The sequence below is a fragment of the Burkholderia alba genome, from assembly GCF_034721475.1.
GTDB classification, from domain to species: Bacteria; Pseudomonadota; Gammaproteobacteria; order Burkholderiales; family Burkholderiaceae; genus Burkholderia; species Burkholderia alba.
On sequence record NZ_JAWJWL010000017.1, the window covers coordinates 112,063 to 168,306 of the forward strand.

The following is a 56,244-nucleotide window of genomic DNA, read 5'->3' on the forward strand; positions in this document are numbered from 1 at the left end:
GGGTACAGCGGATCGAGACCGATCTGCTGGCAACGGCGGTTGCAGATGAAGCGCAGGTAGCTCTTGAACATCGACGCATTCAGGCCCAGCACGCCGCGCGGCATCGTGTCTTCCGCGTAGCGGTACTCGAGATCGACCGCTTCCTTGAACAGTTCGCGGATCTCGGCCCGGAACTCGGCCGTCCACAGGTGCGGGTTTTCCAGCTTGATCTGGTTGATCAGGTCGATGCCGAAGTTGCAGTGCATCGACTCGTCGCGCAGGATGTACTGGTACTGCTCCGCGGCGCCCGTCATCTTGTTCTGGCGGCCGAGCGCGAGAATCTGCGTGAAGCCGACATAGAAGAACAGGCCTTCCATGATGCAGGCGAATACGATCAGCGACTTCAGCAGCTTCTGGTCGGCGTCGAGCGTGCCCGTCACGAATGCCGGGTCGGTCAGCGTATGGATGAACGGAATCAGGAACTCGTCCTTCGCGCGGATCGAATGCACTTCGTGATACGCGTTGAAGATCTCGCCTTCGTCGAGGCCGAGCGATTCGACAATATATTGGTACGCGTGCGTGTGGATCGCCTCTTCGAACGCCTGGCGCAGCAGGAACTGCCGGCACTCGGGCGCCGTGATGTGGCGGTAGGTGCCCAGCACGATGTTGTTCGCGGCGAGCGAATCGGCCGTCACGAAGAAGCCGAGGTTACGCTTGACGATCCGGCGTTCGTCCTCGGTGAGGCCGTTCGGATCCTTCCACAGCGCGATGTCGCGGGACATGTTGATTTCCTGCGGCATCCAGTGGTTCGCACAGCCCGCCAGGTACTTTTCCCACGCCCACTTGTATTTGAACGGCACCAGCTGATTGACGTCAGTCTGGCCGTTGATGATGCGCTTGTCGGCGACATTGACCCGCGCTTCCGTACCGGCGGCGGGGGCGGCTGCCGAAGCAGCGGCGGACGCATAAGGTGCTACCGCGAGATCGCCTTCGAAGATATCGCGCACCGACGGAGCCTGATGAGCCGCAGGCATCGCGGCCTGCGTTCCGACAGCCATTCCTGCGGAGGTGCGCATCGCATTCTGCTGTGCGCCGGTCGCGGGAGTTACGGCAGTCTTCTCGTCATCCCAATTGAGCATAAATTCTCACCATCAATTTAGAACGGTTTGTACCATCTTTTTCTGAGCGATAAAAGGGTTCGCTCACGAAAAATCCTTTTTTCGATTCGCGTTGCGACCTCGATACAACACTTTCGGCAACGCATCGACATTCGTGAAGCGCGCAATGTGTGCCGCGCGTGTATCGCGAGGTGCGCTCGACGCATCGAACGCGGATCGAAACGCGACATCGTCGGGGCCGTTTCGATCGCTCTGCCTGTGGTCTGCGACGCGCTGTCCGCGTTACAGAATCCTTATTATTTTTTTAGTAGAGAGCGGCGCACACTTCAACCTCTATCGGTTGCCGTCGCGCGCCGCTCGCCGGTTCGAGCGCGTCAGACGCGCCGCGTTACTGGCACGCTTCGCACTCGTCGAAGCCCGGATCGCCCGGACGCATCGTGCACACCGGACCGTCCGCCTCGAGCGGTGCCGCGTTCAGCGCGCCCGACGACACATCGCCGCCCGCCGCACCGAAGCCGCCCGCCGCGCCTTGCGCGCCGCCTGCCGCACCGCCGCCGCCCACACCGCCGCCCGTCGGCACCGCGTTCAGCGCGCCGTGCGCCACCGTCGATTTCTCGACGTGGGTCGCCGCCATCGTGCGGAGGTAGTAGGTGGTCTTCAGGCCGCGCAGCCACGCGAGCTTGTAGACCTCGTCGAGCTTCTTGCCCGATGCGCCGCCCATATAGATATTGAGCGACTGGGCCTGGTCGATCCACTTCTGGCGACGCGATGCCGCCTCGACCAGCCAGGTCGGATCGACTTCGAACGCGGTCGCGTAGATCGCGCGCAGGTCGGCCGGGATGCGGTCGATGCGCGACAGCATGCCGTCGAAGTACTTCAGGTCGGCAACCATCACCTCGTCCCACAGGCCGCGATCCTTCAGGTCGCGAACCAGATACTCGTTTACCACTGTGAACTCGCCCGACAGGTTCGACTTCACATAGAGGTTCTGGAAGGTCGGCTCGATGCACGCGGACACGCCGATGATGTTCGAGATCGTCGCCGTCGGCGCGATCGCGACGCAGTTCGAATTGCGCATTCCGTGCGTATCGATCCGGGCGCGCAGCGCCGGCCAGTCGAGCGTCGCGCTCGTATTCACTTCGACATAGCCGCCGCGCGCCTCTTCGAGGAGCTTCAGCGTGTCCTGCGGAAGGATGCCGCGGTCCCACAGCGAGCCGCGGTAGCTCGAGTAGCGGCCGCGCTCCTCCGCGAGTTCAGTCGACGCGTAATAAGCGTGGTAGCACACCGCTTCCATCGAGCGGTCGGCGAACTCGACCGCCGCTTCCGACGCGTAAGGCGTGCGCAGCAGGTGCAGACAGTCCTGGAAGCCCATGATGCCGAGGCCCACCGGACGGTGCTTCAGGTTCGAATTGCGCGCCTTCGCGACCGCGTAGTAATTGATGTCGATCACGTTGTCGAGCATCCGCATCGCCACGCTGACGGTGCGCTTCAGCTTCTCCTGGTCGAGCGCGAAGCTGCCGTCCGCCTGCTTGGTCAGGTGGGCGACCAGGTTCACCGAACCGAGGTTGCACACCGCGATTTCGCTGTCGCTCGTATTCAGCGTGATTTCCGTGCACAGGTTCGACGAATGGACGACACCGACGTGCTGTTGCGGCGAGCGCACATTGCACGGATCCTTGAACGTGATCCACGGGTGGCCGGTTTCGAACAGCATGCCGAGCATCTTGCGCCACAGCTGCGGCGCCGGAATCTTCTTGAACAGCTTCAGTTCGCCGCGCGCGACCTTGTCCTCGTACGCGGTGTAGGCCGCCTCGAAGTCGGCGCCGAACTTGTCGTGCAGGTCGGGGCAGGTGGACGGCGAGAACAGCGTCCAGTCGGCGCCTTCCATCACGCGCTTCATGAACAGGTCGGGAATCCAGTTCGCCGTGTTCATGTCGTGGGTACGGCGGCGGTCGTCGCCGGTGTTCTTGCGCAGCTCCAGGAATTCTTCGATATCCAGGTGCCAGCTTTCCAGGTACGCGCACACCGCGCCCTTGCGCTTGCCGCCTTGGTTCACCGCCACTGCGGTGTCGTTGACGACCTTCAGGAACGGCACCACGCCCTGCGACTTGCCGTTCGTACCCTTGATATGCGAGCCGAGCGCGCGCACACGGGTCCAGTCGTTACCGAGGCCGCCCGCGAACTTCGACAGCAGCGCGTTTTCCTTGAGCGCTTCATAGATGCCGTCGAGGTCGTCCGCGACCGTCGTCAGGTAGCACGACGACAGCTGCGAGCGGCGCGTGCCCGAGTTGAACAGGGTCGGCGTGGAGCTCATGAAGTCGAAGCTCGACAGCACGTTGTAGAACTCGATCGCCCGGGTTTCGCGGTCGATCTCGTTCAGCGCCAGGCCCATCGCGACGCGCATGAAGAACGCCTGCGGCATTTCGATGCGGGCATTCTCGATGTGCAGGAAGTAGCGGTCGTACAGGGTTTGCAGGCCGAGGTAGCCGAACTGGAAGTCGCGGCCGGCGTCGAGCGCGGCGCCCAGGCGCTTCAGGTCGAACTGCAGCAGCTTCTCGTCCAGCAGCTCGGCTTCGACGCCGCGCTTCAGGAATTGCGGGAAGTATTCGACGTAGCGCTCCTGCATCTCCGCCTGCGTGACTTCCTCGCCGAGGATCTCGCGGCGGATCGTGTGCATCAGGATGCGAGCCGTGACCTGGCTGTACGCCGGGTCCTTCTCGATCATCGTGCGGGCAGCCAGGATCGCCGAATCGTAAACCTGGGTGATGGGCACGCCGTCGTACAGGTTCTTCACCGTTTCGGCGACGATCGGATCCGCGCTTACCGCCGAGCCGAGACCTTCGCAGGCCGACACGATCAACCCGCGCAGCGCATTCAGGTCGAGCGGGCGGATGACGCCGTTGTCCGTCACGTTGATGCCGCTCGCGGCTTCCGCGGGCGCGTCGGCCTCGTGGCTGCGCTCGAGGTGGCGCTTCTCGCGGTACAGCACGTACGCGCGGGCGACATTGTGTTCGCCGCCGCGCATCAGCGCGAGTTCGACCTGATCCTGAATGTCTTCAATATGGAACGTGCCGCCGTTCGGGCGGCTGCGCACCAGCGCGCGCACGACGCTCTGCGTGAGCTGCTCGACCAGTTCGCGCACCCGCGCCGATGCCGCGCCTTGCCCGCCGTTGACGGCCAGGAATGCCTTGGTCACCGCAATCGCGATCTTCGACGGTTCGAACGACACCACGCTGCCGTTCCGGCGGATCACCTTGTAGTCGGCGAACGTTGCCTGCGGCGCAAGGCCTTGCGCGCCTTGTGCGGTCCCGCCGAGAGGGCGGCCGGATGCGCTCTCGAATTGGGACGTCGCGTTGTCGGTGGTTTGCATGTGCAAAGCTCCTGGTGTTGGATGATGCGGAGAGAACCGCGGATTAAGACGATTGCTGCGCGACAAGGCGCGCGAGCGGCAAGACGCGAGAAATACGGCGAGGGGACCGGCTGGGCCGATGTGCTACAGATTCGACAATGACCTTCATCGCGCCCCCTGCTGCTCTTTCTGCGCTGATTGCAGCACCCCGGACCGCCCGGCCGAATGCGCCGCATTGAGGAATTTTCCGTTCCGGCGAAGCCTGCCGGACGCTGTGCGGAAGCGGAAAATGCTTCCCGCGCTGCACACTATATCTAGTGCAAAACTGCTCAACTGGCACCAAGTATAGTGGAGCTTCGGATCATTTCAAAAGGAAATATTTGAGCGCGGACTATTGACATCGCACGCACGCAGACGCGACAAGGCGAGCATCGGAGAAAAATTTTTCGCGCATCGGCGCGGCGCGCGCTCAGTGCTTCCGGTACGGAAAGTATCGCGCCGAAAAGCCCGCATCGTCTGCGAAGCGTTGCCAATCGAAGTGGGGGCCCGGATCGGTCTTGCGACCCGGCGCGATGTCGGCGTGGCCGGCGAACGCGTCGATCGGATAGTGCGCCGCCAGCGCTCGCGCGAGCGCGGCGAGCGTCTCGTATTGCGGCGCTTCGAACGCGATATCGTCGGCGCCTTCGAGTTCGACGCCGATCGAGAAATCGTTGCAGCGTGCGCGGCCGAAGAAATCCGACGTGCCCGCGTGCCATGCACGCTCGTCGCACGAGACGAACTGCAGCAGCGTGCCGTCGCGGCGGATCAGGAAGTGCGAGGAAACCCTCACCCCGCGTAGATGCGCCCGGTAATAAGGATGCGCGTCGCAATCGAGCCGATTCTGGAACAGCTCGATGATTGCATCGCCGTTGAACTCGCCCGGCGGCAGGCTGATGTTGTGCACGACCACGAGCGTCGGCACCGCGCCCGCGGGCCGCGCCTCGAAGTTCGGCGACGGCAGGCGATGCGCGCCGCGCACCCAGCCGTCCGCATCGACGCTGAAGTGCGTCGCCGCGTTCATTGCGCGTCGCGGCCGCCGGCGCGCGCCGCATGACGCGCGGCGTGTTCCGCACTGCAATAGAACTGGCCGCCGGCCGCCACCGCTTCGCCCTTCGGCGCATGCACGCCGCATTCGGCGCAGCGGACCATCGGCTCGGCGAGCGCACCGCCGTGGCCGGCCGCACCGGCCGGCGGCTGGCCGGCGCCGGGGAACGGGCCGCCGCCGCGCTCGGCACGCGCCTGAGCGCGACGGATCTTGCGCGCCAGCCAGGTGCTCGCGAAGAACAGGAAAATCAGAAGGAGAATTTGTCGCATTGCAATCAGACGTTCAGACCACGGAACGGTGCAGCAGCACCTCGAACACAAACCGGCTGCCGACATACGCGAGCAGCAGCGCGGCGAACGACGCCAGCACCCAGCGCGCCGCGCCGCGGCCGCGCCAGCCGGACAGCCGGCGCGCCACCAGCAACCCGCCGAACATCAGCCACGACAGGATCGCGAACACGGTCTTGTGATCGAGCTTGAGCGCGCGCGCGTCGAGCTGCTCGCTGAACAGGATGCCGGACGCGAGCGTCAGCGTCAGCAGCACGAAACCCGCGACGATCAGCCGGAACAGCAGCTTCTCGAGCGTCAGCAGCGGCGGCAGCGTCTCGAGCCAGCGGGCGATCCAGCCGGACCCGTCGCGCAGGACATCGTGCCGCGGCGCATGCAGCCGGCGCTCGACCATCAGCATCAGCACCGCGTGCAGCGCGGCGATCGCGAACAAGCCGTACGCGATGTTCGCGATCAGAAAGTGCGCCTTGAAGAGCGGCGCGGCGGCATAGGGCAGCACGCGCACCCCGCCGAACAGGAGCGGCAGCAGCGACGCGACGCCCGCGAGCGGCATCACCAGCAGCCGCAGCCCGTCGAGCGGGAAGAAGAAGCTCTCGATCCAGTAGATACCCGCGCCGAGCCAGAACATCGCCGACAACGCGAACGCAAAACCGAACACCATCGCGTCGTGCGGGAAGATCGTCATGTGCAGCAGCAGGCCGTGCGCGAACAGCGCGGCGAACAGCAGCGCGCGGCCGGCGCCGCTCATGCCCGACGCGGCCGACACCCGGGCCGCCGGCTGCGGGCCGGCCGGCACGCTCGCGACGAGCGGCTGCGCGCCGCCGCCGAGGCGGTGCGCCCGCCAGCCGGCCACGGCGAGGCCGGCATACAGGAACGCAGTGAGGGCATACAGTACAATATCCATGTTCGAAGTTTACACTAGGCCCCCTACCCGCGACGGCTCGCATATTGCCCCGCTCGCGCCGTCGGGCCTCACTGTCCATCGCTCCCCATGCTCGACAATCTCACTCAACGGATGGCGCGCGTCGTCAAGACGCTGCGCGGCGAAGCCCGCCTCACCGAGGCGAACACCCAGGAGATGCTCCGCGAAGTGCGGCTCGCGCTCCTCGAAGCCGACGTCGCGCTGCCCGTCGTCCGCGAATTCATCGCGAAGGTCAAGGAAAAGGCGCTCGGCGAGGACGTGGTCGGCAGCCTGTCGCCAGGCCAGGCGCTTGTCGGCGTGGTCCAGAAGGAACTGACCGCCGTGATCGGCGGCGACTACGAAGGCAAGGCCGCCGAACTGAACCTCGCCGTCACGCCGCCCGCGATCATCCTGATGGCGGGCTTGCAGGGCGCGGGCAAGACCACCACGGTCGGCAAGCTCGCGAAGCTGCTGCGCGAGAAGTCCAAGAAGAAGGTGCTGACCGTCTCGTGCGACGTCTACCGCCCCGCCGCGATCGCGCAGCTGAAAACGGTGAGCGAACAGGTCGGCGCCGACTTCTTCCCGTCCGAGCCCGACCAGAAGCCCGTCGACATCGCCCGCGCGGCGCTCGACTGGGCGAAGCGCCACTATCATGACGTGCTGATCGTCGACACGGCGGGCCGCCTCGGCATCGACGAAGTGATGATGCAGGAAATCGCCGCGCTCCACAGCACGCTGAAGCCTGCCGAAACCCTGTTCGTCGTCGACGCGATGCTCGGCCAGGACGCCGTCAACACCGCGAAGGCGTTCAACGACGCGCTGCCGCTTACCGGCGTCGTGCTCACCAAGCTCGACGGCGATTCGCGCGGCGGCGCCGCGCTGTCCGTGCGGCACATCACCGGCAAGCCGATCAAGTTCGTCGGCGTCGCCGAAAAGCTCGACGGCCTCGAGATCTTCCATCCGGATCGGATGGCGAACCGGATCCTCGGGATGGGCGACATCCTCGCGCTGGTCGAGGAAGCGCAGCGCGGCGTCGACGTGCAAGCGGCGCAGAAGCTCGCCGACAAGGTCAAGAAAGGCGGCGATTTCGATCTGAACGACTTCCGCGCGCAGATTTCGCAAATGAAGAACATGGGCGGGCTGTCGTCGCTGATGGACAAGCTCCCGGCCCAGTTCCAGCAGGCGGCGTCCGGCGCCGACATGGGTCAGGCGGAAAAACAGATGCGCCGGATGGAGGGCATCATCAATTCGATGACCCCGACCGAGCGCGCGAAGCCCGAACTGATCAAGGCCACCCGCAAGCGCCGGATCGCCGCCGGCGCGGGCGTGCAGGTGCAGGAAGTGAACCGGATGCTGAACCAGTACGACCAGATGCGCACGATGATGAAGAAGCTGAAGGGCGGCAACCTGCAGAAAATGATGCGCGGCCTGAAGGGCATGATGCCCGGCATGCGCTAGGCGCGATCCGCGGCCGGGTGCGCGGGTTTATGCTATAGCGCGCGCCACCGCTTTTGTTTCATCCTTATTTGTACTCTGACTGCTCGCCAGAACTCATGAATCGAGAAGAAGCCCTCCACATTTTCAAACACTCGGAAGAGATCGTCTCCTCCGGCGAAGTCAACGCGTCGATCGGCAAGATGGCCACGGAGATTCGCGCGCAGATCGGAGAGGAATTCCCGCTCGTGCTGTCGGTCATGGGCGGCGCGGCAGTGTTCACCGGCATGCTGCTGCCGCACCTCGATTTCCCGCTCGAATTCGACTACATCCACCTGACCCGCTACCGCAACACCACGCAGGGCAGCCCGGAGATGCAGTGGCGTGTTGCGCCGCGCGAATCGGTCAAGGATCGCATCGTGCTCGTGCTCGACGACATCCTCGACGAAGGCGAAACGATGGCCGCGATTCGCGACCGGATCCTCGACATGGGCGCGAAGCGCTTCCTGTCGGCGGTGCTGTGCGAAAAGACGCTCGCCAAGACCAAGCCGCTGCACCCGGATTTCTGCGGGTTCGCGGTGCCGGACCGCTACGTGTTCGGCTGCGGGATGGACGCGAAGGGGTACTGGCGCAATCTGCCGACCATCCGTGCGCTGACGGCCGACGCGTAAGGCGCGGTCCCGCCCGGCCGATTCCGGCCGGCGCCCGATAAAAAAGCGGCTGCGCCATCCGGCGAGCCGCTTTTTTCATGCGCCGGCCGAATGCCGGAGTTCAGAGCTGGTGAGCGAACACCCGGATGCCCGCCAGCATCATCTCGACCGAAATCGCGACCAGCACGAGCCCCATCAGCCGCTCGAACGCCATCACGGTGCGCTCGCCGAGCCATTGCTGGATGCGCTCCGCGAGCACGAGCACGATCGCGCAGACAACCATCGTCACCGTCAGCGCACCGGCCCACTCGAGCGTCTTGCCGGGCGCCTGGGACGTCAGCAGCATCACCGTCGCGAGCGCGGACGGCCCCGCCAGCGCCGGGATCGCAAGGGGCACGATGAACGGCTCGCCGCCCGCGCGCGGATCGTTGCCGAGCGCGCCGTCCGGATGCGGAAAGATCATCCGGAGCGCGATCAGGAACAGCACGATCCCCCCGCCGATCCGCAGCGACAGGTCGGTGAGACTCATCATCCGCAGAAAACGGTCGCCGATCACCATGAAGAACAACAGGATCACGAACGCGATCGCCACCTCGCGGAGAATCAGCCGCACCCGCCGGCCGGCCGGCACGTCCCGCAACGCAGCGATGAACAGCGGAATATTGCCCAGCGGATCGGTAATCAGGATCAGCAACACCGTCGCCGACAGGAAGTTGTATTCCACCGTGCCTCCTGCCGCAACGGGTTGAGAGTCAGCGCGCGAGCGCCGCGCGCACCTTGTCGATCACCGTCGACGCGGCGGTATCCGCCGGCAGCAGCGCAGCCTCGGTGTCGCGCCGGCCCTGGTACTCGATCTTGCCGTCCTTCAGGCCGCGTTCGCCGATCACGAGGCGATGCGGCACGCCGATCAGTTCCCAGTCGGCGAACATCACGCCCGGGCGCTCGCCGCGATCGTCGAGGATCACGTCGATGCCGGCCGCCGACAGTTCCGCATAAACCTTGTCCGCCGTTTCGCGCACGCCGTCGCTGCGGTCGTAGCCCATCGGGCAGAGCACCACTTCGAACGGCGCGATCGCTTCCGGCCAGATGATGCCCTTGTCGTCGAAGTTCTGTTCGATCGCCGCGCCGAGAATCCGCGTGATGCCGATGCCGTAGCAGCCCATTTCCATCGGCTGCGGCTTGCCCGACTCGTCGAGGAAGGTCGAGCCCATCGCTTCCGAATACTTGGTGCCGAGCTGGAATACGTGGCCGACTTCGATGCCGCGGCAGATGTCGAGCACGCCCTTGCCGTCCGGCGACGGATCGCCCTTCTTCACGTTGCGGATATCGGCGACGACGGGTTCCGGCAGGTCGCGGCCCCAGTTGACGCCGGCGATGTGGTAGTCCACCTCGTTCGCGCCGACCACGAAATCGCTCATGTTCGCGACCGTGCGATCAGCGATCACCTTCACCGGCTTTTTCGTACCTACCGGTCCGAGGTAACCCGGCGGCGTGCCGAACCAGTCGACGATCTCCTGCTCCGTGGCGAAGCGATGGCCCGCCAGGCCCGGCTGCTTGCTCGCCTTGATCTCGTTCAAGTCGTGGTCGCCGCGCAGCATCAGCAGCCAGATGGTCGGCTCGGCGCCGTCGTTGTCCGTCGCGAGCACGATCGACTTGATCGTGCGCTCGAGCGGGATGCCGAGCAGTTCGGCCACCGCCTCGCACTTCGCCTTGCCGGGCGTCGCAACCTTTTCCATCGCCTCGACCGGAGCCGCGCGGCTCGCGACGAGCGGCAGCGCTTCGGCCGCTTCGACGTTCGCCGCGAAATCCGACGTCGGGCAGTAGGCGATCGCGTCTTCGCCGGTGTCGGCAATCACGTGGAATTCGTGCGAACCGCTGCCGCCGATCGAGCCGTTATCGGCCGCCACCGGACGGAATTCGAGGCCGATGCGGGTGAAGATCCGCACATAGGCGTCGTACATCTTCCGATACGACTCCTTCAGGCCCGCCGGATCCTTGTCGAACGAATACGCGTCTTTCATGATGAATTCGCGGCCGCGCATCACGCCGAAACGCGGGCGGATCTCGTCGCGGAATTTCGTCTGGATCTGGTAGAAATTCACCGGCATCTGCCGGTAGCTCTTGATCTGGTTGCGCGCGATGTCGGTGACCACTTCCTCGTGCGTCGGCCCGATCACGAAATCGTTCTGCTTGCGATCCTTGAAGCGCAGCAACTCGGGGCCGTACTGCTCCCAGCGGCCCGACTCCTGCCACAGCTCGGCCGGCTGCACGGCCGGCATCAGCAGTTCGATCGCGCCGGACCGGTTCATTTCTTCACGCACGATCGCCTCGACCTTGCGAATCGAACGCAGGCCGATCGGCAGGTAGTTGTAGATGCCGCCGGCGATGCGGCGGATCATGCCGGCGCGCACCATCAGCTTGTGACTGACGATCTCGGCGTCGGCGGGTGCTTCTTTCAGGGTGCCGATAAAGAAACGGGAAGCTTTCATGCGGACGGTTCCAAAAACGGCGGCTCAAAGCGAGCCGCCCGAAAAAGGCTAAAGGTGATTGAAGGCTGCGCGCGGCGAACGGCTGTGGCGCAGATGACATACCAGACAAATCGGGGACAGTTTAGTTGACGCACCCCGCCCGGATTCGCTCCGTTCCGGTGCGCGGCGCCCGTTATCTGTTTATAATCAAAGCAATTTTAAAGGATTCGAAGGTGGTTGTATGCTGGATCGTGAAGGCTTTCGCCCGAACGTCGGCATCATCCTCTTGAACGCGCGCAACGAGGTGTTTTGGGGCAAGCGGCTTCGCGAGCATTCCTGGCAGTTTCCTCAAGGGGGCATCAAGTATGGCGAAACCCCCGTGCAGGCGATGTACCGGGAGTTGCATGAGGAAACCGGGCTGCATCCGGAACACGTCAAGGTGATCGGTCGCACGCGCGACTGGTTGCGTTATGAGGTGCCTGACAAGTTCATCAAGCGCGAAGTGCGCGGCCATTATCGCGGCCAGAAACAGATCTGGTTCCTGCTGCGAATGGTCGGGCGCGATTGCGATATTTGCCTGCGCGCGACGGATCATCCGGAGTTCGATGCGTGGCGCTGGAACGAGTATTGGGTACCCCTCGACGCGGTGATCGAGTTCAAGCGGGATGTGTATCAGTTGGCGTTGACGGAATTGTCGCGTTTTCTGCGCCGCCCGGCGCAAAAAGCGGACAAGCCGCGCATGTCGCGCTATCCGCGCGTGGTGAGCATGCAGGTCACGGAAACGCTGACGATAGTCGACACATCGGTGGTCTGCTCCGACATCGAGGTGGAGTCGAGCACGCTCGACGAAGCCCCGCCTCGCGTGATCCTGCGCGACTGACGCGCAGGCGTCGATCGGATTGAACTGCATGACCGGGCGCGGCGCCAATGCCGCGCCCTTTTTTACGAGGTATGCATATTGAAAGCAACTGCTCTTGCCGCGGTGTCGATTGCCGCGGTTGCTGTTCTGGCGGGCTGCGCCCACTCGAACACGCCGTCCAACAAGGACGATAGCGCCTTCGTCTATCTGCTCGACCGTCAGCCCAACTGGACCGAGAACAAGGTCGACACCCTCCCGCCGCTGCCGCAAACGAGCGATCTGCTGCCGTTCAACGTATCGCAAAACACGCCACTCAAGTTCTTCGTCGACGCGAAGTCGCTCGATGTGGGCACCGACGGCGTGGTCCGTTACATCGTGGTGGTCACGAGCCCTTCCGGCGCGCGCAACGTGAACTACGAAGGGATCCGCTGCGACACCTACGAATGGCGCCAGTACGCAGGCCTCAACGCCGACCATGACGGCTGGGACCGCACGGTACAGAACGACTGGCAGCGCATCGAGAACGGCGAGCTGAACGCATACCACGCGGCGCTCTACCAGGATTACTTCTGCGCGAACAAGATGCCGGTCGGAAAAACGCAATCGATCGTCGAAAGCGTCCGCTATCACCGGACCCAGTTGAACCAGATCCGCTGATCCGGCCGAGCCGGCGTCACCCCATGAAAAAGCCCGCATGCCGCGGGCTTTTTGTCGATCGGCTCGCGTCATCGGACGCAAGCCTCATACCAGCACCAGGTTGTCGCGGTGAATCAACTCGGGTTCGAGCATGTAGCCCAATACCGCTTCGATCTCGCCGCTCGGCTTGCGCTGGATCAGCTTGGTTTCGGCGCTGCTGTAGTTGGTGAGCCCACGAGCGACTTCATGCCCCGTATCGTCGACGCAGGTGATCACCTCTCCGCGCGCGAACACGCCGTGCACGGCCACTACGCCGATCGGCAGCAGGCTCTTGCCGCCCGCCGTGAGCTTGTCGACCGCGCCCGCGTCGATCACGACGTGGCCGCGCACCTGCAGGTGATCCGCCATCCACTGCTTGCGCGCCGCCATTCGCGCGGTGCGCGCGATCAGTTGCGTGCCGATCGCCTCGCCGCCTGCGAGCCTCACCAGCACGTCGGCTTCGCGGCCGCTCGCGATCACCGTATTCGCGCCGCTGTGGGCGGCGCGCTTCGCCGCGAGGATCTTCGTCAGCATCCCACCGCGCCCCAGGCTCGAACCCGCGCCGCCCGCCATCGCTTCGAGTTCGGGCGCACCCGCATTCGCTTCGGCGACGAGCGTTGCCGCCGGATCCTTGCGCGGATCGGCTGTAAACAACCCGGACTGGTCGGTCAGGATGACCAGCGCATCGCCTTCGATCAGGTTCGCGACGAGCGCGCCCAACGTGTCGTTGTCGCCGAACTTGATTTCGTCGGTGACGACCGTGTCGTTCTCGTTGATGATCGGCACCACGCCGAGCCGCAGCAGCGTGAGCAGCGTCGAGCGCGCGTTCAGGTAGCGTTCGCGGTCGGCCAGATCGGCGTGGGTCAGCAAGATCTGCGCAGTACGAATGCCGTGCTCGGAAAAGCGGCTCTCGTACACCTGCGCGAGCCCCATCTGACCGACGGCCGCCGCCGCCTGCAGCTCGTCGATCTCCCGAGGCCGCTTGCTCCAGCCGAGGCGCTGCATCCCTTCCGCGATGGCGCCCGAGCTCACCAGCACGACTTCCTTGCCGCTGTCGCGCAACGCGGCGATCTGCGCCGCCCAGCGGCCGATCGCGGCATGATCGAGCCCGCGCCCGTCGTTGGTGACGAGGCTGGAACCCACCTTCACTACCAGTCGCTTCGAATCAGCGATGATCGAACGCATCGTGCGCGGTCTCCTTGGTGCGCGATTGAAATCGGTTGCGCCGGGCCGTGCCCCGACGCGAATCGTCGGAGCCGACGATCAGGAAGCGTCCGGGTCCGGCTTCGCGCCGGCGGGTGCGTCGCGGAAACGCACGTCCGACGCCAAGTCTTCCGCCTCCGCCGCGCGATGCGCGTCGGAGTGCTCGGACAGGTAGTCGTAGATCGCGTAGACGAGACTCTCGCAACCCTGCCCCGTCAGCGCGGAGATCTCGAACACCGGGCCTTTCCAGCCGAAACGCTTGATGAAATCGGCGACACGCGCCTTGCGCTCGTCTTCCGGCACCATGTCGAGCTTGTTCAGCACCAGCCAGCGCGGCTTGTCGTACAGCGCCTCGTCATACTTGCGCAGTTCGCCGACGATCGCCTTCGCCTCCGCGACCGGATCGACACTTTCATCGAACGGCGCCAGATCGACCAGATGCAGCAGCACGCCGGTACGCTGCAGGTGGCGCAGGAACTGGTGGCCGAGCCCCGCCCCTTCCGCCGCGCCTTCGATCAGGCCCGGAATATCGGCGATCACGAAGCTCTTGCTCGGACCGACGCGCACCACGCCGAGATTCGGCGCGAGCGTCGTGAACGGATAGTCGGCGATCTTCGGTTTCGCGTTCGACACCGACGAGATGAAGGTGGATTTGCCCGCGTTCGGCATGCCGAGCAGACCGACATCGGCCAGCACCTTCAACTCCAGTCGCAGCATCCGACGCTCGCCGGGCTTGCCTTCCGTCTTCTGGCGCGGCGCGCGGTTGGTACTCGACTTGAAATGCAGGTTGCCGAGGCCGCCCGAGCCGCCCTGCGCGACCAGCACGACCTGATCGTGCTCGGTCAGGTCGGCGATCAGCTCGCCGGTGTCCATGTCGTTGATGATCGTACCGACCGGCATGCGCAGCGTGATGTCGTCGCCGCCCTTGCCGTAGCAATCGGAGCCGCGGCCGTTTTCGCCGTTGCGCGCGAGATGTTTCTTCGCGTACCGGTAGTCGATCAGGGTATTGATGTTGCGATCCGCGATCGCGTAGACGCTGCCGCCACGGCCGCCGTCGCCGCCGTCCGGCCCGCCGAACGGAACGAATTTTTCGCGGCGCATCGACGCGCTGCCATCGCCTCCGTCGCCGGCGATGACTTCGATTCGCGCTTCGTCAATGAACTTCATTCGCTACTCCGCCCAGTAATTCCCAATATTGTGCCGCGAGCCGCCTCGGTTGACCAATCGGCCATCCGGCCAACGGTCCCTATTTTCATCGGGCGGCAAAAATAAAAAAGGCCCCGCTCATGCTGCGGGGCCTTTCCGGCTACGAAGCCCGTGCTTGCCTGAACTCAGGCGGCAGCCGGGACGACGTTGACCGTGTGCTTCTTGTCGGCGCCTTTGGTCGCGAACTTCACGTGACCGTCGACCAGTGCGAACAGCGTGTGGTCCTTGCCCATGCCGACGTTATCGCCCGCATGCATGCGCGTACCGCGTTGACGCACGATGATGCCGCCGGCGTTGATTGCCTGGCCGCCGTACACTTTGACGCCGAGGCGCTTCGACTCGGAGTCGCGGCCGTTCCGGGAAGAGCCGCCTGCTTTTTTGTGTGCCATCTGTTTGCTCCTTGCCCGAGGCGCTTACGCGTTGATCGCGTCGATGCGCAACTCGGTGTAGTTCTGGCGGTGGCCAGCGTGCTTTTGGTAGTGCTTCCGGCGACGCATCTTGAAGATGGTGACCTTGGCATGACGACCGTGCGACACGACGGTAGCCTTGACGGAAGCCCCACTGACCAGCGGCGTACCGAACTTAATCGATTCGCCTTCGCCCACTGCGAGAACCTGGTCGAGCGTGATTTCAGCGTCAATGTCTGCCGGTATCTGTTCTACTTTCAATTTTTCGCCAACGGCAACCTTATACTGCTTGCCGCCGGTTTTTATGACCGCGTACATTGAGAACCTCACTCTGGATCTATTTTTCCATGCACCACGCACGGAAAACGCGTGATTATACAGAGAGTTAGCACCTCCGTCAAAACCGATTGACTTCCCGAAACGAAACACGGTAAACCGGCCTCGTCCAATCGGCCAAAAACGCGCGGATGCGCTGCGCGACAGCCCGGCGATCGGGCGATTCGCCTTATAATCCGCGGCACTACCCATTTCCATCATCATGTCGTCGACTGCCACCCCTCCCCTCAGCGCCGCCCATCTGCTCGCTCCGATCGCCAACGACATGGAGCAGGTGAATCGCGTCATCCGGCAAAGCCTCTCGTCCGACGTGCTGCTGATCAATCAGATCGCCGAATACATCATCGGCGCCGGTGGCAAGCGCCTGCGGCCGGCGTTGCTCCTGCTCGTCGCCGGCGCGCTCGGCGAAAACACGAATCAGCGCCATACGCTCGCGGCAGTGGTCGAGTTCATCCATACCGCGACGCTGCTGCACGACGACGTCGTCGACGAATCCGAGCTGCGGCGCGGCCGCAAGACCGCGAACGCGCTGTTCGGCAACGCGGCGAGCGTGCTGGTGGGCGATTACCTCTATTCGCGCTCGTTCGAGATGATGGTCGGCGTCGGCAAGATGCGCATCATGGAAATCCTGTCGGAAGCCACGACGATCATTTCCGAAGGCGAAGTGCTGCAGTTGCTGAACATGCACGATGCAGATGTCGACGAAACCCGCTATATGCAGGTGATCCGCTACAAGACAGCGAAGCTGTTCGAGGCCTCCGCACGGCTCGGGGCGGTGCTCGCGGGCGCCGATGCGCCGACGGAAGCCGCCGCCGCCGAATACGGCCGCCGTATCGGTACCGCCTTCCAGATCATGGACGACTGGCTCGACTACGCGGGCACCGCGGAATCCATGGGCAAGAACGCCGGCGACGATCTGCGCGAAGGCAAGCCGACCCTGCCGCTGATCTATCTGATCGAGCGAGGCACGCCGGAACAGGCCGTGCTGGCGCGCGAAGCGATCGAACAGGGCGGCACCGATCGCTTCGATACGATCTTCGACGCAATCACGCGCTCGGGTGCGCTCGATCACACGCTGGAATGCGCTCGCCAGGAAGCTCAGGCAGCGGCGTCAGCAATTTCTTCATTTCCCGATTCCATTTACAAAGAAAGCCTGCTAGAATTATGCTCTTACTCGACGTCACGGCAGTCTTGAACGAGACTGAAGCGACGAAAGAGTCCAAATCGGGGTGTAGCTTAGCCTGGTAGAGCGCTACGTTCGGGACGTAGAGGCCGGAGGTTCGAATCCTCTCACCCCGACCAGATTTGCAGAAAACCGCGCACACGTTGCGCGGTTTTTTTTTACACGGCGAACGCGCGAGGCCCGGCCGGCAAGCATTGCGGCCCGTCACACAATCCAGGCCTGCCCCTCTGCTATAGTCTTTTTCATTCCTGTCATTCACTGCCCTTTTCTGACGCGTGGACCAAATTCCCTTATGGGCGCAAATCAGCGCCGTCTTCCTGCTTCTCCTCTGCTCCAGCTTCTTCTCCATTTCTGAAACCGCGATGATGGCGCTCAACCGCCATCGGCTCAAACACCTCGCGAATCAGGGCGCGCTCGGCGCCAAGACGACGCAGGGACTCCTGTCGCGGACCGACCAGTTGCTGAGCGTGGTCCTGATCGGCAACAACCTGTTCAACACGATCATCCCGGTCCTGACCACGTCGATCGCGCTGCATACGTTCGGCCACGACAATTTCGTGCTGTCGATCGCCACCGGCATCGTCGCGTTCCTGATCATCGTGTTCGCGGAAATCACGCCGAAGATCGTCGGCGCGACCTTTCCCGAGCGCATCGCGCTACCGGCCAGCCTCGTCATCGCGCCACTCATGCGGGTGTTGATGCCGCTCGTCTGGTTCGTCAACGCGCTCGCCGGCGCGATCCTGTCGGTACTGCACATCAACACGAAGGCCGGCCGCGACCAGCGACTGTCGACCGAAGAGCTGCGCACGGTCGTGCTCGAATCGAGCAGCTTCATGCCGACCAAGCACCGCAGCATCCTGCTGAACCTGTTCGACCTCGAGAACATCACCGTCGACGACGTGATGATTCCGCGTCGCCAGATCGAGTCGCTGAACTTCTTCGCGCCGCTCGACGACATCCTGCACCAGCTCGAGACCTGCTATCACAACCGGCTCGTCGTCTATCAGGGCGACATCGACCAGGTGCTCGGCGTGCTGCATGTCCGCAAGACGCTGACCGCGCTGCACAACCAGGATTTCGACCGGGAAACGCTGCGGGAACTGCTGACCGAACCGTACTACGTACCGTCCGGAACGCCGGTGTTCCAGCAGCTGCAGTACTTCCAGGAGAGCCGCCAGCGCACCGCGCTCGTCGTCAACGAATACGGCGAATTGCAGGGTCTCGTCACGCCGGAGGACATCATCGAGGAACTGATCGGCGAATTCACGACGACGATGCCGCGCAGCGAAGGGTCGAAGAACGGCGGCTGGAACGACGACGGCGAATGCATCGTCGCGGGCAGCATGCCGCTGCGCGAACTGAACCGCTGGCTGCACCTGACCCTGCCGACCGACGGTCCGAAGACGCTCAACGGGCTGATCCTCGAAGTCCTGGAGGACATTCCCGACGGCGACGTATGCATGAAGATCGGCGACGTGATGCTCGAAGTGATGCGCAGCGACGATCAGGCGGTGCGCACCGTCAAGCTGTTCAGGCCACGTAGCCCGCGCGCCGGCCGCTGATCCCGCGTTGACCGAACGGCCGACTGCCGGCCGACGCGCCATCGCGCGATGATCCTGCTTCGTGCTCAAGCAGGCGGCCGAAAGGCCGGATCCGATGTCGCCCTCTTCCCTCTCGCCGCCCACCTGGCCGGCCACGTCCGATTCCCTCCCGCTGGCGGTCCCACCGGCCGACGATGCGCCGGCCGTCGAGCTCCTGGCCGATACGCTGCGGGCCGCGCACCGGCGCAACGCGTCCGACATTCACGTCGAGCCGTCCGAACATGCGTGGCGCGTGCGGCTACGCATCGACGGCGTGCTGCACGAATTCGCGCGGCCGCCGGCTCACCTTCGCGACGCCGTCGTCACCCGCATCAAGGTACTCGCGCGCATGGACATCGCCGAACGCCGCGTGCCGCAGGACGGACGCCTGCGGCTCGCCCTCGCGCCGGGTCTCGACGGCGACTACCGGGTCAGTTCGCTGCCGACACTGCACGGCGAAAAGCTCGTGCTGCGCCGCCTCGACGCCTTGCCCGCCGGGTTGTCGCTGTCGATGCTCGGTCTCGACGCGCCGCAAACGCACTCGGTCGAAGCGGCGCTCGATGCGCCGCACGGCCTCGTACTCGTCACCGGGCCTACCGGCAGCGGCAAGACCCTGTCGCTGTACTGTTTCCTGCAACGGCTCAACGAGGTCGCGCGCAATTTATGCACCGTCGAGGATCCTGCGGAGATCCAGCTCGACGGCCTTACCCAGGTCGGGGTGCGCGACAAGGCCGGGCTGACGTTCGCGGTCGCGCTGCGCGCACTGCTCCGCCAGGACCCGGACATCATCATGGTCGGCGAGATCCGTGATGCGGAAACCGCCGATGTCGCGCTGAAAGCCGCGCAAACCGGCCACCTCGTACTGTCGACACTGCACACGAACGATGCGCCGGCCGCGATCACCCGCCTGATCGACATCGGCGTCGCACCGTACCAGCTCGCCGCCGCGCTACGGCTCGTGACCGCTCAGCGCCTTGTCAGGCGGCTCTGCGCAGCGTGCCGCGCACCGTCTGCCGCGCCGCTCGCCGCGCTGCGCGACGCGGGCCTCGACCTCGCCGCGCTGCAGGCCGGCTGGCGCCCGTTCGACGCCATCGGATGCAGCAGGTGCCACGGCATCGGATACCGGGGACGCATCGGCATCCATCAGGTCATGACGCTGTCCGGCGCGTTGCGCACGCTGATCGTTGCCCGGGCGAGCCACGATGCTCTGGCCGAACAAGCCGGCCGCGACGGCATGGCGACGCTGCACGCCGCCGCGCTCGCGCGTGTGGCCGACGGCTCGACCAGCCTGGGCGAAGCACTCGCGGCAACGGGCACGAGATGAACCCGCGCGCATTGCCGCCCGCCCCGGAAATCCGTTTCGGCTGGACGGGCCTGACCGCCACCGGCGAACGGCGGCGCGGCACGGTCATCGCCGTCACGCCGGCAGCGGCGCGCACCGCCCTCAAGCGCACCGGTCTCATCGTCCTGAGCGTCGACGCCCGCGGCGCGGCGCCCCGGCCTTCGGCCCGCGCGCCCGAGATCACCCGCTTTACCCGGCAACTGGCGGGACTCCTGAACGCCGGGCTCCCGCTCGCGCCGTCGCTCGACCTGCTCGCGCAAGGGTCCGGCCGCGGCGAAATGCCGCGCATCGCGGCGGGGCTCGCCCGCGACATCGTCGCCGGGCATCCGCTCTCTACCGCGCTACGCCGCTACCCTCGGCAATTCCCGTCGCTCTATCGGCAGTTGGTCCTGGTCGGCGAACACTCGGGCACGCTCGCGGGCGTGCTGGCGCGCGTTGCCGACGACCGCGAACGCTCGGCCGCTCAGCACGCCAGAGTGCGCGCGGCGCTCACGTATCCGGTCGCCGTCCTGCTGTTCGCGCTCGCCATCACCGCGGCGCTGCTGCTGTGGGTCGTACCGACTTTCGAGCAGATCTTCGACAGCTTCGGCGCGGCGCTGCCCGCGCCGACCCGCTTCATCCTGACGCTGTCGAAACAGTTGACGCGCTGGAGCATCCCGGCCGCCTTGCTGGCGACGAGCGCATGCGCCGTTGCGCACCATGCCGTGCGGCGCTCCGATGTCGCGCGGCTCGCGTTCAGCCGCCGCCTGCTGCGCGCGCCGCTCGCGGGGCCGCTGCTGCGCACGCTTGCGGCTGCGCGCTGGAGCCGTGCGCTCGGCACGCTGCTCGCCGCCGGCACGCCGCTAGTCGATGCGTTCGCATCGCTCGCGAACGCAACCGGCAATGCAGTGTTCGACCGCGCGACGGCCGACATCACCGGGCGCCTGCATCGCGGCGAGCGGCTCGCAAGCGCGATGCGCGCGACGGGCTGCTTTCCCGACGACGTCGTCCAGCCGATCGGCGTGGCCGAGGAAGCAGGGACGCTGGACGCGATGCTCGTCGACATCGCCGCGCTGTGCGACAGTCAGGTCGACGAGCGGATCGGCACGCTGGCAAGCGTCTGCGAGCCGGTCGTCATCGTCGTGCTGGGCGCACTGGTCGGCGCGCTCGTCACCGCGATGTATCTGCCGATCGTCCAGCTCGGCAACGTGGTGTAGCATCGCAGCCGAATCTGTCTCCTATTTGCCATGCCCATTTCATCGATGACGCCCTATTCGACCTACGCCGATCCGTTCGCCCACGCCAGCAGCGGACCGCTGGCCGTCTTCGCGGCATTGCCGGCGGGCGCGCAGTTTGCGTTCGCGATCGTCTTCGGGCTCGTGATCGGCAGCTTCATCAACGTCGTCGCCCATCGGCTGCCGATCATGATGAAGCGCGCATGGCAGGCGGAAGTCAGCGAGGCGACCGGCCATCCGGCCGAGGACGGCAACGGCCTGCCCGCCCGCTACAATCTGTGGGTGCCGCGCAGCGCGTGCCCGCACTGCGGCCACGTCCTGCGCGCGTGGGAAAACCTGCCGGTCCTCAGCTACGTCGCGCTGCGCGGCCGCTGCGGCAGTTGCCGCGCGCCGATCGGACTGCGCTATCCGCTGATCGAACTCGCGAGCGGCGTGCTGGCCGCCACCGCGCTCGCGCTGTTCGGACCCGGCGTCGCGGCGCTTGCCGCATTCGGCCTGTGCGCGACCCTGCTCGCGATGAGCGCTATCGATATCCAGACCGGCTTTCTGCCCGACTCGCTGACGCTGCCGCTGCTGTGGGCGGGCCTTGCCGTCAATCTGTGGGATACGTTCGCGAGCCTTCAGGCGGCCGTCGTCGGCGCGATCGCCGGCTATCTGTTCCTGTGGTGCATCTTCTGGCTGTTCAAATGGTTGCGCGGCATCGAAGGCATCGGCTACGGCGATCTGAAGCTGCTCGCCGCGCTCGGCGCTTGGCTCGGCTGGGAAGCGCTGCCGCAGGTCGTGCTGATCGCCGCCGTGGCGGGCGCGGTCGTCGGTCTCGTCGCCACTTGGCGCGGCCGGATGCGCTTCGAGGAACCATTGCCGTTCGGTCCGTTCCTGGCGGTGGGCGGCGCGGCGACGCTGTTCTTCGGCACCCCCTTCTATCTGCTGCTCGGAGGCTGACCATGTATTCAGTGGGATTGACGGGCGGCATCGGCAGCGGAAAAACGACCGTCGCCGACCTGCTCGGCGGACACGGCGCCTCGCTCGTCGATACCGACCTGATCGCGCACCGCATCACCGCGCCGCAAGGGCTCGCGATGCCGCGCATCGCGGGGGAGTTCGGCCCGGATTTCATCGCGCCGGACGGCGCACTCGATCGGGCGAAGATGCGGGCACTGATTTTCAGCGACGAAGCGGCCCGCCGCCGGCTCGAGGCCATCACCCATCCGCTGATCCGCGAGGAAACCGAGCGCGAGGCCCGTGCCGCGCGCGGCGCGTATCTCGTCTTCGTCGTCCCGCTGCTGGTCGAGTCCGGCAGTTGGAAAGCGCGCGTCGATCGGGTGCTCGTCGTCGATTGCTCAGTCGAGACCCAGATCGCCCGCGTGATGCAACGCAACGGTTTCCCGCGCGTACAGGTCGAAGCGATCATCGCGAAGCAGGCGTCGCGCGCGGCACGGCTCGCCGCGGCCGACGACGTGATCGTCAACGACGATGTCCGTCACGAGCAGCTTGCCGCCGAGGTAGACGCGCTTCACCGCCGCTATCTGGCGTACGCCGCCTTATCAAACTGACGCGGCTGTCAGCCGGCGCGCGTGCTTTCGCGGCACACGCTCATGCGGCCCGAAATGGCGTGATTGCTAGGGTAGACAGTGAGCATTAGAATGTCCTGCAATTCAGTCATCCCCCCCACCGCGAGAGGCGAGCGCGCTTGATCCTTTACGAGTATCCGTTCAACGAACGAATCCGCACGCTGTTGCGCCTCGAAGATTTGTTCGAGCGCTTCGCGTTCTTCCTGGCTCAAGAGGACGCGAGAGAGCATCATGTCGCGCTGACTACGCTGTTCGAAATTGCCGAAGTCGCGGGCCGCGCGGATCTGAAATCGGATCTGATGAAGGAACTCGAACGCCAGCGGCAAACGCTCACGCCGTTCCGCGGCAATCCCGGCATCGAACAGCATGCGCTGGAGGTCGTGCTGGGCGAAATCGAGCAGACGCTCGCCAATCTCGCACAGATGCAGGGCAAAACCGGCCAGCATCTGACCGACAACGAATGGCTCGCCAGCATCCGCAGCCGGGCCGTCATTCCCGGCGGCACCTGCAAGTTCGACCTGCCGTCCTATTATGCGTGGCAGCAATGGCCGGCAGAGCAGCGCCGCCACGACATCGCGAAATGGGCGATGCCGCTGCTGCCGTTGCGCGACGCCGCCATGATCGTGCTGCGCCTCGCGCGCGAATCCGGTCAGGCGTCCAAGGTGATGGCGATGCAGGGCAGCTATCAGCAGATGCTGTCCGGGCGCACCTACCAACTGATGCAGGTGCGGGTTTCGCCCGAACTGCGCGTGATCCCCGAGGCCAGCGCGAACAAGTACATGCTGTGGGTCCGTTTCACCGTGCAGGATGGCGACGTGCGGCCACGCGCGGTCGACATCGACGTGCCGTTCCAACTCACGCTTTGCAATCTGTAACGGCATCACGCCGAACCGACTATTTTCCCGTATGGCTACTGTTGTGAAATGTCCGTCCTGCGGCAAGGACGTGCGCTGGACACCCGAAAATCGGTTCCGTCCGTTCTGTTCCGCCCGCTGCAAGCAGATCGATCTCGGCGCCTGGGCCGCCGAGAAGTACCGGATCGGCGGAACCGACGACCAGCCGTCGTCCGAGGAAGATCCGCTGTCCGGCCGCGACGACCGGCACAACTGAACTCCGCCGCGTTGCACGGCGGAGTGTGAAGTACGTTACTGCTGCGCTTCGTCCCGCGCGAGCAGCTCGAGCACCGGCAGGGCCGCCGGCAGCAACGGCGCGACGTCGACCGGCAGGTGCTGCCAGACGAACGCCTGCCCCTCGCGGCTATGCGGCTCGCCCGTCCAGCCCGTCACCTTGCAGAAATAGAGCCGCACATACGCGTGCGGATAATCGTGCTCGAGCGTATGCCACCGATGGCTGTCGGTCACGACGATGCCCAGTTCCTCGTGCAGCTCGCGCGCGAGCGCGGCCTCGACGCTCTCGCCCGCCTCCAGCTTGCCGCCCGGGAATTCCCAATAGCCTTCGTACGGTTTTCCCTTGAGCCGCTGTGCGAGCAGATAACGGCCGTCCGGCTGCACCAGCACACCGACCGCGACTTCCGTCACCTTCCGCCCCGCCGCCGGGGTTCCGTTCGATACATCCGCGCTCATGCGTTCTCCTTTTTGCCCGACCGGTCGCGGGCGAACTGCCAGGCCACCCGGCCCGAACGCGAACCGCGCTCCAGCGCCCAGACGAGCGCATCGCCGCGCGCCGCTTCGATTTCGGCGTCGTCGCAGCCGAAATGCCGGAGCCAGTGGCCGACGATCGCCAGGTAATCGTCCTGCTTGAACGGATAGAAGCTCACCCAGAGGCCGAAGCGCTCGGACAGCGAAATCTTCTCCTCGACCACCTCGCCCGGATGGATCTCGCCGTCGGGCAGATGCTTGTACGTCTCGTTGTCGCTCATGTACTCGGGGAGCAGATGGCGGCGGTTCGACGTCGCATAGATGATCACGTTGTCGGACTGCGCGGCCACCGAGCCGTCGAGCGCGACCTTGAGCGCCTTGTAGCCCGACTCGCCCTCCTCGAACGACAGGTCGTCGCAGAACACGATGAAACGCTCCGGGCGCTGCGAGATCAGGTCGACGATGTCGCCGAGATCGTGAAGATCGTCCTTGTCGACCTCGATCAGGCGCAACCCGTCCTTCGCATACGCATTGAGGCACGCCTTGATCAGCGACGACTTGCCGGTGCCGCGGGCGCCCGTCAGCAATACATTGTTCGCCGGCTTCTTCTGCACGAACTGACGCGTGTTCTGTTCGATCAGACCCTTCTGACGATCGATGTTCTGCAGATCGCCGAGCGAGATGGTCGACACGGCGGACACCGGCTGCAGATAGCCGCGCCCCTGGCGCTTGCGCCAGCGAAACGCGTGGGCTGCCGCCCAGTCGACCGCCGCGGGCGGCGGCGGCAACATCGCCTCGAGCCGTCCGAGCAACGCGTCCGCGCGGGTGAGGAATTGTTCGAGCTTATCCATGCTTTCGACCTCGCAGCGCTTACGAACGATAGTCCGCGTTGATGCTGACGTAATCGTGCGACAGATCGCAGGTCCAGACGGTGGCCTGCGCGTCGCCGCGGCCCAGCAGCACGCGGATCGTGATCTCGCTCTGCTTCATCACACGCTGGCCGTCTTCTTCCTGGTAGGCCGGATTGCGCCCGCCCGCCTTCGCGACGAGCACGTCGTCCAGGTAGAGATCGAGCTTGTCGACATCGAGATCCGTTACGCCCGCGTAGCCGATGGCCGCGAGAATCCGGCCGAGGTTGGGATCCGACGCGTAGAACGCCGTCTTCACCAGCGGCGAGTGGCCGATCGCGTAGGCGATCTGACGGCATTCGGCGACGGTCTTGCCGCCCTCGACCTGCACGGTGATGAACTTGGTCGCGCCTTCGCCGTCACGCACGATCAACTGCGACAGGGATTGTGCGACATCCGTTACCGCCGCACGCAGTGCCGCGTAGGCGGGCGAGTCGGTCGACGTGATCGCGGGCAGGCTCGCCTGGCCGGACGCGATCAGGATGAACGAGTCGTTCGTCGACGTATCGCCGTCGATCGTGATGCAGTTGAACGAGCGGTCGGCCACTTCCTTCACGAGGGTGTCGAGCACGGGCTGGGCGACCGCCGCGTCGAATGCGAGAAAGCCGAGCATCGTCGCCATGTTCGGCTTGATCATGCCGGCGCCCTTGCTGATGCCCGTCAGCGTGATCGTGTGGCCGTCGATCGTCACCTGCCGCGAGGTCGCCTTCGGCAGCGTATCCGTGGTCATGATCGATTGCGCGGCTTCGTACCAGTGCGCGGCCGCACGATTCGAGAGCGCGGACGGCAGGCCGGCCTTCAGGCGCTCGACCGGCAGCGGCTCGAGAATCACCCCGGTCGAGAACGGCAGGACCTGCTCCGGCCGGATCCCGGCCAGACGGGCCAGCTCGACGCAGGTCTCGCGGGCATGCGCGAGGCCCGGCTCGCCGGTGCCCGCATTGGCGTTCCCGGTATTGATCACGAGCGCGCGGATGCCCGCGCCGCCGTCACGCACCTTCGCCAGATGCTCGCGGCACACCGTTACCGGCGCGGCGCAAAAGCGATTTTCGGTGAAGACGCCCGCCACCGTCGCGCCGTCCTCGACGGACACGACCAGCACGTCCTTGCGGTTGGGTTTGCGGATATGCGCCTCTGCCCAACCCAGCGTGACGCCGGCGACGGGATGCAGTTGGGCGGGATCGATCGAGGGAAAATTGACAGCCATGTGAAGCACCTGCCGGAAGGAAAATGCCGGCCCCAGCCGGCATCGATTGATTGAACGAACCGGCGGCCACGGGCACGCGGACCGCCGCATCAGACATCACATTATCTTGCGCACAAACGACGCGGCGCGCTCATCGCACGCCGCCTTCGATCACGACAGCTTGCCGTGGCAGTGCTTGTACTTCTTGCCGCTCCCGCATGGGCACGGATCGTTGCGACCCACCTTCGGCACTTCGCCGCCGGGACCGCCGTGGCTCATCGCGTCGCCGACCATCTCGGCCGTGGCATCCGCCACCGCCACACCGCCCGCGACCGCCGCGGCGCCCACTTCGGTGAAGTCGGCATGACGGAATTCGACGTTGTCGACGAGATGCCCGCCCTGCTCTTCGATCTGCTCCGCCACGTCCTCCAGTTGCTCCGGCGACTGGATCTGCACGTTCATCACGACGCGCGTGACTTCCTGCTTCACCGCCTCGAGCATCGCGGCGAACAGCTCGAATGCCTCGCGCTTGTATTCCTGCTTCGGATTCTTCTGCGCATAGCCGCGCAGGTGGATGCCCTGGCGCAGGTGATCGAGCGCGGCGAGGTGCTCGCGCCACAGCCGGTCGAGCGTCTGCAGCATGATCGAACGTTCGAACGCGCTGAACGACTCGCGGCCCACCAGCGCAACCTTCGCGTCGTAATGCTCGTCGGCGGCCGTCACGACGGCGTCGAGGATTTCGTCTGCGCTGATCGACGACGACTCGTTCACCATTTCCTGGATCGCGAGGTCGAGCTGCCAGTCGTTGCGCAGCGCTTCCTCGAGTTCCGGCAGATCCCATTGTTCCTCGATGCTGCCCGCCGGTACGTACTGGCGCACCAGTTCGGTGATCACGCCGTGACGCATCGCGCCGATGGTCTCCGCGATGTCGTTCGCCTCGAGCAACTCGTTGCGCTGCTGGTAGATCACCTTGCGCTGGTCGTTCGACACGTCGTCGTATTCGAGCAACTGCTTGCGAATGTCGAAGTTGCGCGCTTCGACCTTGCGCTGCGCCGATTCGATCGAGCGGGTCACGATGCCCGCCTCGATCGCCTCGCCTTCCGGCATCTTCAGCCGATCCATGATCGCGCGCACACGGTCGCCCGCGAAAATGCGCAGCAGCGGATCTTCCAGCGACAGGTAGAAGCGCGACGAGCCCGGATCGCCCTGGCGACCCGCGCGGCCGCGCAGCTGGTTGTCGATCCGACGCGACTCGTGCCGCTCGGTGCCGATGATGTGCAGACCGCCAGCCGCCTTCACCTGGTCGTGCAGCGCCTGCCATTCGTCGTGCAACTGCTGAACCCGGCGCGTTTTCTCGTCCGCCGGAATCGCGTCGTCGGCTTCGATGAAGCTCGCCTGCTTCTCGGCGTTGCCGCCGAGCACGATGTCGGTGCCGCGGCCCGCCATGTTGGTGGCGATCGTGATGCGCTGCGGCCGGCCCGCTTCGGCGACGATCGCCGCTTCACGTTCGTGCTGCTTTGCATTCAGCACTTCGTGCGGCAGCCCGGCCTGCTTGAGCAGGTGCGACAGCAGCTCGGAATTCTCGATCGACGTCGTGCCGACCAGTACCGGCTGGCCGCGCTCGTAGCACTCGCGGATGTCGCGGATCACCGCGTCGTAGCGTTCCTTCGCGGTCTTGTAGATCTGATCCTGCTTGTCGATCCGCTTCGGCGGACGATTGGTCGGAATCACAACCGTTTCCAGACCGTAGATCTCGTTGAATTCGAACGCTTCCGTATCGGCCGTGCCGGTCATGCCGGACAGCTTCGTATACATCCGGAAGTAGTTCTGGAACGTGATCGACGCGAGCGTCTGGTTTTCGCTCTGGATCTTCGCGTGTTCTTTCGCCTCGACCGCCTGGTGCAGGCCGTCCGACCAGCGGCGGCCGGACATCAGGCGGCCCGTGAATTCGTCGACGATCACGACCTCGCCGTTCTGCACGACGTAATGCTGGTCGCGATAGAACAGCGTGTGGGCGCGCAGCGCGGCATACACGTGGTGCATCAGCGTGATGTTCTGCGGCGCGTACAGGCTCTCGCCTTCGCCGATCAGGCCCCATTCGGCGAGCAGGCGCTCGGCCTTCTCGTGGCCCGATTCCGTCAGGAACACCTGGCGCGCCTTTTCGTCGAGCGTGTAGTCGCCCGGCTTCTCGACGCCCGTGCCGTCCGCCTTCTCCTCGCCGATCTGACGCTCGAGCAGCGGCGGCAGCGCGTTCATCCGCACGTACAGTTCGGTGTGGTCCTCGGCCTGACCGGAGATGATCAGCGGCGTGCGCGCCTCGTCGATCAGGATCGAGTCGACCTCGTCGACGATCGCGAAGTTGAGCGGCCGCTGCACCCGCGCGTCGGTCTCGTAGACCATGTTGTCGCGCAGGTAGTCGAAACCGAATTCGTTGTTCGTGCCGTAGGTGATGTCGGCCGCGTACGCCTGCTGCTTCTGGTCGTGCTCCATCTGCGACAGGTTGATGCCGACCGACAGCCCGAGGAAGTTGTAGAGACGTCCCATCCACTCGGCGTCGCGCTGCGCGAGGTAGTCGTTCACCGTCACGACGTGCACGCCGCGCCCGGACAGCGCGTTCAGGTAGGCCGCGAGCGTCGCGACGAGCGTCTTGCCCTCGCCGGTGCGCATTTCCGCGATCTTGCCGTAGTGCAGCACCATGCCGCCGATCAGCTGCACGTCGAAGTGGCGCATCTTCAGCACGCGGCGGCTCGCTTCGCGGCACACGGCAAACGCTTCGGGCAGCAGCTTGTCGAGCGATTCACCGCCCGCGACACGCTGACGAAATTCCCCTGTCTTGCCGCGCAACTGGTCGTCCGTCAACTGCTCGATCTGCGTTTCGAGCGCATTGATCGCAGCGACGGTCTTTTGGTATTGCTTGACGAGCCGCTGGTTGCGGCTGCCAAAAATTTTCTGGAGAAAACCGGTTGTCATCGGATCGGGTATGCGTCGCTGCAACGGCCCCGGAGTACGTGACACCCTCCCCGGCGCGCCGAGCCTCGGCGGCTTAGCGTATAAGTGAATTCAAACGACGAATTTTAGCACGCGGACCCGCGCACACCGGTGTCCTCGGCCGACACCGCGCAACGGGCCGCCGGCGGGCCCGCGCAAGCCGCGCCGGATGCCTTCGGCGGCGGCGCGGCGCGGTACAATCGGCGCATCTTCCGTCATGCGCAGCACCCGTGCCGCCGTCCCCGTTCATGAACCGATCTTCCCGGCACTTCCCACGTGGCCTGTCGCGACCGCAAGCCGTGGCCGACGTGTTGAACCGCACCGACGCCTATGCTGCGCTGCGAGCCGGCGTCGAGCAGGTCACGGCACTGCGGCGGGATCTGGGCGGATTGCTCCCCGATTATCTGGCCAACAATGTCGAGCCGGGCTTCATCAAGGAAGGTGTGCTGACGCTGTTTGCCGCGCACAACGCGCTCGCGGCGCGGCTGCGTCAAGTCGAGCCGAGGCTCCTGTCGGAGCTGCAGGCACGCGGCTGGCCGGTTGCCGCGCTGAAAGTCAGAGTGCGTCCGCAGCCGGCGCCCGAACCGCCGCGCATCAAGGAAGCGCGGATGTCGCCGACCGGCGCTGACGCGCTGCGCCAGCTGGCGGATATGCTCGAGCCGTCACCGCTGCAGATCGCGCTCGCACGGATGGCGGCCCGCCACGCGAAACCTCCTCGGTGAAACCGGCGCGGCGCCCTCGAGGCAACGGCCGGAAATAAAAAAAGCGACCGAATGGTCGCTTTTTTGGGGCCCGGCGCTGTGCGGATCAGGCGAAAGCCGTCTGCGCATCGAAACCGAAACCGCGCGGAGCCGTCTTCGGATCGTCGAACGACACGATCTCGTAGGCATCCTCGTTCTTGAGCAGTTCGCGCAGCAGCGCGTTGTTCAGACCGTGACCCGACTTGTACGCGGTGTACGACGCGAGCAGCGGGTGACCGATCACATACAGATCGCCGATCGCATCGAGGATCTTGTGCTTCACGAATTCGTCGTCGTAGCGCAGACCGTCGTTGTTGAGGATCCGGTACTCGTCGAGCACGATCGCGTTGTCCATGCTGCCGCCGCGCGCGAGGCCCATCTCGCGCAGCATCTCGGCCTCGTGCGCGAAGCCGAAGGTGCGCGCACGCGCAATCTCGCGCACGTACGACGTGTTCGCGAAATCGACTTCAAGCGCCTGCCCCGTCTTGTCGACGGCCGGATGGCGGAAATCGATCGTGAACTTGAGCTTGAAGCCGAAATACGGGTCGAGACGGGCAAACTTGTCGCCATCGCGAATCTCGACCGGCTTCTTGATCTTGATGAACCGCTTCGCCGCGTTCTGCTCTTCGATGCCCGCCGACTGGATCAGAAACACGAACGTCGCCGCGCTGCCGTCCATGATCGGGATCTCTTCGGCCGTCACGTCGACATAGAGGTTGTCGACACCGAGGCCCGCGCATGCGGACATCAGATGCTCGATCGTCGATACGCGCACGCCGTCCTTCTGCAGCACCGACGCGAGCCGCGTGTCCCCGATCGACATCGTCGACGCCGGGATGTCCACGGGAGTCGGCAGGTCGACGCGGGAAAACACGATGCCCGTGCCGGGTGCGGCGGGACGGAGCGTCAGCTCGACCTTGCGGCCGGAGTGAACCCCGATGCCGACGGTCTTGACGATCGATTTGATGGTGCGCTGCTTCAACATGGTGATCTTCTTCTTGATTGATAATTTCAATCAGGACTTTTATTCGATAGACGAGAGTATAGCGTAATTCCCTATTCCGCGTTGCCTGATTCGACGTATCAAACTGTTTCGACACGTTACTCCGGCGGATGCGGGACGGGCCAATGCCCGGAACGGAGGCGTTTCCGGTCATCGGCCCGTAATAAAACAGCCCTGTCAGGTTCGCGCGCCGTTGCCCTCAAGCAACGCCGCACGCCTTTTTCAGCGCTTCAAACCCGCCAGCACGCTGGCCGCATCGCTGACTTCGAACTTGCCCGGCGCTTCGACCGCAAGCGTCTTGACCACGCCGTTGTCGACCACCATCGCGTAGCGCAGGGAGCGAATCCCCATGCCGCGCGCCGACAAGTCCTGCGTAAGTCCCAGTGCATGAGTGAAAGCCGCGCTGCCGTCCGCCATCATGCGCACCTTGCCCGCGGTGTGCAGATCGCGTCCCCAAGCGCCCATCACGAATGCGTCATTGACGGCAACGCACCAGATTTCGTCGACGCCCGCCGCGCGCAATGCGTCGGCGTGCTCGAGGTAGCCCGGCACATGCTGCGCCGAACAGGTCGGCGTGAAGGCGCCCGGTAATCCGAAGATCACCACGCGCCGGCCCGCCGTCTGCTCGCGCACGCTTTGGGCATTCGGCCCCAGCGTGCAGCCCGCGCGCGCCTCGTCGATGAACTCGAAGAGTTGCGCATCGGGCAGCGTATCGCCCACTTGAATCATGCCTGGTCCTTCATGGCAATGCGTTGATCGGTCCGCGACAGACGACACGCTCCCCACCCGCCTCGCGTCAGCGAAGAGGGCACGATGCCCGGCCCGGCGTCGCGTGCGACGCGGCCTGTCATGGGTCGCTTCATCCGTCACGTCGGCCTGCCGCGACTACCGCGGCACGGCCTGCCCGTGCGTCAGTCCGCCTGCTTGCGCAGGAAGGCCGGGATGTCGTACGTGTCGACGCCCTTTTCCTGCAGCGCCTGCACGTGCGACGCAGCCGTTTCGCGCGAATTGCGCCACACGGCCGGCGTGTCGAGCGCGCCGTAATCGGCCGCGCTGACGTGTGCCGGTGCGTAGCTGTGCGACACGGCGCTGATCGGCTGATTGTCGGTACCCGTGCGCAGCAGCGTCATCGGTGCCGATTGCTGCTTCTTCGCAGCACGGCCGAGACCCGTCGCCACCACCGTCACGCGCAGCGCATCGCCCATCGCGTCGTCGTACACCGCGCCGAAGATCACCGTCGCGTCGTCGGCCGCGTAGCTCTTGATGGTGTTCATCACCTCACGCGTTTCCGACAGGCGCAGCGAGCGGCTCGACGTGATGTTGACCAGCACGCCGCGCGCACCCGACAGATCGACGCCTTCGAGGAGCGGGCTCGCCACGGCCTGTTCCGCCGCGAGACGCGCGCGATCGACGCCGGCCACCGTAGCCGTGCCCATCATCGCCTTGCCCTGCTCGCCCATCACCGTCTTCACGTCCTCGAAGTCGACGTTCACGAGGCCGTCGACGTTGATGATTTCGGCGATCCCGGCCACGGCGTTGTTGAGCACATCGTCAGCGCACTGGAAGCACTTGTCCATCTCGGCATCATCGCCCATCACCTCGAACAGCTTGTCGTTCAGAACGACGATCAGCGAGTCGACGTGATCCTCCAGTTGCTGCGAGCCGGCTTCCGCCACGCGCATCCGCTTGCCGCCTTCGAACTCGAACGGCTTGCTGACGACGCCGACGGTCAGAATGCCCATCTCCTTGGCGATCTGCGCGACCACCGGTGCCGCGCCCGTCCCCGTGCCGCCACCCATGCCCGCGGTGATGAACACCATGTGGGCACCGCGCAGCGAGTCGGCGATGCGCTCGCGCGCCTCTTCCGCCGCCGAACGGCCCATCTCCGGCTTCGCGCCGGCGCCGAGCCCCGTCCCGCCGAGCTGAATCACGGACGGTGCGCGCGAGCGCGACAGCGCCTGCGCATCCGTGTTCATCACGATGAAATCGACGCCTTGCACGCCGCGGTTGATCATGTGCTGCACGGCGTTGCCGCCAGCGCCGCCAACGCCGATCACCTTGATGACCGTACCATTGGTTTCGGTTTCCAGCATTTCGAATTCCATTGTTGCCTCCGTCAAGAAAAAAAGCTGCTACTCGGCCGTTATCCGGCAGGAGATCGGGCAACCCCCTGTCGCGCGCCGGCCGCCGGCACCGGCGCGAATGTCGAATTCGTTCAGAAGTTGCTCAGGAACCAGTCCTTCATCCGCGTGAAGATCTGGCCCGCCGAACCGGACTGCACCGCCACCTTGCGGCCGCGCATCCGCTGAGCGCTTCCTTCCACGAGCAGGCCCATCGCCGTCGAATAGCGCGGATTGCGCACGACGTCGGACAAGCCGCCCGCGTATTCCGGCGCACCGATGCGCACCGGTTTCAAGAAAATGTCTTCGCCGAGTTCGACCATCCCCGGCATCATCGCAGCGCCGCCCGTCAGCACGACACCGGAACTCAGTAACTCTTCGTAACCGGACTCGCGCACCACCTGCTGCACGAGCGAGAACAGCTCCTCGACGCGCGGCTCGATCACCGCCGCAAGGGCCTGGCGCGACAGCGTGCGCGGACCGCGCTCGCCGAGCCCCGGCACCTCGACCATTTCGTCCGGATCGGCGAGCGCCTGCTTCGCGATCCCGTAGCCGACCTTGATGTCTTCCGCATCCGGCGTCGGCGTGCGCAGCGCCATCGCGATGTCGCTCGTGATCTGATCGCCCGCGATCGGGATCACCGCCGTGTGGCGGATCGCGCCTTCCGCGAAGATCGCGATGTCGGTCGTGCCGCCGCCGATGTCGACGAGCACCACGCCGAGATCCTTCTCGTCCTCCGTCAGCACCGCGAGCGACGACGCGAGCGGCTGCAGGATCAGGTCGTTCACTTCCAGCCCGCAGCGGCGCACGCACTTGACGATGTTCTGCGCGGCGCTCACCGCGCCCGTCACGATGTGCACCTTCACCTCGAGGCGGATGCCGCTCATGCCGATCGGCTCGCGGACATCTTCCTGCCCGTCGATGATGAATTCCTGCGTGAGGATGTGCAGCACCTGCTGGTCGGTCGGGATGTTGATCGCCTTGGCGGTCTCGATCACGCGCGCGACGTCCGTCTGCGTCACTTCCTTTTCCTTGATCGCGACCATCCCGCTCGAATTGAAGCTGCGGATGTGGCTGCCGGCGATCCCCGTGAAGACGTTGGTGATCTTGCAGTCGGCCATCAGCTCGGCTTCCTCGAGCGCGCGCTGGATCGACTGCACGGTGGCCTCGATGTTCACCACCACGCCTTTCTTCAGACCCTTCGACTCGCTCTGGCCGAGGCCGATCACCTCATAGTGACCCTCGCCTTTCAGTTCGGCGACGACGGCCACTACCTTCGACGTGCCAATGTCGAGGGCAACCAGCAGATCTTTGTAGTCTTTGCTCATAAAGTGCTCTTGCGTGTGATGTCCTGTTACTTCTTGCCCTTGTCGGGTTCGCTCAGGAAGCGCATGCCCGCCGCGCGGATCGCGAACCCGTTCGGGTAGCGCAGGTCCGCGTATTCGATGTCGCTGCCCCAGCGCTGCGTGACGGCCGGCCATGCGGCGACGAGACGCTGGGAGCGATCGAACAGCGTTTCGCTGTTGCGTTCCTTCCCGAGCTCGACCTGCATGCCGTTCGACAGCTTGACCGTCCACGCATAGCGCGGCGACAGCGTCACTTCCTCCGGCGTCGCCTTGAGCGGCGCAAACCATTTCGTGAAATCGCGATACCGCGCGACCACGTCCTTCGCACTGCCTTCCGGACCGTCGAATACGGGCAATTCCTCGTCCAGTTCGCCCTGGTTGGCGGTAAACAGCTCGCCGTCGGTGCTGACGAGCTGATCGCTGCCCCAGGTCCCGAGCGGTTTGTACTCCTCGAGCGTGACAGCAAGCGCATTCGGCCAGACCCGCCGCACGCTCGCATGGCGCACCCAAGGCATCTGCTCGAACGCGACGCGCGCGGCATCGAGATCGACCGTGAAGAAATTGCCCTTCAGCCGGCCCACCACGCCCGCACGCACCGTCGGCGCGTTGATGTGCTCGGTATCTCCGTCGATCTGGATCGCGTGCAACGCGAAGGACGGCCGCTGGATCAGCCAGTAGCACCCCGCCGCCGCCAACACGAGCAGCAGCAGCGCGTACAGCGCGCTGGCGGCAAGATTCAGTTGGCGAACGTTATTCCACATGACTCAAATCCGATTCTGCGTCAGTCGTTAAGCGTGAGCGACAGCACTTTCACCACCAGCTCCGAATAGCTGATGCCGACCGCGCGCGCCGCTTTCGGCGGCAGCGAGTGATCGGTCATCCCCGGCGCGGTATTCACCTCGAGGAAATACGCGTCGCCCGCCGCGTCGAGCATGAAATCCGCGCGGCCCCAATCGGTACAGCCGAGCACGTCGAACGCGCGGCGCGCGAGCTGCTTCAGTTCCGCCTCCCGCGCGGCGCCCAGCCCGCACGGAATCAGGTATTGCGTGTCGTCGGCGACATACTTCGCGTGATAGTCGTAGAACTCGCCCGCCGGCACGATCTTGATCACCGGCAAATCGAGATCCCCCGCGATGCAGGCGGTGTACTCGCCGCCGCCCTCGATGCTCTTCTCGACAACCACGATTGTGTCGTGCCGCGCCGCTTCTTCCAGTGCGGCCGGCAACGCAGCGGCGCTTTTCACCTTCAGCACCGCGACGCTCGACCCTTCGCTCGCCGGTTTCACGAACAGCGGCAAGCCGAGATTCGCGACGATCTCCTGCGCGCGCGCGTCATAGACATCGCCGCGCAGCACCGTTTCGAACGGCGGCGTCGGCACGCCCGTCTGCTGCCAGACCAGCTTGGTGCGGAACTTGTCGAGCCCGAGCGCCGAGCCCAGCACGCCGCTGCCCGTATAGCGAATGCCGTAGAAGTCGAGCGCGCCCTGAATCTGACCGTTCTCGCCGTAGCCGCCGTGCAGCGCGTTGAACGCCCGGACGAAGCCTTCGTCCTTGAGCGCCGACAGCGGCCGCTCCGACGGATCGAACGGATGCGCATCGATGCCCGCGTCGCGCAGGCCCTGCAGCACCAGCCGGCCGGAAGTCAGCGATACCGCCCGCTCGGCGGATTCGCCGCCCAACAACACCGCCACCTTGCCGAAACGTTTCGGATCGATCCCGCTCATGTCATTCCTTCGATTGCTGTTCTTGGGTGAGCTTGCCCGGCACGCCGCCGATCGAACCCGCCCCCATCGTGATTACCACGTCGCCCGGACGCGCGATCTGCGCGAGTGCCCCAGGCACCGCGTCGACCGTCTCGACGAGCACCGGCTCGACCTTGCCCGCCGCGCGTAGCGCCCGCGACAGCGCGTCGCCGTTCGCGGTCGGAATCGGCGCCTCACCGGCCGCATAGACCTCGGTCAATACCAGCGCATCGACCGTCGACAGCACGTTGACGAAATCCTCGAAGCAGTCGCGCGTGCGCGTGTAGCGGTGCGGCTGGAAGGCGAGCACGAGGCGGCGACCCGGAAACGCGCCGCGCGCGGCCGCCACCGTCGCCGCCATCTCGACCGGATGATGGCCGTAGTCGTCGATCAGCGTATAGGTGCCGCCCGCCACGGGAATCTCGCCATGCCGCTGGAACCGCCGGCCGACGCCGTTGAATTCCGCGAGCGCCAGTTGGATCGCATCGTCCGAGACGCCGAGATCCGTTGCGATCGCGATCGCCGCGAGCGCGTTCTGCACGTTGTGCAGCCCCGGCAGGTTGAGCACCACCGGCAGCGGCGCGCATCCTTCGCGCTGGACCGTGAAATGCATCTTGCCGTCCCGCGCGTCGAGATGCTCCGCGCGCACCTGCGCATCCGCCGCGAGGCCGTAGCGCACCACCGGCTTCGAGATGAACGGGATGATCTGACGCACGTTCGGATCGTCGACGCACACCACGGCGCTGCCGTAGAACGGCAGACGCTGGGTGAATTCGATGAACGCCTGCTTGAGCCGCGCGAAATCGTGGCCGTAGGTGTCCATGTGATCCGCGTCGATGTTCGTGATCACCTCGATCACCGGATACAGATTCAGGAATGACGCATCCGATTCGTCGGCTTCGGCGACGATGAAGTCGCCCGTGCCGAGCCGCGCATTCGCGCCGGCGCTGATCAGCCGGCCGCCGATCACGAAGGTCGGATCGAGACCGCCCGCCGCGAGCACGCTCGCGACGAGGCTCGTCGTGGTCGTCTTGCCGTGCGTGCCGGCAATCGCGATCCCCTGCTTCAAGCGCATCAGCTCGGCCAACATCACCGCGCGCTGCACGATCGGCACGCGCTGGCGGCGCGCGGCGAGCACTTCCGGGTTGTCCGAGCGCACCGCGGTGGACACCACCACGGCGTTCGCCCCTTCGATGTTGGCCGCGTCGTGGCCGACCGCGATCCGCGCGCCGAGCGCCGCGAGGCGCTCGGTCACCGCATTGCGCGACAGATCTGAGCCGCTCACCTGATAGCCCAGGTTGACGAGCACTTCCGCGATCCCGCTCATGCCCGCGCCGCCGATTCCGACGAAATGAATGTGTTTGACGATGTGTTTCATGGTGTTTCTTCCAGATTCGCGCCCGCCGCCGCCGCGCATGCGCGCGCGACTTCATCGGTGGCATCGGGCTTGGCCAGCGAGCGCGAACGCTCCGCCATCGCCGCGAGCGACTCGCGTGACTGGCTGCGCAGCCAGTCGGCAAGCAGCTCGGCCGACAGGTCGCGTTGTTGCACCAGCACCGCCGCGCCTTCGTCGGCGAGGAAGGCGGCATTGGTCGTCTGGTGATCGTCGACCGCATACGGGAACGGCACGAACAGCGCCGCGACGCCGACGGCCGCGATCTCCGCCACGGTCATCGCGCCGGAACGGCAGATCACCAGATCGGCATTCGCATACGCCGCCGCCATGTCGTCGATGAACGGCAGCAGTTGCACGTCGCTGCCGTACGCCAGCCCGGCCGCCTCGTAGTTCGATTTCAGTGTCTCGATATGCTTCGCGCCGGCCTGGTGCACCACCTGCGGGCGCTCGGCCGGCGGCATCAGCGCCAACGCGCGCGGCACCACTTCGTTGAGCGCGGCGGCGCCGAGACTGCCGCCGACCACCAGCAGATTCAGCTTGCCGCTGCGCGCGGCATAGCGTGCTTCGGGCGGTGCCGTGCGCGCAAGTTCCGCGCGGATCGGGTTGCCGGTCCATTCGGCGTGCGGCAGCGCGCCCGGAAACGCGACGAGCACCCGCTTCGCCAGTTTCGCGAGCACCTTGTTCGCGAGGCCGCCGATCGAGTTCTGTTCGTGCAGCACCAGCGGGCGGCCGGTCAGCGCCGTCATCACACCCGCCGGGAACGTGATGTAGCCGCCCATCCCCAACACGACATCCGGCTTCACCCGGCGCAGCACGGCGAGGCTCTGGCCGCACGCGCGCAACAGATTGAAGGGCAGCATCAGCTTGGTTTTCAGCCCCTTGCCGCGCAGGCCGCCGAAGCGCACGTATTCCATCGGGATGCCGTGCTTCGGGACGAGCGTCGCTTCCATTCCGGCCGGGTTGCCGAGCCATACGACGCGCCAGCCCTGCGCTTCCATCCGATGGGCGACCGCGAGCCCCGGGAACACGTGCCCCCCGGTGCCGCCCGCCATCACCATCAGGGTGCGCCGCGTGGTGGTCATACTTTCCCTCCGCGCATCAGCACCCGGTTCTCGTAATCCACCCGGAGCAGCACCGCCAGCGCGACGCAGTTCAACAGGATGCCCGACCCGCCGTAGCTGACGAGCGGCAGCGTCAAGCCCTTGGTCGGCAACAGACCGAGATTCACGCCCATGTTGATGAACGCCTGCGCGCCGAACCAGATGCCGACGCCCTTCGCCATCAGACCGGCGAAAGTCCGGTCGAGCGCGAGCGCCTGGCGGCCGATCTCGAACGCGCGCCGCACGATCCAGTAGAACAGCAGGATCACGACCAGCACGCCGACGAACCCCAGCTCCTCGCCGATCACGGCAAGGATGAAGTCGGTGTGCGCTTCCGGCAGGTAATTGAGTTTCTCGACGCTGCCGCCCAGACCCACGCCGAACCATTCGCCGCGACCGAACGCGATCAGCGAGTGCGTCAGCTGATAGGCCTTGCCCTGCGCATAACGCTCGTCCCACGGATCGAGGTAGGCGAAGATCCGCTCGCGGCGCCACGGCGAGAGCCAGACCAGCATCGTGAAGGTGCCGACCGCCGTCGCGACCAGCCCGCCGAACAGCTTGCCGTTGACGCCGCCGAGAAACAGCACGCCCATCGCGATCGCGGCGACCACCATGAACGCGCCCATGTCCGGCTCGAGCAGCAGCAGCGCGCCGACCATGCCGACCGCGAACGCCATCGGCAGGAAGCCCTTCGCGAAACTCTGCATGTATTCCTGCTTGCGCACCGTGTAGTTCGCCACGTAGATCGTCACCGCGAGCTTCATGATCTCCGACGGCTGCATGTTCGTGATGCCGAGCGGAATCCAGCGGCGCGCGCCGTTCACGCCCTTGCCGACGTGCGGGATCAGCACGATCACGAGACCGACCAGCGCGATCAGGAAAAGGTGCGGGGCGTACTTGTCCCAGGTCGACACCGGGACGCGGAACGCGATCACCGCCGCGATGAACGCGACGGCGAGCGAGATGACGTGGCGCATCAGAAATGCGTAATCGTGATACGACGCGTATTTCGGCGAATCGGGCATCGCGATCGACGCCGAATACACCATTACGACACCGAGCCCGAGCAGCGCGATCGACACCCACAGCAGCGAGTAATCGAAATCGAGCATTCGCGAACGGGTCGGACGGGCGCCGTTGACGACGCTCGCGAGACCGCCGGCGGCGGAGCGCGCGCCCGACGTCACGCGTGCTCCCGCACCGGCGCCGCCGGCTGCGTCGCGCTGACCGTTGAAACGCGAAACGAGGCGATCGGACCAGCTCATATCGTCGTTCCTTTTTCCAGAGCTATCTCTTCCACCGCGCCGCGGAACACCTCGGCGCGATGCGCGTAATTCTTGAACATGTCGAGACTGGCGCACGCGGGCGACAGCAGCACGGCGTCGCCGGGCTGCGCGAGTTCGCTCGCCGCGCGCACCGCTTCGTCGAGCGTCGCGTGATCGGCGAGCGCCACGCCCGTCTCGGCAAGCACGGCGCGCAACGCGGGAGCATCGCGGCCGATCAGCATCACGGCGCGGCACCAGCGCGCGACCGGGGCGACGAGCGGCGCGAAATCCTGGCCCTTGCCGTCGCCGCCGGCGATCAGCACCGTGCGCTGAGCCAGACCGTCGAGGGCCGCGACCGTCGCCCCGACGTTCGTGCCCTTGCTGTCGTCGACATAATCGACGCCTTCCAGCGACGCAATCACCTCGACCCGGTGCGCCTCGCCGCGGTACTCGCGCAAGCCGTGCAGCAGCGGCGCGGCGGGCAGGTCGATAGCGCGTGCGAGCGCGAACGCGGCGAGCGCGTTCGCTGCGTTGTGCAGCCCGCGGATCCGCAGCGCGTCGGCCGGCATCAGGCGTTTCAGGCCGATATCGCGCGGCGCGGCCGCCTCCTGCTTCCGGCGGCGCGGCGACACCGGTTCGTCGGTCGCATCGCGATCGTGCGCCTCGACGAGCCAGTTCATGCCGTTGTCGCGCAGCAGCCCGGAGTCGCCTTCGCGAGTCGGCTCGTTCAGACCGAACGTGACGACCCTCGGCGCATCGGCGGCCGCGGCCGGCGGCGCGAACTTCATCGCCTCCGCGTCGTCGCGGTTGAGCACCCGCACGGTACGCGGCCCGAAGATCCGGCCCTTCGCCGCCGCATAGGCGGCGAAACCGCCGTGCCAGTCGAGATGGTCCTGCGTGATGTTGAGCACCGTCGCGGCGTCCGGCGCGAAGCTCAGCGCGGTGTCGAGCTGAAAGCTCGACAGCTCCAGCACCCAGACGTCCGGCAACGCCGTCGCGTCGATGGCCTCGGCCAGCCGGTCGAGCATCGCCGGGCTGATGTTGCCGGCGACGGCCACCTTCCGGCCCGCGCGCTCGCACAGCAATCCGGTCAGGCTGGTCGTCGTGGTCTTGCCGTTGGTCCCGGTGATCGCCAGCACTTTCGGCGCGTATCCGTTCGCACCCAGCGCGGCAAGCGCCTGCGCGAAGAATTCCAGTTCGCCCCACACCGGGATGCCGTGCTCGCGCGCGGCAGCCAGCAGCGGCGCCAGATCGTCGGCGAGCGGCGACAGCCCCGGGCTCAGCGCGACCAGTTCGATGCCGCCGTCGAGCAACGCCGGGCTCAGTGCGCCGCCGACGAATTCGGCATCGATCCCCGCTTCCGCGAGAGCGGCAAGGTTCGGCGGCGCATCGCGCGTGTCGGCAATACGCAGCCGGCACCCGTGCCTCGCACACCACCGCGCGATCGCGAGACCCGACTCCCCGAGCCCCAGCACAAGCACCATCGGCCGTTGCCGATCTCCAAACTTCTCGCCGAACATCCTGACTTTCCTTACCGCAGCTTGAGGGTGGACAAACCGAACAGGCAGAGCATCAACGTAATGATCCAGAAACGCACCACCACCTGCGTTTCCTTCCAGCCCGACAACTCGAAATGATGATGCAGCGGCGCCATCTTGAAGATGCGGCGCCCTTCGCCGTAGCGACGCTTCGTATATTTGAACCAGGTGACCTGCAACATCACGGAAAGCGTTTCCGCGACGAAGATCCCGCCCATGATGAAGAGCACGATTTCCTGGCGGACGATCACCGCGACGGTGCCGAGCGCGCCGCCGAGCGCCAGCGCGCCGACGTCGCCCATGAACACCTGGGCGGGATGCGTGTTGTACCAGAGGAACGCCAGCCCCGCGCCGCCCATCGCCGAGCAGAAGATCAAGAGTTCGCCCGCGCCCGGAATGTGCGGGAACAGCAGATATTTCGAATAGACCGCGCTGCCCATCACGTACGCGAACACCCCGAGCGACGCGCCGACCAGCACGACCGGCATGATCACGAGGCCGTCGAGGCCGTCGGTGAGGTTCACCGCGTTGCTCGCCCCGACGATCACGAAGTAGGTCAGCGCGATGAAGCCCCATACGCCGAGCGGATAGCTGATCGACTTGAGGAACGGCAGCAGCAGGTCGGCGCGGGCGGGCAGGCCCATCGACATGCCGCTGCGCACCCACGACATGAACAGGTCGAACACGCGGCCGGTGCTTGCTTCGGACACGCTGAACGCGAGATAGACCGCGGCGAACAGCCCGATCACCGATTGCCAGAAGTATTTTTCGCGCGACGACATCCCGCGCGGATCCTTGTGAACGACCTTGCGGTAGTCGTCGACCCAGCCGATCACGCCGAAGCCGAAGGTCACGAGCATCACGATCCAGATGAAACGGTTCGTCAGGTCGCCCCACAGCAGCGTGGCGACCGCGATGCCGATGAGGATCAGCACGCCGCCCATCGTCGGCGTGCCCGACTTGACCAAATGGGTCTGCGGGCCGTCCTTGCGCACGGCCTGGCCGACCTTCATCTGGGTCAGCTTGCGGATCACCCACGGACCGCACACGAGCCCGATCACGAGCGCCGTGATGGTGGCCATCACTGCCCGGAACGTGAGGTACGTGAACAAGCGCAAAAAGCTTGCGTCATTTTGCAGCCATTGCGCCAACGCCAGCAGCATGCTTCCTTCCTTCTCAGTGTGCGCCGGGCGTAGCGCCCGTCGCGGATTGTTTCGTCAGCGCGTCGACCACGCGCTCCATCTTCATGAAGCGCGAGCCCTTCACGAGCAGTGTCGCCTGCGCGCCGTAGTTCGCGGCGAGCAGCCCGGCGATCAGCGCCGCCACATCGTCGACATGCCGCGCCGACGCACCGTAGGCCGCGCAAGCGTCGCGCGTCGCGTCGCCGAGCGCGTGGAGCGCATCGATGCCCCGTTCGCGCGCATAAGCGCCGATCTCGCGATGGAACGCGGGGCCATCGTCGCCGACCTCCCCCATCTCGCCGATCACCAGCACGCGCGGCGCGGATTGCGCCGCCAGCACGTCGATCGCGGCCCGCATCGAATCGGGATTCGCGTTATAGGTATCGTCGATCACCGTCGCGCCCGCGAGCGCCCCGCTCACCGCGCGCTTCACCTGCAGACGGCCCTTGACCGGCTCGAACGCTTCGAGGCCGGACTGGATCGCCGCGAGCGGCACATCCGCCGCGAGCGCCGCTGCCGTCGCGGCGAGCGCGTTGCGCGCGTTGTGCTCGCCGAGTGCGCGAAGTTGCACGTCGATCCGGCCGGCCGGCGTGTCGATCGTCAAACGATTGCCGTTCAGCGCGCCCGTGACGGCCGCGTCGGGAGTGTCGCCCTCCGGCCGGGCCAGCGCGAAATCGACGATCCGGTTGCCCGTCGCCGCGACGCGCCAGATGCCGGCGTAGGCATCGTCGGCCGGGAACACCGCGACGCCGTCCGGGTCGAGCGCGTGAATGACCGACGCGTGTTCGAGCGCCACCGCCTCGACGGTCGCCATGAATTCCTGGTGCTCGCGCTGCGCGTTGTTGACGAGCGCCACCGTCGGCGCGGTCAATCGGGCCAGCATCTCGGTTTCGCCGGGATGATTCATCCCGATCTCGATCACGGCCAGCCGGTGCGATGCGCTCAAGCGCAGCAGCGTCAACGGCAGCCCGACGTCGTTGTTGAAATTGCCCGCGGTCGCGAGCCGCGCCGGTTCGCCGACCGCCGCCGCAAAGATCGCCGCGATCATTTCCTTGACCGTCGTCTTGCCGTTGCTGCCCGTGACCGCGACCACCGGCAGCGCGAAACGCCGGCGCCAGCCGTGCGCCAGCGCGCCGAGCGCGGCGCGCGGATCGGCGACCTGCAGCGCGGGGAGGCGCCACTCGGCCGGACAGTGCGCCACGAGCACGGCGCTCACGCCTCGCGCGGCGACGTCGCCGAGAAAGTCATGCGCGTCGAACCGTTCGCCCTTGAGCGCGACGAACAGGTCGCCCGGGCCCGCCGCGCGGCTGTCGGTCGACACGCGATCGAACCCGGCGGCGTCGTTTCCAAGCACCGTGGCGCCGGGAATCAGCCGGGCGGCTTCGCGCATGGTTAGCATCGTCATTCGCCGCCCCCCCGGGTTTGCGTCGCCCGGGCCGCGAGCGCGAGGCGGGCATGGTCCTGATCGGAGAAGGCGCGCTTCTTGCCCATGATTTCCTGGGTGGCTTCGTGCCCCTTGCCGGCCAGCACGACTACGTCCTCGCGCGCCGCGCCGCGCACCGCCTGCAGGATCGCGCTCGCGCGATCCTCGATCCGACGCACGCGGGCGGCATCGCGCATGCCGGCGACGATCTGGTCGATGATGTTTTGCGGATCCTCGCTGCGCGGGTTGTCGCTCGTCACGACGACCTTGTCGGCCAGCCGTTCGGCGATCGCGCCCATCAGCGGACGCTTGGTCGCATCGCGATCGCCTCCGCAGCCGAACATGCACACCAGTTCGCCGCCGCGCGCCTGCGCGATCGGGCGCAGCGCGTCGAGGGTCTTCTCGAGCGCGTCGGGCGTGTGCGCATAGTCGACCACGACCAGTGGCTCGTCGTTGTGCAGGCGGCCGCCGAGCCGCTGCATCCGGCCGTTGACCGATTCGAGCCGGGCCAGCTCGGCAAGCGCGGCGTCGAACGGTACGTCGGCGGCAAGCAGCGTGCCCAGCACGGCAAGCAGGTTGCTGACGTTGAACAGGCCCAGCGTGCCGACCTCGATGTCCGCGTCGCCCCACGGCGACGTCAGGCGCAATGCCGTGCCGGTCGCGGTCGCGCGCACATCTGTCGCGACCAGCTCGCGATCGGCGGGCGTGTGCTCTTGCGGGGTAGCGATGCCGTACGCGATCGTTCGAACGCGACCATGGAGCTTCTCCAGCAGACGCCGGCCGGCCGCGTCGTCGCGATTGACGACCGCGATACGCAGGCCGCGCCACGCGAACAGCTTCGCCTTCGCGGCTTCGTACGCGTCGAAGGTCAGGTGATAGTCGAGGTGATCCTGGGTCAGGTTCGTGAAAACGGCGATATCGAAGGCGGTACCGTTCACGCGGCCTTGATGCAGCGCATGCGACGACACCTCCATCGCGACCGCCTGTGCCCCGGCCGCCTGCAGCTGTGCAAGGCTCCGCTGCAATTGCGGCGCGTCGGGCGTCGTGAATCCGCTGTGGACGAGTTGTCCCGGCATGCCGCTGCCGAGCGTGCCGATCACCGCGCACGGCTGATGCAGCGCCGTCAGCGCGGTCGCGATCCATTGCGTGCAGGATGTCTTGCCGTTCGTGCCCGTCACGCCGACGGCCAGCATCGCGTCGCTCGGATCCCCATACCAGGTGCTGGCGATCTCGCCGGCCAACTCGTCGAGCGCGGGAACGGCAAGCGCGACCGCGGGATCGAGTCCGTCGGCGGCAAACCCTTCCGGCTGGTACAGCACCGCGGCGGCGCCGCGCTCGAGCGCGTTGGCGATGAACGCACGGTTGTCGGCGCCGTCGACCGCATAGGCGAAAAAGACGTCGCCCGCGCGCAGGCTGCGCGTATCCGCATGGAGCTGCGCGGCGGGCGCGACATGGGCATGCAGCCACGCGAGCGCGGCTGCGATCTGCTGGTGCGCCGGATGGGAACTGCGCACGGCGCTCATCGAACCACTCCAGGAGGATTGTGTGTCGAACTCGACACGGTCATGTGCTTGGCGCCCTGGGCCGCGGCGACCTTCGGCACGCCGGCGGCGGGAGCCGCATCGTTCGACACGACCAACTGCTTAACCGGCATGTTGGGCGGCACGTTCAACGCACGGAGCGTATCGCCCGCGATCGCGGAGAACACCGGCCCGGACACCTGCCCGCCGAAGTGACTGCCGGTGGTCGGCTCGTCGACCGACACCGCGACGACGATGCGCGGATTCGGCATCGGCGCCATTCCTACGAACGACGCACGATACTTCTTGTGATCGTAGCCGCGACCGACCTGCTTGTATGCCGTGCCGCTCTTGCCGCCCACGCGGTAGCCCGGCACCGCCGCATCGGGGGACGTACCGCCCGGCGCGACCACCGTCTCGAGCATCGCGCGCACTTCGCGGGCGGTATTCGGCGCGAAGATCTGCGGACCGGACACGGGCTGCGTGTTATCCGTCTTGAAGATGGTCACCGGCAGCACTTCGCCGTCGTGCGCGATGGCCGTATAGGCGCGCGCCAGCTGGAACAGCGACACCGACAGGCCGTAACCGTAGGACATCGTCGCCTGCTCGATGCGGCGCCAGCTCTTCCAGGGCCGCAAACGGCCCGTCACCGCGCCCGGGAAGCCGACTTTCGGCGCCTGCCCGAGACCGATGCCGGTATACATATTCCACATCTCTTCGGGCTTCATCGTCATCGCGATCTTGGTCGCGCCGATGTTGCTCGATTTCTGGATCACGCCACCCACCGTCAGCACGCCGAACCCCGAGTCGTCGGTAATCGGCGCGCCGTCGAGCACGAAATGCCCGTTGCCGGTATCGACCAGCGTCGTCGGCGTCACGCGGTGCAGGTCGAGCGCGAGCGATACGGTGAACGGCTTCATGATCGAACCCGGCTCGAACACGTCCGTCAGCACGCGATTGCGCAACTGCTCGCCGGTCAGATGCGAACGATCGTTCGGGTTATAGGTCGGGTAATTGACGAGCGACAGCACCTCGCCCGAACGCACGTCGATCACCATCGCCGCGCCGGCCTTCGCGTGAAACTTCTCGACCGCCGCCTTCAGGTTCGCATACGTGATGTATTGGATCTTGCTGTCGATCGACAGGTCGACGTCGGTTCCGTTGTGCGGCGGCATCTGCTCGTCGACGTCCTCGACGATGTGTCCCATCCGGTCCTTGATCACGTGACGGCTGCCGGAAATACCCTCGAGCAGCTTCTGATCGCCCAGCTCGACACCTTCCTGCCCCTCGTCCTCGACGTTCGTGAAACCGATCAGATGAGCCGTGATTTCCCCTTCCGGATAGAAGCGCTTGTACTCGCCGCGCTGATAGATACCGGGAATGTCGAGCGCCGCGACCTTGTCCGCGACATCGGTCGGCACTTGGCGCTTCACGTAGACGAAACTCTTGTCTTCCGACAGTTTCGTGCGCAGCTCCTTCACCGACATCCCGAGCAGCCGGCCGAGCTGGTCGAGCTTGTCCGCGCCGAGATCGTCCGGCACCGCTTCGGGGATCGCCCAGATCGCCCGTACCGGCAAGCTGGTGGCAAGCACCAGCCCGTTGCGGTCGAGAATCTTGCCGCGCGTCGCCGGCAGCTCGAGCGTGCGCTGATAACGGCTCTCGCCCTGCTTCTGATAGAACGCGTTGCCGGGCCCCTGGATCCAGAACGCGCGGGCGGCCAGGGCGACGAAGGCCATGAACAGCATGAACACGACGAGCTTCGAGCGCCACATCGGCAAATGCACCGACAGCACCGGACTCGACGAGAATTTCACGCTCTGCTGACGCTTCGACGACTGCTTCATCGCGTGCCTCCCTGTGCGGCACCCGAGGGGGCGGACGACGGAATCGGCGTATCGACCGCCTTCACCGCGCCGGGCGGCAAGGTCAGATACTGGGTGCGGCCGGTCGTGATCGCCTGCATCTTCAGCGAACTGTCGGCAAGCTGCTCGATCCGCGACGTCTTCGACAGCGCGCTCTGCTGATATTGAAGCTGCGCGTAGTCCTGCTGGAGTTGATGCTCCTGCGATTGCGCCCGTTGCAATTGAATGAAGATCTGCCGTTGCTGATTCGTCGAGTTGACGACCGAGAGGGCGCAACCCATCACGACGATCAGCAGGAAGATATTGAGACGGCTCATGGCGCGATGCGCTCCGCGACCCGCATCACCGCCGAACGGGCGCGCGGATTGGCTGCGACTTCGGCGTCGCTCGGGAACTTGCGGCCGAGCAGCTTGAGCGGCGGGCTCGGCAGGTCGACCGCGCGGATCGGCAGACGACGATCGACAACAGGCGCACTTGCGTGCGCCTGCATGAATCGCTTGACGATCCGATCCTCGAGCGAATGAAAGCTGATGACCACCAGCCGCCCCCCTTGCTCCAACGCCGACAGCGCTGCCTCTAGAACGACTTGCAGCTCCGCAAGCTCTTGATTGACGTGAATCCGTATAGCCTGAAAGGTGCGGGTTGCCGGATCCTTGCCCTTCTCACGGGTTTTGACGACGTGACCCACGATTTGGGCAAGCTCGCCCGTGGTGTCGAGAGGCCCAAGACGGTCGGACTCTGCCCGGCGAGCAACAAGCGCCTTTGCAATCTGAAAAGCAAACCGTTCTTCCCCATAATCTCGTATCACCTCCGTCAATTCCTGCACCGAAACCCGCGCCAGCCAGTCGGCCGCCGACTCGCCTCGCGTCGGGTCCATCCGCATGTCGAGCGGGCCGTCCGCGCGGAAGCTGAACCCCCGCTCCGGATCGTCCACCTGCGGCGAAGACACGCCCAGGTCCAGCAGCACGCCCGACACCCGCCCTACTCCGCGCTCGGCCAGCGCAGCGCCGAGCGAAGCAAAACTGTCATGGACGATGGCGAAGCGCTCGTCCTCGATCCGCGCGGCCGTCGCGATCGCGAGCGGATCCTTGTCGAATGCGATCAGCCGGCCGGCCGCGCCGAGCCGCGCGAGCACCGCGCGGCTGTGGCCGCCGCGCCCGAACGTGCCGTCGACGTAGATGCCGTCCGGCCGCGTCACGAGCGCATCGACTGCTTCATCCAACAGCACCGTCCGATGCTGCAATTCGTTTCCCATCGCGGACGTCTCCGTCACCGCAATCAGAACGTGAAGTTCTTCAGCGCGTCGGGCATGCCCTGCGCCATCGCCGCCTGCTCCTTCGCGGTGTAGGTCTGTGCGTCCCACAACTCGAAGTGACTACCCATTCCCAGCAACATGACTTCCTTTTCAAGTCCGGCCGCCATCCGCAGCTCGGGCGATACGAGAATCCGGCCTGCGCTGTCGAGATCGACATCCATCGCATTGCCCAGAAAAATACGGCGCCACCAGTGCGCGTCCATCGGCAGCGCGGCGATCTTCGTGCGAAACACTTCCCATTCCGGGCGCGGAAACAGCAACAGGCAGCCGTCCGGGTGCTTGGTCACAGTCACCCGTCCTTCTGCCTGTCCTTGCAGCGCTTCGCGATAGCGAGAAGGCACCGACATCCGCCCTTTCGCATCGAGCGTCAGCGCCGACGCCCCTTGGAACACGATCCGCTCTCCCGTTCACGATGCCGAAGCACCCGACCCATGCTGAGAATCTAGCCGGAATAGCTCGCCAGATCACACAAAAAAACACTTTCTCACACTGTCTCCCACTTTAGAGGAAGGGTCAGGGACGGTCAAGGGACGCGCACGATTTTTTGACGAATTTTGTTAGTTAGAACAAGGACTTACGCCAACCTCCTCAAGCTGGCCCTCATACCGAAAAGTGTTATAAATGAATGAGCTACCGAATGTTGTGAAGGTGATACGTGAAAAGTGCGCCCCAGACGGGCGTGGCGGCAGGCATTTCGGCGGGGGAAAAACGCAGGGAGAAGGCGAGATTTCCGGCCGGAGCGGGACGGCGCACTCCCACGCCGTCCATGCGCTCCGCGTCAGAGATAGTACGCAGTGCTGGTCATCACTTTCGACGCGGCGCGCATCAGCATGCGCGCCGGCATCGGCAATTCGATGCCGCCCGCGTCGCTGGCGGTCTTGCCGTGCTTCACTTCATCGACGCGCATCTGCTCGACGATCGCGCGCGACTCCGCGTCGGCCGCCGGCAGCTCCGACAGATGGCTGTCCAGATGGCTCTCGACCTGCCGCTCCGTCTCGGCCATGAAGCCCAGGCTCACCTTGTCGCCGAGACGGCCGGCCACGATGCCGATCGCCATCGCTCCCGCATACCACAGCGGGTTCAACAGGCTCGGGCGCGAATCCAGGTCCTTCAGGCGGTGCGCGGTCCATGCGAGATGATCCTCCTCCTCGCGCGCGGCTTCCTCGAACATCTCCTTCAGCGTAGGCGATTTCGTCGTCAGCTTCTGCGCTTGGTAGAGCGCCTGCGCGCAAACCTCGCCGACATGGTTCACGCGCATCAGTCCGGCGGCGTGCTTGCGCTCCTCCGCGCTCAGTTCGACCGGCGGGGCGAACGCCGGCGCCGGGACCGGCCGGCTCATCCGACTGACACCCGTCATCGAGCGCAAACCACGATCAAATTCGCTGATCAGTTCGTCAAACACCATTCCATTTCTCCGTGAAGCCGCGATCTCGGAAAGGATTTCGTAAGCATGTTATTGCGCTTACCTACCCACTTACTACGCGGAAATTGCGGTTAACCCGTGATTTTAACCATTGTTGCATAAAGGAAACATGGAGACGCAAGCCGCCTGCTTTCTCTTTGTCCCGAAAAATCCTTTTGCTACATTACGTGCGACTTCGTTCGAAGTTGAAGCAAGGCCCGCTACCAAAACATAACTATTTGCCTTGCAACAATAAATTTCGTAATCCTTGGAGATCCGTTAATGAAAAAGTCGCTTCTCGCGCTGGTTGCGCTGGGCGCGTTCGCTGGCGCAGCTCATGCGCAAAGCAGCGTTACGCTGTACGGCATCGTCGATGCAGGCATCCTGTTCAACAACAACGCCAACGGCGCCCGTCAATATCAACAGGCGAGCGGCGTGCTGCAGGGCAGCCGGTTCGGCCTGAAGGGCTCGGAAGATCTGGGCGGCGGGCTGAAGGCGATCTTCGTGCTCGAAAACGGCTTCAGCGCCTCGAACGGCTCGCTCGGCCAGGGCGGTGACATGTTCGGCCGCCAGGCGTTCGTCGGTCTGTCGAGCAGCCAGTACGGCACGGTCACGCTGGGCCGCCAGTACGACTCCGTGGTCGACTACACCGGCGCGCTCGAAAGCGGCAGCCAGTGGGCCGGCTACATCGGCGCGCACCCGGGCGACCTCGACAACATGAACAACGCCAATCGCGTCAACAACGCGATCAAGTTCACGAGCCCGACGTACGGCGGCTTCACCTTTGGCGGCTTGTACAGCCTGGGTGGCCAGGCCGGCGACTTCAGCCGCAACCAGATCTGGTCGCTCGGCGCCGGCTACTCGAACGGCCCGCTGGTGCTCGGCGTCGGCTACGTGAACGCGCGTGACCCGAACTACTCGTTCTTCGGCAACAACCCGAACGCGAACGCAGCCAGCTCCACGACGACGGCGCTCAACATGTCGAGCCCGGTGTACAAGGGCTACGCATCGGCCAGCACGATGCAGATCGCGGCGGCCGGCGGCGCCTATACGATCGGCGCGGCAACCCTCGGCCTGACGTACAGCTACACCCGCTTCGACAACGTCGGCTCGATCGGCGGCCTCAAGCTGAACCCGCTGAACCTGCAAGGCGATGCGAGCTTCCACAACATCGAAGCGAACTTCAAGTATCAGTTGACTCCGGCCCTGCTCGCGGGCATCGCGTACGACTATACGCGCGGCTCGAAGGTCAACGGCCAATCCGCGGCGCAATACCACCAGGTGAACCTGGGCCTCGACTACTTCCTGTCGAAGCGCACGGACATCTACATGATCGGCGTCTACCAGCACGCGCTGGGCTACGACTCGACGGGTCAGAAGGCAGTAGCGGCCATCAACAACCTGACGGCATCGAACTCGCCGAACCAGGTTGCGGCAACGGTCGGCATCCGTCACAAGTTCTAATAAGCGTGTAACGAGAGAGCAGTAACTTAAAAGGCGCCCTCGGGCGCCTTTTTTATTTGGCCACGCCGCGCAACCGCGGCGCCCCATCGATTGAGCCGGGGTCGCCCGCCGCGGCGGGCCGCCTCGCTCAAGCCTTGCCGTCGCGCAATTCGCGCCGCAGGATCTTGCCGACGTTGGTCTTCGGCAACTCGGTGCGGAATTCGATGACCTTCGGCCGCTTGTAGCCGGTCAGGCGCTCTTTGCAGTACGCCAGCAGATCCTTGTCGGTCAGCGCCGGATCCTTTTTCACGACGAACAGTTTCACCGCTTCGCCGGAATGCTCGTCGGGCACCCCCACCGCCGCCACTTCGTATACGCCCGGGTGCGAGGCCACCACGTCTTCGATCTCGTTCGGATACACATTGAAGCCGGACACGAGAATCATGTCCTTCTTCCGGTCGACGATCTTCACGTAGCCGCGCTCATCCATCACGCCGACGTCGCCGGATTTGAAGAAGCCGTCCGGGAACATCACCTTCTCGGTTTCCTCGGGGCGATTCCAGTAGCCCGCCATCACCTGCGGCCCGCGAATGCAGATCTCCCCGGGTTGACCAAGCGGCACGTCGTTGCCGGCGTCGTCGCGTATCGCGACTTCGGTCGACGGCAGCGGCACACCGATCGTGCCGTTGTATTCGGACGCGACGACCGGATTGCAGGTCGCGCAAGGCGACGTCTCCGACAGGCCATACCCTTCGACGATCGGCACCCCGGTTTTCTCGAACCAGCGCTTCGCGATGCTTTCCTGGACCGCCATGCCCCCGGCATTCGCCACCGCGAGCTTGGAGAAATCGAGCTGACCGAAGTCCGGGTGATTCAACATCGCGTTATAGAGTGTGTTGACGGCCGGAATCGTCGAAATGGCATAGCCCTTCAATTCCTTGATCATCCCGCCGATGTCCCGCGGGTTCGGGATCAGGATGCCGGTACCGCCCGTGCGCATCGTGAGAAAGCCGCAAACGGTCAGCGCAAACACGTGGTACAGCGGCAGTGCGATCACCGTGATGAACGGGTCGACATCCGGATGCTTCGCATGCGCCGGTTCGTGCCACGCAGCGGCCTGCAGCACATTGGCGACGATATTGCGCTGCAGCAGCGTCGCCCCTTTCGCCACGCCGGTCGTACCGCCCGTGTACTGCAGGAAGGCGACGTCGTCGGGACCTTGGGGGATCGGCTTGAAAGACTGGCGGCCACCTTCGGCGAGCGCCGCATTGAAACGGGTGTGCGACGGCAGACTCCACGGCGGCACCATCTTCTTCACGCGACGCACGACGTAGTTGACGATCAGACCTTTCAAGCCCATCAGGTCACCCATCGCCGCGACAACCACATGCTTGATCGCCGTCCTGGCGATGACCGCCTCCAGTGTCGACGCGAAATTTTCGAGGATGACGATAGCCTCGGCTCCGCTGTCCTTCAGCTGATGTTCGAGTTCGCGCGGCGTGTAAAGCGGATTGACGTTGACGACCGTATAACCGGCGCGCAAGACGGCGGCGATCGTCACCGGATACTGCAACACGTTCGGCATCATGATCGCCACGCGCGCTCCGCGCGCGAGGCCGCGAGACTGCAGCCAGCCGCCCAGCCTGCGGGACAGCGCATCCAGTTCGCCGTAGCTGATCGACTTGCCCATGCAGATGAACGCAGTCCGATCACGATAATTGCGGAAGCTCTCCTCGAGCAAATCGGAAACCGATTGATACTTGCACGCGTCAATTTCGGCTGGAACGCCGGGTGGGTACGACTTCAGCCAAATCTTGTCCATGCAGCGCGTCTCCTCAACGATTTTCGAATGGTCGTGCTAAAACGCATCCTAGCCGGTCGGCCTTTACGAGACAACCGGGTTAGACACTCCTTTCCAACTTGCGCGGGCGGGCTGCGGCGACCGACCGGATGCGCAGTCGACCGAGTCAGCGCCGTTCAGATTCGCTCCACCTCGACGAGACAGTCGTAGAACGTCGCAGCGCGACCAAGATCGGTCAGCGCCTGACTCGTCACCTGATTGGCGTTACAGCCATCCGGCGCAAGCTTCTTCCACCAGATCGACAGACCGACGACCAAACCTTCCCTCGCACGGTCCGTCACACGCGCTTTTGCACGCAACACACCTCGGTCATTGAATATTTTGACGATATCCCCTTCGATAATGCCCCGCCGCGCGGCATCCTCCGGATGGATGTCGAGATGCGGCTCACCTTCCGTGGCCCTCAGGCTGCTGACATTGACGAAGGTACTGTTCAGGAAATTGCGCGCCGGCGGCGAGATCATCGCGAGCGGATAACGGGCGGCCAGGTCGGGGGCGCCATCCGCAGACTCGTAGGGCGGCAGATAGTCGGGTACCGGATCCAGATCCATCTCGGCGAGCCTCGCGCTGTAGAACTCGCACTTTCCCGACGGAGTGCGAAAGCCCCCCTCGGCGAACGGCGCGTCGGCCAACTTCAGTTTGAGCCAGCCGGACTGCTTCAGCGTCGCCCAGTCGCTCTGGAGCGACGGATCGTCCCAACGGAGCGCTGCGCGCGCAAGCGTCTCGTCGTCTTCGCTGAATGCCGGATGGTCAAACCCCATGCTTCGCGCGAAACCGCGGAAGATTTCTGTATTCGGCCGGGCCTCCCCGATCGGCGCGATCGCGGGCAGATTCGCCATCACGTGCGTATGTCCGTAGGATTTGTGCACGTCGAGATGCTCGAGCTGTGAAGTGGCGGGGAGCAAAATATCGGCGTAATCAGCAGTATCTGTCTTGAAATGCTCTAGAACAATCGTGAAAAGATCTTGTCTGGCGAATCCCGCCGCAACCTTTTCGGAGTCGGGCGCTACCGCAACCGGATTCGAGTTGTAGACGATGATCGCCTCAACCTTGGGGCCGAAGAGCGCATCGCCGGGATGAAGCAACGCATCGCCGATCGCATTCATGTTGAGCAGACGCGGCAGATGGTTCGGCCAACCCGGTAACAGGTCCGGACGACCCAGCGCTGCCGAATCGGTGGGCGCCCATTCGGACGACGACATCAACAGTCCGCCTGCACGATCCCGCCATGCGCCGGTCAGCGAAGGCAGGCTGGCGATCGCGCGAACCGCATTACCGCCTCCACGCACGCGCTGCATACCGTAACTGAGACGAATCGCCGACTTTCGGGTGCGCCCGTACAAACGGGCCAATTCGACGATTTCCTCCGTCGACACCCCGCAGATCCGGGCGACACGCTCCGGCGGGTATGTCATTGCCCGCGATTTCATTGCGTCGAAACCCAGCGTGTGGGCGTCGATGTACGCGTGATCGAGCAGCCCTTCCTCGATCAGGACATGCATCATGCCAAGCGCGAACGCGCCATCCGTACCGGGTTTGAGGGCGATATGCTGATGGCATTTCTCCGCAGTTAGCGAACGATAAGGGTCAATTGCGACCAGTTTGGCGCCCCGTCGCTTGGCTTCCTGCGCACGGGTCCAGAAATGCAGATTCGATGCGATCGGATTCGAGCCCCAGATCAGGATCAGCTCGCTTTCCTCGAAGAACTCGACATGCATCCCGATGCTTGCACCGTAGGTATAGCGCAGCCCGGCCGCACCAGCCGCGGAACAGATGGTGCGCTCTAGTCTCGAAGCACCCAGCGCATTGAAGAAGCGCTGAGCCATGCTTTCACCCTGGATCAGCCCCATCGTGCCGGCGTAACTGTAAGGAACGATCGCTTCAGGCGCACGTTGCGCGATCTCGCCGAGACGCTCGCCGACCAAACGGTTTGCCTCATCCCAGCTGATCGGTTCGAAGCGGCCTTCGCCTTTTCGTCCGACTCGCTTGAGCGGTACCGTCAATCGCTCGGGATGGTGAACTCGATCGGCATATCGACTCACCTTGGTGCACAGAACGCCCTGAGTCGGCTGGTGATCGGGATCTCCGGTTACCTTCACCGCTCTACCATTCTCGACGGTGACGCGCATCGCGCAAGTATCCGGGCAATCGTGAGGGCAGACCGCACGGGCAAACTGGACCGAGGCATTCATCGTGGTGTTCCGCCTTTTCTTGTGGGTTCGACGATTTTACGCCGGGTCGCGAATACCGACTGATGGCGGTGATGTTGGTGCCCTCTGAAATTGAATGGCGAAACACGCGAATCGGACGGTCGATGACCCGGCAAGTGTGCCGATCGCGATGACATCGTCACCGAGCCTGTGGAGCAGAGGTGTGCCATTGAACGGCAATGAGCGTGATCGGCCGATCAGAGCGGTTCGTGTGAAGCGAGAGAGGAGAGAGGAAGGAGTGGGAAGGGGGTTTTT

At 65.1% G+C, this 56,244-nt stretch carries 49 protein-coding genes and 1 tRNA gene (1 of these 50 only partly in view); 15 read left to right on the forward strand and 35 right to left on the reverse strand.

All coding sequences use genetic code 11. The features are described from left to right. The 5 genes from RZR99_RS20085 to RZR99_RS20105 form a co-directional block, all read right to left on the reverse strand. Positions 1-1,118: the 5' portion of a ribonucleotide-diphosphate reductase subunit beta gene (locus RZR99_RS20085; protein ID WP_323121523.1), read on the reverse strand. Its footprint begins 118 nt before the window's first position; 1,118 of the gene's 1,236 nt are visible here — the first part of the coding sequence; it begins with the start codon at positions 1,116-1,118; its stop codon lies off the left edge, out of view. Positions 1,119-1,485: 367 nt separating this feature from the next. Then, positions 1,486-4,467 (reverse strand): ribonucleoside-diphosphate reductase subunit alpha, encoded by a 2,982-nt coding sequence (locus RZR99_RS20090; RefSeq protein WP_323121524.1) that lies wholly within the window; start codon positions 4,465-4,467, stop codon positions 1,486-1,488. 448 nt (positions 4,468-4,915) lie between these two features. Then, a complete protein-coding gene (gene ampD, locus RZR99_RS20095) occupies positions 4,916-5,506 on the reverse strand; it encodes a 1,6-anhydro-N-acetylmuramyl-L-alanine amidase AmpD (protein WP_323121525.1) in 591 nt (196 codons plus the stop codon). Next, the gene (locus RZR99_RS20100) at positions 5,503-5,799 is read right to left on the reverse strand and encodes a PP0621 family protein (RefSeq protein ID WP_323121526.1); all 297 of its coding nucleotides are present in this window, start codon (positions 5,797-5,799) and stop codon (positions 5,503-5,505) included. The genes ampD and RZR99_RS20100 overlap by 4 nt, the downstream gene beginning before the upstream one ends. A 13-nt stretch (positions 5,800-5,812) precedes the next feature. Further along, entirely contained in the window at positions 5,813-6,721 is a 909-nt protein-coding gene (locus tag RZR99_RS20105; RefSeq protein ID WP_323121527.1) for a cytochrome C assembly family protein, read from the reverse strand. Between the two features lie 87 nt (positions 6,722-6,808). Here RZR99_RS20105 and ffh point away from each other — a divergent pair, with 87 nt between their 5' ends. Beyond that, positions 6,809-8,176 carry a signal recognition particle protein gene (gene ffh / locus RZR99_RS20110; protein WP_323121528.1) on the forward strand — a complete coding sequence of 456 codons (1,368 nt, stop codon included), beginning with the start codon at positions 6,809-6,811 and terminating at the stop codon, positions 8,174-8,176. Between the two features lie 95 nt (positions 8,177-8,271). Beyond that, positions 8,272-8,823, forward strand: coding sequence for a hypoxanthine-guanine phosphoribosyltransferase (locus tag RZR99_RS20115; RefSeq protein WP_323121529.1), 552 nt, complete (start codon positions 8,272-8,274; stop codon positions 8,821-8,823). 100 nt (positions 8,824-8,923) lie between these two features. On the opposite strand, the gene RZR99_RS20120 is transcribed toward RZR99_RS20115, so the two are convergent. Next, positions 8,924-9,526, reverse strand: a complete 603-nt coding sequence (locus tag RZR99_RS20120; protein ID WP_323121530.1) for a MarC family protein — start codon at positions 9,524-9,526, stop codon at positions 8,924-8,926. A gap of 28 nt (positions 9,527-9,554) precedes the next feature. Then, positions 9,555-11,291 carry a proline--tRNA ligase gene (locus RZR99_RS20125; RefSeq protein ID WP_323121531.1) on the reverse strand — a complete coding sequence of 579 codons (1,737 nt, stop codon included), beginning with the start codon at positions 11,289-11,291 and terminating at the stop codon, positions 9,555-9,557. Positions 11,292-11,511: 220 nt separating this feature from the next. Between RZR99_RS20125 and RZR99_RS20130 the strand changes: the two genes are divergently transcribed. Together RZR99_RS20130 and RZR99_RS20135 are read left to right on the forward strand one after the other, a co-directional pair. Beyond that, positions 11,512-12,150 carry an RNA pyrophosphohydrolase gene (locus RZR99_RS20130; RefSeq protein WP_323121532.1) on the forward strand — a complete coding sequence of 213 codons (639 nt, stop codon included), beginning with the start codon at positions 11,512-11,514 and terminating at the stop codon, positions 12,148-12,150. Between the two features lie 78 nt (positions 12,151-12,228). Continuing rightward, positions 12,229-12,786 carry a CNP1-like family protein gene (locus RZR99_RS20135; protein WP_323121533.1) on the forward strand — a complete coding sequence of 186 codons (558 nt, stop codon included), beginning with the start codon at positions 12,229-12,231 and terminating at the stop codon, positions 12,784-12,786. 84 nt (positions 12,787-12,870) lie between these two features. Here the strand turns inward: RZR99_RS20135 and proB are convergent, their stop codons facing one another. The 4 genes from proB to rplU form a co-directional block, all read right to left on the reverse strand. Continuing rightward, positions 12,871-13,989, reverse strand: coding sequence for a glutamate 5-kinase (gene proB / locus RZR99_RS20140; RefSeq protein WP_323121534.1), 1,119 nt, complete (start codon positions 13,987-13,989; stop codon positions 12,871-12,873). A 78-nt stretch (positions 13,990-14,067) separates the two neighbouring features. After that, positions 14,068-15,174 carry a GTPase ObgE gene (obgE, locus tag RZR99_RS20145; protein ID WP_323121535.1) on the reverse strand — a complete coding sequence of 369 codons (1,107 nt, stop codon included), beginning with the start codon at positions 15,172-15,174 and terminating at the stop codon, positions 14,068-14,070. Between the two features lie 164 nt (positions 15,175-15,338). Beyond that, entirely contained in the window at positions 15,339-15,602 is a 264-nt protein-coding gene (rpmA, locus tag RZR99_RS20150; protein ID WP_323121536.1) for a 50S ribosomal protein L27, read from the reverse strand. Positions 15,603-15,626: 24 nt separating this feature from the next. Further along, positions 15,627-15,938 (reverse strand): 50S ribosomal protein L21, encoded by a 312-nt coding sequence (gene rplU / locus RZR99_RS20155; RefSeq protein ID WP_111484783.1) that lies wholly within the window; start codon positions 15,936-15,938, stop codon positions 15,627-15,629. 220 nt (positions 15,939-16,158) lie between these two features. On the opposite strand from rplU, the gene RZR99_RS20160 reads away from it, so the two are divergent. From RZR99_RS20160 to RZR99_RS20200, 9 genes are all read left to right on the forward strand, one after another. After that, the gene (locus RZR99_RS20160) at positions 16,159-17,151 is read left to right on the forward strand and encodes a polyprenyl synthetase family protein (RefSeq protein WP_323121537.1); all 993 of its coding nucleotides are present in this window, start codon (positions 16,159-16,161) and stop codon (positions 17,149-17,151) included. A 30-nt stretch (positions 17,152-17,181) separates the two neighbouring features. Then, positions 17,182-17,258, forward strand: a tRNA-Pro gene (locus tag RZR99_RS20165). Positions 17,259-17,414: 156 nt separating this feature from the next. Continuing rightward, complete coding sequence (locus RZR99_RS20170; RefSeq protein WP_323121538.1) at positions 17,415-18,701, forward strand: HlyC/CorC family transporter; 1,287 nt, start codon at positions 17,415-17,417, stop codon at positions 18,699-18,701. Between the two features lie 94 nt (positions 18,702-18,795). Further along, positions 18,796-20,043 (forward strand): GspE/PulE family protein, encoded by a 1,248-nt coding sequence (locus RZR99_RS20175; RefSeq protein ID WP_323121539.1) that lies wholly within the window; start codon positions 18,796-18,798, stop codon positions 20,041-20,043. Beyond that, the gene (locus RZR99_RS20180; RefSeq protein WP_323121540.1) at positions 20,040-21,257 is read left to right on the forward strand and encodes a type II secretion system F family protein; all 1,218 of its coding nucleotides are present in this window, start codon (positions 20,040-20,042) and stop codon (positions 21,255-21,257) included. The genes RZR99_RS20175 and RZR99_RS20180 overlap by 4 nt, the downstream gene beginning before the upstream one ends. A 45-nt stretch (positions 21,258-21,302) precedes the next feature. Further along, positions 21,303-22,217, forward strand: coding sequence for a prepilin peptidase (locus RZR99_RS20185; protein ID WP_323121541.1), 915 nt, complete (start codon positions 21,303-21,305; stop codon positions 22,215-22,217). Positions 22,218-22,219: 2 nt separating this feature from the next. Beyond that, on the forward strand, positions 22,220-22,828 hold the full coding sequence (gene coaE / locus RZR99_RS20190; RefSeq protein ID WP_323121542.1) for a dephospho-CoA kinase: 609 nt from the start codon (positions 22,220-22,222) through the stop codon (positions 22,826-22,828). 137 nt (positions 22,829-22,965) lie between these two features. Continuing rightward, positions 22,966-23,721: a cell division protein ZapD gene (gene zapD / locus RZR99_RS20195; RefSeq protein WP_323121543.1), complete on the forward strand. Its 756-nt coding sequence runs from the start codon at positions 22,966-22,968 to the stop codon at positions 23,719-23,721. Between the two features lie 31 nt (positions 23,722-23,752). Next, a complete protein-coding gene (locus RZR99_RS20200) occupies positions 23,753-23,956 on the forward strand; it encodes a DNA gyrase inhibitor YacG (protein WP_323121544.1) in 204 nt (67 codons plus the stop codon). Positions 23,957-23,991: 35 nt separating this feature from the next. Here the strand turns inward: RZR99_RS20200 and RZR99_RS20205 are convergent, their stop codons facing one another. From RZR99_RS20205 to secA, 4 genes are all read right to left on the reverse strand, one after another. Then, the gene (locus RZR99_RS20205) at positions 23,992-24,429 is read right to left on the reverse strand and encodes an NUDIX domain-containing protein (RefSeq protein WP_323121545.1); all 438 of its coding nucleotides are present in this window, start codon (positions 24,427-24,429) and stop codon (positions 23,992-23,994) included. Continuing rightward, positions 24,426-25,295 (reverse strand): ATP-binding protein, encoded by an 870-nt coding sequence (locus tag RZR99_RS20210; RefSeq protein WP_323121546.1) that lies wholly within the window; start codon positions 25,293-25,295, stop codon positions 24,426-24,428. Before RZR99_RS20210 ends, RZR99_RS20205 begins: the two co-directional genes overlap by 4 nt. A gap of 19 nt (positions 25,296-25,314) precedes the next feature. Then, positions 25,315-26,556 (reverse strand): bifunctional glutamate N-acetyltransferase/amino-acid acetyltransferase ArgJ, encoded by a 1,242-nt coding sequence (gene argJ, locus RZR99_RS20215; RefSeq protein ID WP_323121547.1) that lies wholly within the window; start codon positions 26,554-26,556, stop codon positions 25,315-25,317. A gap of 150 nt (positions 26,557-26,706) precedes the next feature. Continuing rightward, positions 26,707-29,505, reverse strand: a complete 2,799-nt coding sequence (secA, locus tag RZR99_RS20220; protein WP_323121548.1) for a preprotein translocase subunit SecA — start codon at positions 29,503-29,505, stop codon at positions 26,707-26,709. A 266-nt stretch (positions 29,506-29,771) separates the two neighbouring features. Between secA and RZR99_RS20225 the strand changes: the two genes are divergently transcribed. Continuing rightward, positions 29,772-30,245, forward strand: coding sequence for a DciA family protein (locus RZR99_RS20225; protein ID WP_323121549.1), 474 nt, complete (start codon positions 29,772-29,774; stop codon positions 30,243-30,245). An 85-nt stretch (positions 30,246-30,330) separates the two neighbouring features. Here RZR99_RS20225 and lpxC read toward each other — a convergent pair whose 3' ends face one another. The 18 genes from lpxC to coq7 all read right to left on the reverse strand — a co-directional run bounded on the left by lpxC (position 30,331) and on the right by coq7 (position 50,478). Further along, positions 30,331-31,248 carry a UDP-3-O-acyl-N-acetylglucosamine deacetylase gene (gene lpxC / locus RZR99_RS20230; protein WP_323121550.1) on the reverse strand — a complete coding sequence of 306 codons (918 nt, stop codon included), beginning with the start codon at positions 31,246-31,248 and terminating at the stop codon, positions 30,331-30,333. Between the two features lie 240 nt (positions 31,249-31,488). Further along, the gene (locus tag RZR99_RS20235; protein ID WP_323121551.1) at positions 31,489-31,995 is read right to left on the reverse strand and encodes a peroxiredoxin; all 507 of its coding nucleotides are present in this window, start codon (positions 31,993-31,995) and stop codon (positions 31,489-31,491) included. Positions 31,996-32,177: 182 nt separating this feature from the next. Next, positions 32,178-33,371, reverse strand: coding sequence for a cell division protein FtsZ (gene ftsZ / locus RZR99_RS20240; RefSeq protein ID WP_323121552.1), 1,194 nt, complete (start codon positions 33,369-33,371; stop codon positions 32,178-32,180). Between the two features lie 110 nt (positions 33,372-33,481). Then, on the reverse strand, positions 33,482-34,714 hold the full coding sequence (gene ftsA, locus RZR99_RS20245; protein WP_323121553.1) for a cell division protein FtsA: 1,233 nt from the start codon (positions 34,712-34,714) through the stop codon (positions 33,482-33,484). A gap of 26 nt (positions 34,715-34,740) precedes the next feature. Further along, the gene (locus tag RZR99_RS20250; protein ID WP_323121554.1) at positions 34,741-35,493 is read right to left on the reverse strand and encodes a cell division protein FtsQ/DivIB; all 753 of its coding nucleotides are present in this window, start codon (positions 35,491-35,493) and stop codon (positions 34,741-34,743) included. A gap of 20 nt (positions 35,494-35,513) precedes the next feature. Further along, a complete protein-coding gene (locus RZR99_RS20255) occupies positions 35,514-36,455 on the reverse strand; it encodes a D-alanine--D-alanine ligase (protein ID WP_323121555.1) in 942 nt (313 codons plus the stop codon). A gap of 1 nt (position 36,456) precedes the next feature. Beyond that, complete coding sequence (murC, locus tag RZR99_RS20260; protein ID WP_323121556.1) at positions 36,457-37,851, reverse strand: UDP-N-acetylmuramate--L-alanine ligase; 1,395 nt, start codon at positions 37,849-37,851, stop codon at positions 36,457-36,459. Continuing rightward, the gene (gene murG / locus RZR99_RS20265) at positions 37,848-38,951 is read right to left on the reverse strand and encodes an undecaprenyldiphospho-muramoylpentapeptide beta-N-acetylglucosaminyltransferase (protein ID WP_323121557.1); all 1,104 of its coding nucleotides are present in this window, start codon (positions 38,949-38,951) and stop codon (positions 37,848-37,850) included. Before murG ends, murC begins: the two co-directional genes overlap by 4 nt. After that, positions 38,948-40,234, reverse strand: coding sequence for a putative lipid II flippase FtsW (gene ftsW / locus RZR99_RS20270; protein WP_323121558.1), 1,287 nt, complete (start codon positions 40,232-40,234; stop codon positions 38,948-38,950). Before ftsW ends, murG begins: the two co-directional genes overlap by 4 nt. Beyond that, a complete protein-coding gene (gene murD / locus RZR99_RS20275; protein ID WP_323121559.1) occupies positions 40,231-41,754 on the reverse strand; it encodes a UDP-N-acetylmuramoyl-L-alanine--D-glutamate ligase in 1,524 nt (507 codons plus the stop codon). The genes ftsW and murD overlap by 4 nt, the downstream gene beginning before the upstream one ends. An 11-nt stretch (positions 41,755-41,765) precedes the next feature. After that, positions 41,766-42,935 (reverse strand): phospho-N-acetylmuramoyl-pentapeptide-transferase, encoded by a 1,170-nt coding sequence (mraY, locus tag RZR99_RS20280; protein ID WP_323121560.1) that lies wholly within the window; start codon positions 42,933-42,935, stop codon positions 41,766-41,768. A 13-nt stretch (positions 42,936-42,948) separates the two neighbouring features. Further along, complete coding sequence (locus RZR99_RS20285) at positions 42,949-44,358, reverse strand: UDP-N-acetylmuramoyl-tripeptide--D-alanyl-D-alanine ligase (RefSeq protein ID WP_323121561.1); 1,410 nt, start codon at positions 44,356-44,358, stop codon at positions 42,949-42,951. Further along, positions 44,355-45,899, reverse strand: a complete 1,545-nt coding sequence (locus RZR99_RS20290) for a UDP-N-acetylmuramoyl-L-alanyl-D-glutamate--2,6-diaminopimelate ligase (RefSeq protein ID WP_323121562.1) — start codon at positions 45,897-45,899, stop codon at positions 44,355-44,357. The genes RZR99_RS20285 and RZR99_RS20290 overlap by 4 nt, the downstream gene beginning before the upstream one ends. Beyond that, positions 45,896-47,740, reverse strand: coding sequence for a peptidoglycan D,D-transpeptidase FtsI family protein (locus RZR99_RS20295; RefSeq protein ID WP_323121563.1), 1,845 nt, complete (start codon positions 47,738-47,740; stop codon positions 45,896-45,898). The genes RZR99_RS20290 and RZR99_RS20295 overlap by 4 nt, the downstream gene beginning before the upstream one ends. Further along, the gene (ftsL, locus tag RZR99_RS20300) at positions 47,737-48,075 is read right to left on the reverse strand and encodes a cell division protein FtsL (RefSeq protein ID WP_323121564.1); all 339 of its coding nucleotides are present in this window, start codon (positions 48,073-48,075) and stop codon (positions 47,737-47,739) included. Before ftsL ends, RZR99_RS20295 begins: the two co-directional genes overlap by 4 nt. After that, positions 48,072-49,013, reverse strand: a complete 942-nt coding sequence (gene rsmH / locus RZR99_RS20305) for a 16S rRNA (cytosine(1402)-N(4))-methyltransferase RsmH (RefSeq protein WP_323121565.1) — start codon at positions 49,011-49,013, stop codon at positions 48,072-48,074. Before rsmH ends, ftsL begins: the two co-directional genes overlap by 4 nt. Before the next feature lie 23 nt (positions 49,014-49,036). Continuing rightward, positions 49,037-49,465 (reverse strand): division/cell wall cluster transcriptional repressor MraZ, encoded by a 429-nt coding sequence (mraZ, locus tag RZR99_RS20310; RefSeq protein ID WP_323121566.1) that lies wholly within the window; start codon positions 49,463-49,465, stop codon positions 49,037-49,039. A 386-nt stretch (positions 49,466-49,851) separates the two neighbouring features. After that, positions 49,852-50,478: a 2-polyprenyl-3-methyl-6-methoxy-1,4-benzoquinone monooxygenase gene (gene coq7, locus RZR99_RS20315; protein ID WP_323121567.1), complete on the reverse strand. Its 627-nt coding sequence runs from the start codon at positions 50,476-50,478 to the stop codon at positions 49,852-49,854. 279 nt (positions 50,479-50,757) lie between these two features. On the opposite strand from coq7, the gene RZR99_RS20320 reads away from it, so the two are divergent. Continuing rightward, positions 50,758-51,939, forward strand: a complete 1,182-nt coding sequence (locus tag RZR99_RS20320) for a porin (RefSeq protein ID WP_323121568.1) — start codon at positions 50,758-50,760, stop codon at positions 51,937-51,939. 127 nt (positions 51,940-52,066) lie between these two features. Here RZR99_RS20320 and RZR99_RS20325 read toward each other — a convergent pair whose 3' ends face one another. Both RZR99_RS20325 and RZR99_RS20330 read right to left on the reverse strand, forming a co-directional pair. Next, positions 52,067-53,740: a long-chain fatty acid--CoA ligase gene (locus RZR99_RS20325; RefSeq protein WP_323121569.1), complete on the reverse strand. Its 1,674-nt coding sequence runs from the start codon at positions 53,738-53,740 to the stop codon at positions 52,067-52,069. A 155-nt stretch (positions 53,741-53,895) separates the two neighbouring features. Beyond that, on the reverse strand, positions 53,896-55,971 hold the full coding sequence (locus RZR99_RS20330; protein WP_323121570.1) for a molybdopterin-containing oxidoreductase family protein: 2,076 nt from the start codon (positions 55,969-55,971) through the stop codon (positions 53,896-53,898). Positions 55,972-56,244 lie beyond the last annotated feature (273 nt).

What these genes read in the sequence shown, in the direction of transcription:
- argJ (WP_323121547.1), bottom strand. Translation starts at nt 26,556, where the DNA reads ATGGCTGTCAATTTTCCCTCGATCGATCCCGCCCAACTGCATCCCGTC.
- RZR99_RS20175 (WP_323121539.1), top strand. Translation starts at nt 18,796, where the DNA reads ATGTCGCCCTCTTCCCTCTCGCCGCCCACCTGGCCGGCCACGTCCGAT.
- RZR99_RS20255 (WP_323121555.1), bottom strand. Translation starts at nt 36,455, where the DNA reads ATGAGCGGGATCGATCCGAAACGTTTCGGCAAGGTGGCGGTGTTGTTG.
- RZR99_RS20225 (WP_323121549.1), top strand. Translation starts at nt 29,772, where the DNA reads ATGAACCGATCTTCCCGGCACTTCCCACGTGGCCTGTCGCGACCGCAA.
- ffh (WP_323121528.1), top strand. Translation starts at nt 6,809, where the DNA reads ATGCTCGACAATCTCACTCAACGGATGGCGCGCGTCGTCAAGACGCTG.
- RZR99_RS20325 (WP_323121569.1), bottom strand. Translation starts at nt 53,740, where the DNA reads ATGGACAAGATTTGGCTGAAGTCGTACCCACCCGGCGTTCCAGCCGAA.
- RZR99_RS20235 (WP_323121551.1), bottom strand. Translation starts at nt 31,995, where the DNA reads ATGATTCAAGTGGGCGATACGCTGCCCGATGCGCAACTCTTCGAGTTC.
- murG (WP_323121557.1), bottom strand. Translation starts at nt 38,951, where the DNA reads ATGACCACCACGCGGCGCACCCTGATGGTGATGGCGGGCGGCACCGGG.
- ftsA (WP_323121553.1), bottom strand. Translation starts at nt 34,714, where the DNA reads ATGAGCAAAGACTACAAAGATCTGCTGGTTGCCCTCGACATTGGCACG.
- RZR99_RS20115 (WP_323121529.1), top strand. Translation starts at nt 8,272, where the DNA reads ATGAATCGAGAAGAAGCCCTCCACATTTTCAAACACTCGGAAGAGATC.
- rsmH (WP_323121565.1), bottom strand. Translation starts at nt 49,013, where the DNA reads ATGGGAAACGAATTGCAGCATCGGACGGTGCTGTTGGATGAAGCAGTC.
- coq7 (WP_323121567.1), bottom strand. Translation starts at nt 50,478, where the DNA reads ATGGTGTTTGACGAACTGATCAGCGAATTTGATCGTGGTTTGCGCTCG.
- rpmA (WP_323121536.1), bottom strand. Translation starts at nt 15,602, where the DNA reads ATGGCACACAAAAAAGCAGGCGGCTCTTCCCGGAACGGCCGCGACTCC.
- RZR99_RS20160 (WP_323121537.1), top strand. Translation starts at nt 16,159, where the DNA reads ATGTCGTCGACTGCCACCCCTCCCCTCAGCGCCGCCCATCTGCTCGCT.
- coaE (WP_323121542.1), top strand. Translation starts at nt 22,220, where the DNA reads ATGTATTCAGTGGGATTGACGGGCGGCATCGGCAGCGGAAAAACGACC.
- RZR99_RS20285 (WP_323121561.1), bottom strand. Translation starts at nt 44,358, where the DNA reads ATGACGATGCTAACCATGCGCGAAGCCGCCCGGCTGATTCCCGGCGCC.
- RZR99_RS20180 (WP_323121540.1), top strand. Translation starts at nt 20,040, where the DNA reads ATGAACCCGCGCGCATTGCCGCCCGCCCCGGAAATCCGTTTCGGCTGG.
- ampD (WP_323121525.1), bottom strand. Translation starts at nt 5,506, where the DNA reads ATGAACGCGGCGACGCACTTCAGCGTCGATGCGGACGGCTGGGTGCGC.
- RZR99_RS20290 (WP_323121562.1), bottom strand. Translation starts at nt 45,899, where the DNA reads ATGAGCGCCGTGCGCAGTTCCCATCCGGCGCACCAGCAGATCGCAGCC.
- RZR99_RS20320 (WP_323121568.1), top strand. Translation starts at nt 50,758, where the DNA reads ATGAAAAAGTCGCTTCTCGCGCTGGTTGCGCTGGGCGCGTTCGCTGGC.
- RZR99_RS20210 (WP_323121546.1), bottom strand. Translation starts at nt 25,295, where the DNA reads ATGGATAAGCTCGAACAATTCCTCACCCGCGCGGACGCGTTGCTCGGA.
- RZR99_RS20205 (WP_323121545.1), bottom strand. Translation starts at nt 24,429, where the DNA reads ATGAGCGCGGATGTATCGAACGGAACCCCGGCGGCGGGGCGGAAGGTG.
- RZR99_RS20330 (WP_323121570.1), bottom strand. Translation starts at nt 55,971, where the DNA reads ATGAATGCCTCGGTCCAGTTTGCCCGTGCGGTCTGCCCTCACGATTGC.
- proB (WP_323121534.1), bottom strand. Translation starts at nt 13,989, where the DNA reads ATGCGTTCGATCATCGCTGATTCGAAGCGACTGGTAGTGAAGGTGGGT.
- murD (WP_323121559.1), bottom strand. Translation starts at nt 41,754, where the DNA reads ATGTTCGGCGAGAAGTTTGGAGATCGGCAACGGCCGATGGTGCTTGTG.
- RZR99_RS20250 (WP_323121554.1), bottom strand. Translation starts at nt 35,493, where the DNA reads ATGTGGAATAACGTTCGCCAACTGAATCTTGCCGCCAGCGCGCTGTAC.
- RZR99_RS20185 (WP_323121541.1), top strand. Translation starts at nt 21,303, where the DNA reads ATGACGCCCTATTCGACCTACGCCGATCCGTTCGCCCACGCCAGCAGC.
- RZR99_RS20100 (WP_323121526.1), bottom strand. Translation starts at nt 5,799, where the DNA reads ATGCGACAAATTCTCCTTCTGATTTTCCTGTTCTTCGCGAGCACCTGG.
- secA (WP_323121548.1), bottom strand. Translation starts at nt 29,505, where the DNA reads ATGACAACCGGTTTTCTCCAGAAAATTTTTGGCAGCCGCAACCAGCGG.
- RZR99_RS20105 (WP_323121527.1), bottom strand. Translation starts at nt 6,721, where the DNA reads ATGGATATTGTACTGTATGCCCTCACTGCGTTCCTGTATGCCGGCCTC.
- mraY (WP_323121560.1), bottom strand. Translation starts at nt 42,935, where the DNA reads ATGCTGCTGGCGTTGGCGCAATGGCTGCAAAATGACGCAAGCTTTTTG.
- obgE (WP_323121535.1), bottom strand. Translation starts at nt 15,174, where the DNA reads ATGAAGTTCATTGACGAAGCGCGAATCGAAGTCATCGCCGGCGACGGA.
- ftsW (WP_323121558.1), bottom strand. Translation starts at nt 40,234, where the DNA reads ATGAGCTGGTCCGATCGCCTCGTTTCGCGTTTCAACGGTCAGCGCGAC.
- murC (WP_323121556.1), bottom strand. Translation starts at nt 37,851, where the DNA reads ATGAAACACATCGTCAAACACATTCATTTCGTCGGAATCGGCGGCGCG.
- rplU (WP_111484783.1), bottom strand. Translation starts at nt 15,938, where the DNA reads ATGTACGCGGTCATAAAAACCGGCGGCAAGCAGTATAAGGTTGCCGTT.
- RZR99_RS20200 (WP_323121544.1), top strand. Translation starts at nt 23,753, where the DNA reads ATGGCTACTGTTGTGAAATGTCCGTCCTGCGGCAAGGACGTGCGCTGG.
- ftsL (WP_323121564.1), bottom strand. Translation starts at nt 48,075, where the DNA reads ATGAGCCGTCTCAATATCTTCCTGCTGATCGTCGTGATGGGTTGCGCC.
- RZR99_RS20125 (WP_323121531.1), bottom strand. Translation starts at nt 11,291, where the DNA reads ATGAAAGCTTCCCGTTTCTTTATCGGCACCCTGAAAGAAGCACCCGCC.
- RZR99_RS20130 (WP_323121532.1), top strand. Translation starts at nt 11,512, where the DNA reads ATGCTGGATCGTGAAGGCTTTCGCCCGAACGTCGGCATCATCCTCTTG.
- ftsZ (WP_323121552.1), bottom strand. Translation starts at nt 33,371, where the DNA reads ATGGAATTCGAAATGCTGGAAACCGAAACCAATGGTACGGTCATCAAG.
- lpxC (WP_323121550.1), bottom strand. Translation starts at nt 31,248, where the DNA reads ATGTTGAAGCAGCGCACCATCAAATCGATCGTCAAGACCGTCGGCATC.
- RZR99_RS20090 (WP_323121524.1), bottom strand. Translation starts at nt 4,467, where the DNA reads ATGCAAACCACCGACAACGCGACGTCCCAATTCGAGAGCGCATCCGGC.
- RZR99_RS20295 (WP_323121563.1), bottom strand. Translation starts at nt 47,740, where the DNA reads ATGAAGCAGTCGTCGAAGCGTCAGCAGAGCGTGAAATTCTCGTCGAGT.